The following is a 57671-nucleotide window of genomic DNA, read 5'->3' on the forward strand; positions in this document are numbered from 1 at the left end:
CTGCATTAAAAGAAGCGGTACTTGCCGATAAAGTGAATTTACGCTACATTGACCGTATTTTGATCGAGTGGAAGAAGCGCAACATAAAAACACTCGCACAAATTGAAAAACATAGTGAGCAATACCGGAAAAATACGATTGCCGCAGCACCGATTCAACCGGTACATCAGCAAGAAACAGTTCAGAAAACAGAAAAAGTTTCTTTCTATAATTGGTTAGAGGAGCGAGAATAGGAGGACACCAAAACTTTTATGTTAACAAAAGCAAAATGGAATCACTTTTTAGATGAGATGGATCGCATGTATCCGGATGCACATTGTGAATTAGTACATGACAATCCGTTTGAGTTGACGATTGCGACATTATTATCTGCGCAATGTACGGATGTCCTCGTCAATAAAGTGACGAAACAATTATTTCAAAAATATAAAACACCACAGGATTATTTAAATGTTTCGCTTGAGGAACTGCAAAATGATATTCGTTCAATCGGACTTTACCGAAACAAAGCGAAAAATATTCAATTATTATGTGCACGTCTGTTAAATGAATATGGTGGTGAAGTTCCGGCATCTCGTGAAGAGCTAGTCACATTGCCAGGTGTCGGCCGTAAAACAGCAAATGTCGTTTTATCAGTTGCATTTGATATTCCTGCGATGGCTGTCGATACGCATGTAGAGCGTGTCTCGAAGCGACTAGGACTTTGCCGGTGGAAAGACAGTGTGTTGGAAGTAGAAGAAACAATCATGAAAAAAACGCCGATTGAACGATGGAGCCGTGCACACCATCAAATTATATTCTTTGGTCGTTATCATTGTAAATCTCAAAATCCTGGCTGCGGGTCATGTCCGTTATTGGATGACTGTCGGGAAGGGCAGAAACGTTTGAAAAAAGGTTTGGTAAAAATATGATGATTTCAGTTCAACAAGAGACAATTTCAAAAGAAGTGGTGGACGCTTGGTACGGTGAATGGGAGACAATGCGTGAAACGATTCATGCAGCCCATGAAAGACGGGACGGATCAGCACAGCAATTCATGGTAGAAGGAATCGAACATTTTGAACAGTTTATTGTCAGCGGTTCTATTACAGATACACCGTTTTCAGTGCAAAGTGAGTATGAGCTAATGCCAATCAACGGGATGGAACGTTTGAAGTTCATAAAAGCACGTCCAGGGCAATATGCAGGCTATCGTCAATTGGACGAGCTTTATAAGGAAACGAAAAAGCGCTGTGCAAGACTGAGAATGAAAAAATAAAATAGCCAAACAATCACCGCTTATCAAATTGAATAGAAAAGAAAAAACATCAATTTTTCCCTTAGTGAGAAAAATTGATGTTTTTTAGTTTAATCTTCTTCTGAGTCTTCAGGCCTTGTTTCGCCGCCCGAAGTCGGTGGGGTTGGCTGGTTCGGTGCTGATGGATCAGGGTCGGACTCATCCGGCTCTACAGTATTGCCGTTACCATTTCCATTCCCGTTATTTCCATTACCATTGCCGTTTCCATTGTTTCCATTCCCGTTCCCGTTGTTGCCATTGCCATTTCCGTTATTCCCATTGTTGTTCCCGTTACCAGGCTGTTCCGGTTGTTCTGCTTCGTTTGGATCTTCAATGGAGTCATTCGGATCTTCAGGCTCTGTTATCGCATCTCCTTCGACGAATAATGCAACGCTTGCAGGATCACTTCGTAAATCACCCGAAATAGCTGTAACTGTAAATGTATATTCTTTACCTCGTTCGATGTTAGGTACTTGAATTGCGGTTGCACTTGTCGTAGAAATGACCGTTGCCGGACCGCCATCAACTTTCATCGAGACTTCGAATGTAACAGGATCTGTATCTTCACCGGAACCGTCAAGTGAAGAGTGTGACCATGAAACATCTGCCAGTTGTGCTGCTTCATTGTATGACGCTTGCAAACTAGTAGGTGAATCTAGATTTTGAGGAACAAATTCCTCAGTATACTCAGTTGGCTCCGTTCCTTTAACAAATAGCTCTGTTGCTTTTTGTGTAGCTGGTGTATATTCATTCGCCAGTTTTAATGGATTCGATCCGACTACGATCGAAGCCGATACGACACTGCTTGGCTGTTTAAATGATGACGACGGGTTATGCTGATTTAAATCCGTCATGATCGATTTGAACAATGTTTGAGGCATCCAGCGCTCTTCCCATGTTGTAATGGCATCTTTACGCTGTGAATAACCGCCCCAAATAGCAATCGAGTAGTTTGTTGTATAGCCGGTAAACCATGAATCCGGTACTGAGCCACTCTTTAAATTGAACTTTTCAAATTCATCTGATCCATAGTTAGTTGTACCGGTTTTACCTGCGATATCAACGCCTGCTACAGCTGCCCGTGGCGCAGAGGCATTGCGTTTGTTACTAACTACATCACGTAAAATATCCGTTACCATATAAGCAGTATAATCACTCATCGCTTTTTTAGATTCCGGTTTAAACGATTTCGAAGTTTTACCGTCACGGAAAACAATTTTAGTAATGGCATGCGGACTATTATAAGTACCGTTGTTGCCGAATGCTGCATATGAAGCAGCCATTTGGACAGGAGAAATATTGACGCGTCCTCCACCAAGTGCTTCAGATTCTGTTAATCCGCTTGATTCAATACCTAAGTTTCCTAAAAACTCTTTAGCGCGGTCCGGACCAACTTCACGGAAAGTTTTCACAGCCGGAATATTCCGTGATGTATAAAGCGCTTCACGCACTGTCATCGTACCTAAATAGCGGCCGTCCCAGTTTCCGATAACTTGATCTGAACCAGAATACGTAATTTTTTCATCGACCGTAGTTTGACCAGTCGACCATTTTAAATATTCAATGGCAGGACCATAATCAATTAAAGGTTTTAAAGTCGAACCAGGCTGGCGTGTTGTCATATCGTAGGCGAAGTTATAGTTAAATTCACCTGTATAGTTTCGTCCGCCGCCAATCGCACGAATTTCACCTGTTGGTGTATCGATAACCGCAACACCGGCCTGAATTTCTTCAGTAGGGAAGTTGCTGTCATTGTTCATTAAATCTTCTACAATAGTCTGTGCTTTCGGATCTAGCGTTGTATAAACTTTGATCCCTTCGGAAGTCAGTTCGCTATCACCATTCTTTTCGAGTTCAGCTAAAACGACATCCAAAAAGGCAGGATATTTCGTTGTACTGTTTGCTACACGCTCTTCTTCAGGAATTAGTCCGCCTGTAATAGGTTCCTTTTTCGCTTTTTCCGCTTCAGCTTCGGTAATTTTCCCGTGCTGAACCATTAAGCCTAAAACGATATTACGACGTTTTTTTGCACGGTCCGGCTTTTTGTATGGATTATAATTGTTCGGACTTTGCGGCATTCCTGCTAATTGAGCATATTCAGCCAATGATAATTCACTTAATTCTTTTCCGTAAAATTCTTTTGCTGCTGTACCAAAGCCATGGATTCTACCTGACATAAGGATTTTATTAAAGTACATTTCGAAAATTTCTTCTTTACTATATTGACGTTCCAGCTTAATTGCTAGCCAAGCTTCCTGCGCTTTACGCTCCAGCTTTTTCTCATTAGTAAAGAATGAGTTTTTTACAACTTGCTGTGTAATTGTACTCGCACCTTGTGCACCAAATCCATCACGGAAGTTGGCAAGTACGGCACCGCCAAGACGCCACAGGTCAACACCGAAGTGATCAAAGAATCGAGCATCTTCTGTTGCGATAATTGCGTCAATCATTTGCTGTGGTATATCTTCATATTTTACGTAATTTCGTTTTTCTGCACCGATTGTTGCAAAAAGTTCTCCATTTATATCATAAAACTCCGATGAGATCGGATCCTTTAATGCATCCTCATCCAGTTCAGGTGCTTTGCTTACATAGTAGCCAAATAATGCAGCACCACTTAAGAAACCAATTACCCCAATTAAAACGATTGCTAAAACAATGCGCTTAATCCATTTCCCTGCAGAAGTTTTCGGCTTTCTGGATTTTTTGTTTTTTTGTTGACGTTCGCGCTTAATTTGTTCGCGTGTTTTTCTATTTTCCGTCACGATGTTTCTCCTCACTTTCACAAACATTATTGTTTGCGATTAACTTTTTTACCGCCTGCAAATAGTCGAGCCTTGGCAAATAGCCTTCGGAAATTTCGATGGCATCCTGCTCAAAAACAGCGATTGGTATAGATTTTCTTCCCCCTTCATCCCTTGCTGAAAACCATTTTGCCACAACATGATACGAAATGACAAAATTACGGTTTAACGTGCTGAATCGTACAATGAAAAACGCAACTCCTCGTTGTTTTGTCACGGAATGCATATGATCCATTTGGTGTGGGTGGATGTTTTTTAATGGGAAGGATGTTTTACTATCCGTTTCTTTCGCTTCAAAGTCAATGTAATATCCATTCCATACGCCATTATAATCCGTCGTTGAAGGTGTGCGGAAATAAGCCTCTTTAATAACAGCAGCACTTCTAGCCGGATAATCTACTTTGACGATTTGTATAGGAACAGGTTTCTTGTGTATATTTGCCATATTCCTTTGCAAATAAAACATATTTGTTTCATTTAGGTCATCTTCTAAGCTTTTTCCACGGTTACTGTAATTGACGGCTCGTTTATTTTTTGCTTTAGCAACCGATTGAGATTTAGCGGATTCCTTTTTTTTCTCAATCTTTGGCGCACTTTCATAGAGTTTACCGTTTGGATAACGAATCACCATGGAATCACCTTCTTTCCTGGAACAAATAATACTTTAATAGTGTATCACAAACAATGTACCCGTTAATAACTTTGTAAAAGCTATGCAAAATATAACTTCTTTTAGCGAATGGACACTATTTTTGCCACATGACAAGGATTCCGTGGAAAAAGAAAGAATCATTGTGAAAAGGGGGCATTATATGTCGAAATTATCACGCTTAATCGAACAAGTTGAAATGGCACAAACATTATTATCATTGCAAATGGAACGCGAGCAATTAAGGATGAAAGTGGAGCATTTAACCAATCTACTTACTGTTTATCAAAAAGTTAGCTTAGCAGAAACAAAGAGTCAAGTAAAGAATGCCTGTTCGCATATGAGTAGTACAAACGAAGAGAATTTGATACACTTAAGAACAAATATACTTTAGCCTGAATGGGCAAAGATTAATAAAAAAGTAGCTGTTGTAGCGAACTAAGATAATTTACCCTACAACGTTAATACAGATGAAATTACTCGAGGTGCTCTTTATGCAATTAATAGATGAAACATACCAATTAATAAAAGAATGTGATGCGTGTTTACACCGTTTTCAGGAAATGCGACGTTTAGACAAGGAGCCAGATTTCTTTAATGAGGTCAAGCCACATGTCGATGAAGTCCATACACGTATTCACGAATGGCAGCAGCATGCGACAAGTTGGATAAAAAGCCAGCACCCAAAAAATTTATACGTACAACAAATTGACCACGCAGCCGATGCGATGGAGCAATTTGTTGTACAGTCTTTCTTTAAAGGAACGAGCAAAAAACGGTTTATTCAATCGATCCAATCTGCCCAATACACATTGAAGCTACTCGCAGCAAAGATTGAGGAAGGTGAAGACGATGCTTAGCAAGAAAAGAACCATTTCGCAGCTTGTCGACGAGTGGCAATATGATGAGGAAATGAAGCAAAATATTGTCGCCATGCATACGATTGATGAAAAGCAGGCTCAGTACGCAGATTTTCCGTCTAATTTACACCCATCGATCATGAAAGCATTGCATGGACGCGGTATTGAGCAGCTTTATATCCATCAGCGCCAAGCATTCGACTATGCACAACAGAAAAAGCATTTTACTGCGATTACACCGACTGCTTCGGGAAAATCGTATTGCTACCATCTGCCGGTTTTACAGCAAATTTTAGAAGATCGCTCAAGTCGCGCTATTTATTTGTTTCCTACTAAGGCGCTTGCACAGGACCAGAAATCAGATCTTAATGAATTGATTGAAATGATGGATGAAGATATTTTGAGTTACACATATGATGGAGATACTGCACCAGGCATTCGCCAAAAAATCCGGAAAGCCGGGCATATCGTCATGACAAATCCCGATATGCTGCATTCAGGCATTTTGCCGCACCATACGAAATGGGTATCCCTTTTTGAAAACTTGAAGTATATCGTCATTGATGAGTTACATACGTATAAAGGCGTGTTCGGTTCACATGTCGCGCATGTTATAAGAAGACTTCAGCGTATTTGCGAATTTTATGGAAGCAATCCGATTTTTATTTGTACGAGTGCCACAATCAAAAACCCTAAAGAACTAGCAGAAAGCCTGACAAATAGTAAGCATGAGCTGATCGAGCAATCAGGTGCGCCTGTTGGGAAGAAGACATTTATTTTTTACAACCCGCCGATCGTCCACCCGACATTTGGTGTAAGACGGAGCGCCGTGCTCGAAGTACGGGATATTTCGAAGCGCTTGTTTGAAGCGGGCATTCAAACGATTATTTTTGCGAAATCAAGAGTACGTGTTGAGATGCTCGTGACGTATTTAAAGTCATTAACAGCGAAAAAAATTATGGACGAATCGATTCAAGGCTATCGTGGCGGTTATTTGCCGAGTGAACGGCGAGAAATCGAAAAAGGCTTACGAACAGGATCGATACAGATGGTCGTCAGTACGAATGCACTTGAATTGGGTGTTGATATCGGCCAACTACAGGCATGTATTATGACCGGCTACCCAGGGAATATCGCGAGTGCGTGGCAGCAAGCAGGCAGGGCAGGAAGACGTCAGGATGAGGCACTCATTGTGTATGTTGCACAATCGACGGCATTGGATCAGTATGTTGTCCAAAATCCTAGTTATCTATTAGGAAGTTCACCAGAAGAAGCGCGTATTAATCCGGAAAACCTGTTAATTTTAATGGAACATTTAAAATGCGCAGCGTTTGAACTGCCATTTTCGATGGAAGATACGTATGGGGAATATGAAGTTCAGGAACTATTAGCCTATTTAGAAGAAGAGGGTGTGCTTGTCCGAACAAGCACGAAATGGCATTGGATGAGCGACAGATTCCCGGCGCATGAAATTTCATTGCGCTCAGCTGCACAGGAAAATGTTGTCATTATTGATATTTCAACACCTGCCAATACGAAAGTAATCGGTGAAATGGATACTTACAGTGCGATGACTCTTTTACATGAAGAAGCCATCTATTTGCATCAAGGTATTCAGTTCCAGGTCGAAAAGCTCGATTGGGAAGAGAAAAAAGCATTCGTTCGGGAAGTGGATGTCGACTACTTTACAGATGCGAATTTGGCTGTCGAGCTGAAAGTGTTAAGTGAAGATAAATCGGCACCATTTAAAAACTCGACAGTTAGTTACGGAGATGTAAGTATTTTAGCTATTCCGACAATCTTTAAGAAAATCCGCTTTAATACACATGATAATATTGGATCTGGTCCGATTTCTATTCCTCCAATGGAAATGCATACAAATGCGACATGGATGAGCTTTGAGTTGCCGAATAACTGGACAGAAGAACAACTGACCGATGCGCTGACAGGGGCTGCCTATGCAATGGGAAGCTTTATCCCGTTATTCATCCACTGTGACCGGTCGGATGTGTCGGTTGTCCCCCAAGTAAAAGCGGTTCATAATGAAAAACCGACATTGTTTATTTATGACAGTTATCCGGGTGGTATCGGTTTGAGTGAACGTGTGTACGATGTATTACTGTCGCTGCTTGAAAGAACAGCACAGCATGTAGAGAACTGTCCATGTCAGCAAGGATGCCCTTCATGTATTGGTGCGCAGGATAGTTTAGGTGAAAACAAAAAACAAGTTATGAAAGTGTTAAATATTTTAATTAACGAAATGATGTGAGAACATGTCGTACGAAAATAAGCTATTGCAAATGAAAAAATTGCTAGGCAAAAAAACGGAGCAAAAAAAAGAAAAACCAAAATTCATTAAACCTGAACCGCCTTTATATAGCGAACAATGGCAACAGGCAGGGCTTGAACTGGTAGAAAATGAATTCGGCATACTTTTTAAACGGGAAGTGCATTATCCATTTGATTATCAGCACGGCGACTACAAACTTGGGGTATTGATTCCTTCCTTAAAGCGCTGGAAGTCCCAAGCCGAAGATCATCCGTTTGCCATTAGCGGTGATGAAACGATCGTGTTTTTTGATACAGAAACAACCGGTTTAAAAGGCGCGGGTACCCATATTTTTTTACTCGGTTTTTTGGAAGCGGATGCTGAAGGTTTTACGCTTACACAGTACGTATTGGCGGACCCTTCGAATGAAGCGGCCCTTCTTTTTGAATCAAAGCTATGGCAGCGAAATGTAACGATTGTTTCCTATAACGGAAAAAGTTTCGACTGGCCGCAGCTTCAAGTGCGCTGGACATTGAACCAGCAATTTTTGCCGCCGCTGAAATCACAGCGGCAAATTGATTTGCTGCATAGTACGAAACGACTTTGGAAAGATGATTTATCACGCATGAAGCTTACCCAAGTAGAACAGGATAAGCTTGGCTTTTCCCGAATCGGGGATATACCAGGTCATTTAGCACCGATTATATATTTTGATGCGGTTAAGAGCGGAAATGCGGAAACGCTGATGAAAGTACTGTTGCATAATGAATGGGATTTACTGTCGCTGATCACATTGTATATTCATTCAACGAATTTATTGTTCGATGATATATCAACGGAATCCGCGACAACATATACGAATATCGGAAAATGGTTTGGCGATTTGAAAAAGCGGCAAACAAGTACGGAAATACTGCAGGCAGTGACGGCACATTTCGAAACAAAAGATACTGGTTATGCACATTTTTATTTAGGTTATGAATTAAAGCGAATGGGAGAAACGGATTTAGCAATCCAATCATTCCAAACAGCGCTACCGGCTATTCCTGTCAGAAAACAGCTGCAGGCATACGAACAATTGGCCATGCTATATGAACATAAAGTAAAGGACTTCGAGCAGGCATACATTTATACGGAAATAGGAAATAATTTACTTCCTGAAATACCGTTTCAAAAAGAAACACAGCTTCAAAATCAGCAAAAAAATTGGCAGAAAAGACTTAGTCGTTTAGATAATAGAAGAAATAAAAATTTTTTCGACAAATAATCAAAAATTTTTCGACATCTAGAAGATATGTAGTCGTCCCATTTGTCTGACCTATGCTATAATAAATCAAAGAAGTAGCGTGATGGAAGGACGAGGAATGATGGATATTAAATTAACAGCTGATCATATATTGGAAAAAGAATTTAAAAAGAGCATGAAAGGTTATAACATTGACGAAGTGGATCAATTTTTGGATCTGATTCGTGAAGATTATGACACATTTACTGCAAAGATTGCTTCCTTGGAAGAGGAGAACGAGCGCTTAAAGCAAGAGCTGGCAAACTCAAGCCGCAAATCGGCGGTTGCTCCTGCTCCAACAGCAAATAGTACAAACTTCGATATTTTAAAGCGACTTTCAAACTTGGAGAAGCATGTTTTCGGGAGTAAGCTTTACGAATAGTTAGACTATTCATGGGAATATTGTTTTTTTTCTATTATTGCAGTATACTTTATTCATACATCAATATTCGAGTAATCGCTGCGACTTTAAGGTCGTAGAGGAAAGTCCATGCTCACACGGTGCTGCGATGCCCGTAGTGTTCGTGCTTACTGAAAAAATAAGGTAAGGCAAGAGAATTTCTCTTGACGGCGGAAGGAACTCCTAAGTCTTTTAGATATGGACGAAACTTCCTGAAAGTGCCACAGTGACGGAGCTTATAGTGAAAACTATGAGGTGGAACGAGGTAAACCCCATGAGTGAGAAACCCAAATTATGGTAGGGGCACTCTCCTGAAGGAATTGAACGGATGGAGGGACGGTCAGTTTGGCCGTAGATAGATGATTACTACCTAGTCGTACGAGGCGCAAGCTGCTTGAGTACTTAGGAACAAAACATGGCTTATTGATTATTGATGCTTTTTTGAACATATAAAAGGGCTCTCCATTCTTTTGTGGAGAGCCTTTCTTAGTAGAAAAAATTATTTTAAATATAAAAATAAAGGTTCATGACGGGGAATTAGGGAATTAAATCAATAAAACAACACCTGCTTCTGTCGGAGTGAATATATAAAAACTGTTCTTTATATAAGGGTGATATGTCTTGAGCGAATTGAAGTCTAATAAATCCATCATGCAAGAACTGGCATTATCCCAGTTTCCAAAAGAATTAATCGAAAGAGTTTTTGAGAATATTGCGGAAGGTATTATGATTACCGATCGATATAGAAGAATTTTATCGATTAATGTTGCTTTTGAGTTTGTAACAGGCTTTAAATTAGAAGAGGTACAAGGGAATAAACCGTCTATTTTGCAGTCTGGCGTGCATGACAGAGCTTTTTATATTGATATGTGGAAAAAAATTGGCAAGGCAGGCATGTGGCAAGGTGAAATTTGGAATAGACGCAAGACGGGTGAATTATACCCCGAATGGCTGACAATACTAGCAATTAAAGATGAAGCAGGTAAAATTACAAATTACTGCGGCATTTTTACAGATTTGTCTGAACGTAAAATCGTGGAAGACGAACTTGAAAAAAGGGCTCTTCATGATTCATTAACAGAAGTGTGCAATCGTTTTGCCTATATTGAACGTATGAATGCACTTCTGGAAGTGACAGAGAACAAGGTAATGCCGATACAGCATGCCGTTCTTTTTATGGATTTAGACCGTTTTAAGCAAGTGAATGATCTGCTCGGACATGCCATTGGTGATCAGTTATTGGTTGAAGTATCAAAACGTGTAAAAACTTTAGTGAGAAACAAGGATATTATAGCGCGCTTTGGTGGGGATGAATTTGTGATTACATTAGCAAATATCCAACATCCAAGAGAAGCTGCAAAATTTGCTGAGCAGGTGCTCCAGGTTTTTGAAGTGCCGATTAAAGTTTATGATCAGGATGTCTATATATCAGCAAGTATGGGAATCAGTATTTACCCGGCGGACGGAATGACAACAGAACAACTATTGAATCGTGCCGATCGTGCCATGTCATTTTCGAAAGATAATGGGCGTAATTGCTACTCGTTCTACTTTGACGAGTTGGAAACTGACTCGAATCGAGTGCTGACACTTGATAGTGAGCTCCGTAAAGCGATTGAAAACATGGAATTTACGCTTGCATACCAGCCTAAAATTAGTACCGAAAATAACGAAATTGTCGGAATCGAAGCATTAGTACGTTGGAACAGTGAGAAACTTGGCTTTGTATCACCTGCTGAATTTGTCGAACATGCCGAAGAATCAGGTTTAATTATCCCACTGAGCGAGATGATTTTCGACCTTGCATGTGAAGGCTATCATCAGCTTGTTTCTGCAGGGTATACGAATGTACCGATCGCAGTAAATGTTTCGAGCATTCACTTCCAGCAGCAAAGCTTCCTAGATTCGGTTCAAAAAATTTTAGAGCGGAATAATGCTTCTGCACAAAGTTTTGAAATTGAATTGACAGAGCGGACAGTAATGAACAGTGCGCAGGAAACAGTGAGTAAACTAGTAAAACTGAGGCAATTAGGTTTTAAGCTTTCGATCGACGACTTCGGGACAGGGTATTCTTCATTAAGTTACTTAGTGCGATTCCCGCTCGATGTGCTCAAAATTGACCGCAGCTTCATTCAGCATATTTGCTCGCTTGATGATAAGCAGGCAATTGTCGATGCGATTATTCAAATGGCGCATCGCCTGCAAATGAAAGTAGTAGCTGAAGGTGTGGAAACAAGCCAGCAAGTCGATTTGCTTAAATCGATGGGCTGTGATTATATTCAAGGGTATTACTACAGTAAACCTTTGCCTATGGAAGAATTAATCGACTTCATCCAATTTTGGGAAGTCGAGCATCAAGGAAGGATTTAAACGCATGACAAAATTTAATTTAGTAGCAACAGCTGCGATGGGCCTAGAGGCAATTGTAGCAGAAGAAGTACGTGATCTAGGATACGAAACACGTGTCGATAACGGCAAAGTATATTTTGAAGGCGATGAGATGGCGATTGCCCGTACGAATCTATGGTTGCGTGTTGCGGACCGTGTGAAAATCGTCGTTGCACAATTCCCGGCTAAAACATTTGACCAGCTATTTGAAGGCGTAAAAGCAATTCAATGGGAAAAATACTTACCGGTGGATGCAAATTTCCCTGTATCAGGTAAATCGGTCAAATCGACATTATTCAGTGTACCGGATTGTCAGGCAATCACGAAAAAAGCAATTGTTGAACGAATGAAACTTGCATACAAACGTTTAGGATTTTTAGATGAGTCCGGCGCAATATTTAAAATCGAAATTTCGATTTTAAAAGATATGGCAACATTAACGATCGATACATCGGGTGTAGGCTTGCATAAACGCGGATACCGCACGACACAAGGTGAAGCACCATTAAAAGAAACACTTGCAGCTGCATTAGTGAAAATTTCAAAATGGTCACCAAGCCGCCCGTTCATAGATCCTTTCTGTGGTTCTGGAACGATTGCATTAGAAGCGGCAATGATTGGCCAAAATATCGCACCGGGCTATAACCGTGAATTTATTTCGGAATCATGGCCATGGATGAAGCAGGATATTTGGGATAAAGCGCGTGACGAAGCAGATTCTTTAGCAAATTATGATCAGGAATTAACAATCATCGGTACGGATATCGACCACAAAATGGTTGCTATCGCGCAAGAAAATGCACTTGAAGCAGGCTTTGGCGATCTATTGACATTCAAGCAAATGCAGGCGACGGACTTCACAACGAAGCTGACAGACGGGGTTATTGTTACAAACCCGCCATATGGTGAACGCATTGGTGAAGTAGAAGAAATCGAGAAAATGCTTCGCCAGTTTGGACAAGTAATGCAAAACTACCCGACATGGTCAGTGTACATGCTATCATCAATGGAAGACTTAGAAGTATATTACGGAAAAAAAGCGACGAAAAAGCGTAAATTATTCAACGGATTCATTCGCACAGACTTTTACCAGTATTGGGGTCAAAAATCTAAGCGCGAAAATTAATAATGAAGAGCGTGTCCGAGAAGACAGTCCGGAGAACGCTCTTTTTGTTGCATATTATTAGTCTTTTTTGTGTAAAACATTGTATAATGAAAAGTACGGAATTTTTTATAATAAATTGTAAATTGTTAGTATTTGCGGAAGGAATTGTATATATTCCTTCCGCCTCATATTGAGGGGGAACATCCATTTGAGAAAATCTTTACCTTTTGAACTTTCAAGAGAAAAAACTTTCTTTGATTCGTTAGGTGATTGGCTCGGTGACGTATTATATGATGAGCTACCAGAACGAGGATTTGAATGCCGTGACGAACAAATTTTCATGGCTTACCAAATAGAGCAAGCTTTAAAAGAAAAGAACGTGTTATTTGCGGAAGCTGGTGTAGGAACAGGAAAAACGATCGCCTACTTATTACCGGCTGTATCCTATGCACGTTATACAGGAAAACCGGCACTTATTGCCTGTGCAGATGAAACTTTAATCGACCAGCTCGTAAAAGAGGGCGGCGATATTCATAAACTTCGTGATGTATTAGGTCTGGATATTGATGTCCGCCTTGCAAAATCACGTGACCAATATTTATGTTTAAAACGTTTTGAAGAAGCGGAAAAAACGGAAACAGAAGAGTGGATTGATGATATTGCATTTTCAATTCCGGATGGGGTATATGCACAGGGCAGTATGATTGCCGTGCAGCCTTATGGGGAGCGCTCTGATTATCCGTTAGTGACGGATGAAGACTGGGAGAAAGTAAACTACAATTCAATCATGCAATGTGCGGTTTGTGATTTACGTAATCGTTGCGGCCAAACATTACACCGTGCACATTACCGTAAATCGACGGACCTTATCATTTGTTCGCAAGACTTTTTAATGGAGCATTTGGCGACAAAAGAATCACGTGAACGTGAAGGGCAATTACCGCTATTACCGGAAGTTTCAATGATGGTTCTTGATGAAGGACATTTACTTGAATATGCAGCCCAAAAAGCATTAACATACAAAGTTCAGGCTTATACAATTGTAGAGTTATTGGAACGATTAATGGTAGACGGTGTCCGTGAACGTACATTATACGCAATGGAACATTTACAAGATCACCATGAACTGTTTTTTGACCAGTTGCGTGAAGATGTAATTCAATCAGAAGAAGACCGTAAACGTATTGTAAAATCAGAGCGACTGATTCAATTAGGCGAGCGCGTCATTGCATATGTCGACCAGCTGCTGGAAGAATTCGTTTTCGAATCGGAACTCTACATGATACCTGAATATGAGCTGAATATGGCGGAAGAGTTTTTAGAGCATTATGTTGCGGCAATTCGTATTTTTGTTGCACAAGGCGATGCTGTTGATTGGCTGGAGGATACAGATGGAGAAGAGACGCTCGTAATTATGCCACGCCTGATTACAGATGTTCTTTCCGAAACATTATTCTCGAAAAAAATGCCAATCGTGTTCTCATCGGCTACACTTTCGGTGAATAAGGATTTCAGCTATATCGCATCAAGCTTAGGCATTGAACAATACCAAAGCTTTAGTGTACCATCACCGTTTGATTACGAAGAAGTGATGAAAATTTATTTACATGAACTTTCGCAATCCGAAAAAACTGCAAAAGTAGAGCAGCTTTTGAAAGATGGTAAACAAACGTTAATTTTATTTAAATCAAAACAGGCAATGAATCTCTTTAAATCAAATGTAGGTTTAATGGAACGCTTGAATATCGCATTTGAAGGCGACCGTGAGCTTTCGGCGATTGTCCGTGAGTTCCAAAATGGTGAAGTGAAGACATTATGTTCGTATCACTTATGGGAAGGCTTGGATTTACCGGAAGAAGCGTTAACGCGCGTCATTATTTTCGACTTGCCATTCCCGCCGCATGACCCATTGTTTGATGCAAAACGTTCATTTGCGCAAAATCCGTTCGAAGAAGTTGAGTTACCATTCATGCAGCTTCGTCTTCAACAAGGAATGGGCCGTTTAATTCGTACATCGAACGATCATGGTGACATTCATATTTTATTAAATAATGAAGAAGCAAGCGTGAAATCACACTTCACAGATATTTTAGCAGTAGATCCTCAATAATGTTCAACCTCAACCCCGTTCGCATGTTTCGAGCGGGGTTTTTGTTTTGGATTTGCTTGGGTGGGGGCCGGATTTTCTAATAAGGAGTAGTGATGTTCTAAAATAATGAAAAATTGTGTAATAAAATCCTGATGCTCTAATAAGTGATTCATTTCTTCTAAAATGGAGTTGAGAATATCCGTAAATTTCTTCAAATAAAAAAAACCTTTCATTGAAATGATCAATAAAAGGCAATAATAATTTACTCGTCTTCTTCATTATCAATTGTATATAAAATAATTAAATCCCCGATACCTTCTAATGTAGCTGGTATTTTGAAAGCTTGCTTAAAGCCGTATAGCTTCGTTTGTCCAACCATCACGGTAGGTGGCGTAATATCAAGCTCCAAATCATGTTGGACCACGTATGTACATAAATTACCGGCAATCATATTCCCGAGTTCGCCTGTAAATGACTCAAGCATAGCACCTTCTAAAGGCATTCCGAACATTGCAGAGCCGATTGCACTAAAACTTTCCGGTGTGCCATCGATGATAATGCGTCCTTTAATATCACCAACTAATCCTATAAGCACACCCATCTCACGTTGTTCATACGGTTCATTTATGATGGAAGGAGATTTTACATCTATGATCATAGGTAGTATAGTTTTTAGTGAATGGATTGTCCCGTTTAAAATAGTTTGAATATGCGTCGAATTACTCAATAATAATTTCTCCTTCCTAGACTTTTAATTCATATTAACATGTTACTTCGGTATATGTATAGAAGAAAATTAAAAGAGATTATATTGACAGAAAATTTAGGAGCATATATAATGAAAATGATAATTATTATCAGTAAATAGGGCGGTGTTTAAAATGTTGTATGCTTTTATTGGGGCAACAGTGATCGTTTATGTGGCACTTGGAAACCATGTGTTAAAAAATGTAGCGAATTAGGATTTATAATATTGAAAATTATTCATCGCATTGTCACATTGACAATGCGATTTTTATGTAATAGAGTAGAAATTTCATGAAATATGTTCCAAAATAGGAAGTATAAATATTTGATAAGTGAGGTCATCGCATTGGTCAACGTTGTAAAGAAAAATAATATTTCGATCAAGGGTAAGGGAGAGCAAGTTTTATTATTTGCGCATGGGTTTGGCTGTGATCAAACTTTATGGCAAAGTTTAATTTCTTATTTTGAGGAATCGTACAAAATTATTCTTTTTGATTATGTAGGTGCTGGTAACTCCGATATAACGGCATATGATAGTGTGAAATATAATAGCTTAGATGGTTATGTACAGGACGTCATCGACATTATTGAGGCAAACAATCTTAAAAATATTATTTTTATTGGTCACTCTGTAAGTTCGATGATCGGTATGCTCGCTGCTATAAAAATGCCGCAATACTTTTCAAAGCTTATTATGATAGGCCCTTCCCCTTATTATTTGAATGATGGAGATTATAAAGGGGGATTTGATCGAAGTGAAATTGATGAACTGCTTGTAACAATGGAAATGAATTTTGAAGGTTGGGCAAGCTATATGGCCCCAATTGCAATGGATCAATCAAGTGATTCACCATTAACAAAGAGACTTGAAGAATCCTTTGTATCAACGAATTCAAGTATTGCGAGACAGTTTGCAGAAGTCACTTTCTTTAGTGATTCACGATATCGATTAGGGGAGACGCAAATTCCTACATTAATCCTGCAATGCGCGAATGATAGTATTGTACCGATTGAAGTAGGCTATTACTTAAGCGCTCATATTCCGAACAATGAATTGGTAATATTAGATACTAGGGGTCATTATCCACATTTAAGCGACCCGAAATTAACAGCAGAAATTATATTAAACTACTTAAAATAAGAAGAGGGGCGTATGCATCGATGGATAGACGTCTAGCTCAATTGCCTTGTGGATATATTATTACAAACGAGCAATATACGATTATTGATGTAAATGAAACATTTTTGCAATGGACAAATTACAGGCTTGATGAGTTATATGGACAACATCTTGAAAAGTTGTTTTCATCCAGTAGTAAATTAATTTTCTATTCGTATTTTTATCCCAATATGGCAATGTATCAATTTGTAGATGAACTTTTTATTAACATACAGAATGCTGCTGGACAAACGATGCCATGTTTAGTCAATGCAAAACAAGTAAATAAGGAAGGTGAGAATTTTGTTGATATTGTCATGATGCCAATGAACAAGCGAATTGAATATGAGCGTGAAGTTCGACAAGCGAAACTATTATTGGAAGAAGCATATAACGAAAAAACAATCGCCCATGAGCATTTGCAGCGTATTAATAAAAAAATTGAAGAGAAACAGCAGCAATTAATTCAGATGAACGAAGAACTACAGTATATTTCCATAACAGACAACTTAACCGGAATTGGCAATCGCCGTTTTTTCCAGCAAAAGCTTCTAATCCATATCGAGCAGTTTGATAAACATGGAATTCCATTTTCTTTGCTCGTAATGGATATTGACCATTTCAAACAGGTGAATGATCAATATGGTCATGCAATAGGAGATTTGGTTTTAGCACAATTAGGAGTTTTATTGAAAACAGCTGCTCGTGACCAGGACATTCCCGCACGATGTGGGGGAGAAGAATTTATTTTACTGTTAGGCCAAACAGATGAAGAGAAAGCGTTTGAAATTGCCCAACAGTTGATTAAACAGTTTGAGAAAACAATATGGCCATCAGTTGGCCGGTTAACGGTAAGTATCGGCTGTACAACATTTAAAAAGGGTGATACTGAGAGCTCTGTTTTTGAACATGCAGATGATGCACTCTATGAATCAAAGCGAAATGGACGAAACCAGGCAACACAGTATGAAGCAATGAAAAGGATGTAGCTTTCTTTTTTGAGTGTTAGAATAACAAATACATATAATAAAAGGCTAATTAATTACTTCATTAGCCTTTTAAATGTCGATGAAGTTTTCGTACAATTACATTTTCTTAATAGCTAAAGCCAATGTTCAATACAAGTAATCGTTTGGTTGATCGTGTCCAGACGGATTTTTTTGCCGATCGCCATAGGGAACATCGGGTGAGTATGGGCACAGTCGACATCGGCAAGAATAGGAATGTTTTTTCCATCCAGCTGTTCCAATAACAGATCAAGCGGCTGCTTGCCTGTCCCTTCATCATCAAAGAGCTCATGTTTTCCTAGGATAATACCGCCAACTTTGTCGAAAATCCCATGCAGTTTCAACATCGCAAAATTCTTTTCCGCAGTTGCCGCACCCTTTAATGAATCCTCAATCAGTAAAATATCATACGTATTAATAACAGGAAAATATGGTGTTCCTATGAAGCCATACATTGTATTATTATTGCCGCCAATTAAACGCCCCTCAACTACACCTTCATGAATACCGATCCATTTATTTGAATAGAGTGTTTTTGGCTTTTCATAATTTAGCCAGTTAATCATTTCATCTGACCAAACATGTGGCATTGGAATCGAGTACGGAACGCTTGGTTGACAAAAATAGCGGTCAAAATAATTGTATGTTTCATGTACAAGCGGCTCAAATTCTCCGAACGAAGGGATGAGTGCCGGCCCGTAAAATGTAGGAATATTCGTTTTGGCAAAAAGAGCCAATAAAATTGCAGTAGTATCAGAGTAGCCAATCACAATTTTCGGATCATTTTTAAACGCATCGTAATCTATATAGGGGAGCAAGCTATTAGAATTCGTACCTCCGATTGAGGACATGATCATTTTAATTGATGGATCTCTCAGTAGCTGATTAAATTCTTCAGCACGTTCCTTTGGCGTCCCTGACCGATAGCCATCTTGTTTACCTGTAAGAGTTCCCTCGATAATGTGAAACCCTTTTTTCTCCAAAAATTCTTTACCGCGAATGTACCGCAATTTTGCGGTAGCAGTTGCCGGTACAGAAGGTGAGAAAATGCCGATCTTATCTCCTCGTTGCAATGGATGAAACATATAATCACCTATCTTTGCTAATTTATAGTTTTGGATATATGTTAAAATTATACAATATATTCGAGCAGAAAAAAGGAAATAATAAATGTAGAGTATATGATAGAAAATGAGGAGGTGAGCAGCTAGTTAAGTCAACTAGTGTCCAATGAACAAATTACAAAAAATTTATGAACAGGCAAAGCAAATGACACCAAGTGGTCAGGTCGCCTCGTATATACCAGCGCTTGCTGCCGCAAATAGTGATTTGTTTGCGGTAAGTTTACTAAGCGCAGAACAGGAAATCGAATTAGGTGATTGTACAGAAACTTTTACGCTTCAAAGTGTCGTGAAAGTAATCAGTTTTATAGTTGCTGCAAATCATCACGGTATTGAGGAGATTATGCATTATGTTGATATGGAGCCGACAGGAGACTCATTTAACTCTATTGTTCGATTGGAAAGCCATAATAATAAGCCATTTAATCCGATGATCAATGCGGGAGCGATAACGATTGCTTCGTTACTTCCGGGTGAGACAATGTTCGAAAAAGTAAAATCTGTAACGACTTATTTAGAACAGATGATTGGAAAGAAAGTGCATATTAATAATGAAATCTATTTTTCGGAATACCAGTCAGCTGATTATAACCGGGCAATCGCCTATATATTACAGGCGAATGGTTTCCTGAAATCCGATGTTGAGGAAGCTCTTCAAGTCTATTTACAGCTCTGCTCGATTTCAGTAGATGTGTCGGATTTAGCGAAAATGGCATTTTATTTTGCGACTAATGGAAAAGAAAGTGAAGCTTGCTGCAATAAAGAGGTAATTAATATTGCAAAAGCTTTAATGCTCACATGCGGAATGTACAATGCATCCGGAAAATTTGCAGCGTTTGTAGGGTTGCCGGCAAAGAGCGGTGTATCCGGTGCTATCATTGCCGTTGTACGTAATGGTGAAATAGAACAACTGCAAGGTCCGATTGGAATCGGTATTTATGGACCAGCAATTGATCAAGTCGGCAATAGTGTAGCGGGTATCGATTTTTTGATGCACCTGTCAAAGGAATATGATTTGTTTTGTTTATAATAGGAAAAGGATCATTCCCTCAAAAAAATGAAGGAATGATCCTTTTTTAGTTTAACGATAAGGGAGAAGCTCAATAACTTTCGTTGCCGTGTTTTTTACGAATGTAGCGTCATGCTCTACAAATAACAAAGTCGGTTTAAATTGAGTGATCATTTTTTCAATCTGTTGTTGGTTAAAAACATCCAAATAATTCAGCGGTTCATCCCAAATATAAAATTCTGCTTCGAGCCCGAGCGACTTTGAAAATTCGACTTTCTTTTGCTGACCCATGCTCATCTTTTCGATTGGTACCTGAAAAACATCACGGTTAAATCCGAAAATACGTAAATTGTTCAAAAATAATGTGTAGTCGATTTGCTGCTCAAAGGCAAAGTCTTTTACCATCCCCCGATTTTCCTCATAATTTTGGCGGATAACACTTGTACTCAACCCTTGTGGCATAATCATTTCACCGTCTACAGAACCAGGAAATGTACCTTGTAAATATTGAACAAGGGATGTTTTACCACTGCCGTTCGGTCCGACAATGGCAACTTGCTCTCCTTGGAAAATTTCAAATGAAATGGGTTGGAACAGAGGTTGATCACTGTAGCTCAATGTAAGGTTTTTCACCCGAAGCACAGGATTCCGATGCTTAAATTGACAGTTAATCTTCAAATCGCTTATTGTTTCAATATTTTTCAGCAGCTTCGTTTTATCCTCGATTTTTTCCTGTGTGCGTTTTTCAATTGCTTTTGCTCGTTTATTCATACGCTTAGCAATGGCATTCCCGAACGGATCATTACCTGAAGGCTTTTCACGTTGAGCAGCCCAGTCAGACTTTTCACGAGTCGTTTTTTGCAGGCGGTTGATTTCAGCGTTTAATGAGCGATTTTGCTCGAGTTCAAACTCGTCTTGTAGCTTCTTCTGCTGTTCATAGATTGAAAAGTTCCCTTTGTATAGGCTAAGCTGGCTTTTTTCAATCGCCAATATATGCGTAACCACTTCATCGATAAATTGTCGGTCATGACTGACGACGATAAAGCCTTTTTTCTTTTTCAAATAGTTTGCAACAATGGACCGGCCATTCATATCGAGATGATTCGTCGGTTCGTCGAGCAGCAGAAAACGGTTTTCCTCACAGAAGACGGCAGCAAGCATGACTTTTGTTTGTTCGCCGCCTGACAATTGTTCAAAGGGCATCCATAGCAACGATTGATCAAGCGACAAAAGCTGGCATTCCCGTTCGAGCTTCCATAACTCAACTGGCATTACTTCATCAATCGCATAATACGTACTAACTTTTGAATCGCGAATAGCAAGGGGGAAATAATGGAATTCTTCATCACTTGTTACTGTTCCGCTGTATGGTAATTTGTTTTGTAGTAAATGAAGCAAAGTTGTTTTTCCACGACCATTACGACCTATCAGACCAAGCTTCCAAGTATTATCGATCGTTATATTAATGTTTTTAAATAATGGTTCTTCGAGTAAATCATAGCTAAATGATACGTTTTTCATTTCTATTGGCATATATGCATACCTCCAAATTTTGATTTGAAAGTATACGCATTCACAAAGAATATTTATATATAAAAAATCCTTCTGAAAAAGTCAGAAGGATTAGTAATCATACGTAAATAAGCCTTTAAGTTTTCGCTAAAGGAGTATAAATGGGCAGACTAATCCTATTTTATGTGAAAATGCGTATACATTTTTACGTGTAAAATAGAATTATTTATCCATCAGCCATTCATCTTCCTTTCCAGTAAATTACTAGTAGTATGCCATAGATCGTTTGGGAATTCAACCCTCTTATTCATGGGGCAATCAAATCCAAAAGAGAATCCATTTTTACTTTGCAGAAAATTATAAAGTGGGAATAACTCGTATTAGTAAACGAAAAATAAAAAAGTTTACAAATATGATAACGTATATTATAAATGTTATAGAGGTGATATTTTTGGAAATTCAAAATATTTCAACGGAAGCACTTATAAAAGGTTTTGAAATGAAACAGGAATGTTATCAATGTTTGTTTTGTAAACAGTCCTATCATTTAGATGAAGTCTTTCCGTATGACAATCGTTTTCTGACAGCGGAAGGCATGATTAAAAAACATATTGAGCTGGCACATACTTCACCATTTCACGCATTGCTTGCTTTAGATAAAAAAGTGAGCGGGTTGTCAGATGTTCAAATTGAAATGATGCAGCATTTTTTCGAAGGCAAAACCGACCAGGAAATTGTAAGTGATAGCAATGTTTCGAGTGTATCAACAGTTCGTCAGCATCGCTTTAAACTTCGTGAAAAGGAAAAACAGGCGAAAATTTTTGTTGCCCTCATGCAGCTAATGAAAAACCCTGAACATTATCAAATCCATAAAGGGGCGAGACAAGTGGACGAACGTTATAGTATCGAACAGAACGAACGGGAAAAAGTACTGACTACCTATTTTAAAAACGGGTTGGACGCGGGGATCGAAACCATTCCAAGTAAGGAAAAGAAAAAACTCATTATCCTTCAGCATATTTTAAAGCGTTTTGAAGAAGGTAAGCACTACCATGAAAAAGATGTAAATGAAATTTTAAAGAATGTTCATGATGATTTTGTATCACTGCGCCGTCATCTGATTGAGTATGGCTTTATGGAGCGGAGTGACGATGGTTCGGAGTACTGGGTGAAAAAATAGGGGGGCTTTCTATGAAGGTAGAGCTGACACGATATCGTGTAAAAGCGGGGAAAACTTCTGTAGTAAAAGAATGGATGGATTTTTTAAATAATCATATGGAAGATGTACTCGTAACACTTGAGGGAGAAAAAATGTATGTGGAAACGATTTTTCACGAACATTTCAATGGTGAAGAATATTTATACTGGTATTCGGTGCAAGGAGATGGTGGGGTGGATGTAGATGATTCCACCCATTGGATTGATAAAAAGCATCTGGAATACTGGGATGAATGCATCGATGAAAGTTTTGATTCTATTGATTTGAAAACAGAAGTCGTAATGATTCCTGAAAAAGTTCGAGCTAGTATGAATTGCTATTGAAGCGATGTTCCGTAATATCAGGAAAATGAATTTTCTTAAAATGGAATTTTATTTTATGGATTTTTAATAAAATGCATTCATTTTCGTCCTTTAAACGAGAAAACCAACAAAAATTTTACGATTATCTTAATTTCAATCAAAATACTTGTATTATAGTAGTATTATATTATATTATATCCCTATTGATAAACTTGGTTTTAATAATAGGAGGAATTATTTTGTTGCAAATGGCAATTACGGGTATCCTTTGTGGTGCTCTTTTAGGTTTTGTGATGCAACGCGGACGTTTCTGTTTAACAGGAGGTTTCCGAGATATGTACATCGCAAAAGATAATCGTATGTTTTATGCTTTACTAGTAGCCATTGCAGTTCAAGCGGTAGGTGTATTCCTACTAATTGAGGCAGGGGCGTTTGAATATACAGCAGGTCAGTTCCCATTATGGGCAACGATTGCAGGCGCATTTATTTTTGGTATTGGGATTATTTTTGCAGGTGGCTGTGCTACAGGTACTTGGTATCGTGCGGGTGAAGGCTTAATCGGAAGCTGGATCGCATTGGCATTTTACATGTTAATGGCAGCTGTTATGAAATCAGGTCCATTAGCACAATTTACAGTTGATGCACGTACACCAGTAGTAGGTACGGATTCAATTGCCGATACATTTGGCATTAATGTCTGGTTTTTAGTCATTCCGTTTGTCGCATTGGTGGCGTTCATTGTTTACCGTGAATTACGCAAACCACGTGTGAAAATTCCAGGCTTGAAACCTAAGAAAACAGGCTTGGCACATATTTTATTCGAAAAACGCTGGAATCCATATGTGACAGCAATTTTAATTGGTTTGATTGCAACATTGGCTTGGCCGTTAAGTGCTGCATCAGGACGTATTTTCGGTTTAGGGATTACAACACCTTCAGCAAACATTCTGCAGTTTTTAGTAACTGGGGACTTAGACATCATTAACTGGGGTGTATTCCTTGTAATGGGTATTTTATTCGGTTCTTACTTCGCTGCTAAAATGAGCGGTGAATTCCGATTACGTACACCAGATACAAAAACAGTTGTACGAAGCTCTGCCGGCGGTGTTTTAATGGGGTTCGGCGCAAGTCTTGCAGGCGGCTGTTCAATCGGGAACGGTCTTGTAATGACATCAATGATGACTTGGTCAGGCTGGGTTGCTTTACTATTCATGATTTTGGGTACTTGGACAGCATCGTACTTCGTATTTGTGCGTCCATCAAAAAAACGTGCAGCAGCGCGTGCTTAAGGAGAGAATTTACATGAAAAAAACATTGGAAGTATTAGGTATGGTTTGTCCGTTTCCGTTAATCGAAGCAAAAGAAGCAATTAAAGAGTTAAACACAGGCGATGAGCTGGAAGTACAATTCGATTGTACTCAAGGTACAGAATCAATTCCACGCTGGGCAGCAGAAGATGGCCATGAAGTAACGAACTACGAGCAATTAGGCGAAGCTTCTTGGACAATTACAATCAAGAAAAAATAATTTCTGAGTTACAGGCAGCATCTCGATTTATGAGGTGCTGTTTTTTATTTGGGTGATAGGCTAAGTAAGGTGTGCATATTACCCGACACTGTATATTGTGAAACTCCATTTATTATGAAGCAATTAAGGCAAATTAAGATTCAAAGCAAATTTAAGCTATGACAGGGCTTTTTTAGAAGAACAGGAAAAAATTTATTAGAAAATTGGCTTTTTAGAACAATTAAAATTATAATAGAAGATTTCCGATTATATTAGAAAATTTCCCAACGACACAGCCCTTCATCTCTTAATAAAAGACAGAAGGGACTAATGTATAGCCCCTTACAATGAATTAGCAGACAATGACAACTGATAATTTGTCAGCGCTGGTTTCAATAAATCAAGAAACGCTTTAAAAGCAGGTGATTGCTGACGTTCCTTCTGATAGATCAGCAACGTTTCTCTTTCCAGAATAGGGTGCTGAATTATATGAGCCTGCAATTTGTCGGACGCATGTAAGTCAAACAATGTTTTTGCTACTATCGTTCCGCCAAGACCTTGCTCTACAAACTGAAAAATAGCGGGAATGCTTGAAGTCTCAAACTTCGGCTCAACCGTTATCTTGTCCGATTTTGCTGCTGCATTTAATATCCGCCGGCAAAGATGCGCATTTGGAAACAAAACTAGTGGTTCATTTAAAATATGGCGCAATTTCACGGGCTCCTCAAGATGAGTAGCAGTGTCTTTGCTTTCTACATAACAGAACTTTTCAGTATATAAAGGAATCTCAACAAACTGTTCATCGTAGTTTTCGATCAGTGGTGAAAACGAAAAACCGAAATCGATAGTATTATTCTTTAATAACGAATGAATATCTTCACCGGAAGTAACCGTTACTTGTATATGAGGATATTTGTGCATGAACTTTAATACTAAATCTGACACAATATTAGTCAGTTCTCCAGGCAACGCACCTACACGAAGAACCCCTTTTTCAAGTGAAGCCAATTGTTGCATTTGCATTTTAGTAGTATGCAATGTTTGAAATATCGTTTGTGCTTGGCGATAAAGGATCTGACCAGCTTCTGTAAGGGTGATTTTCTTGCCGATCCGGTTAAACAAAGGGGTATTCACTTCATTTTCGAGCACTTTTATTTGCTGGCTTAAAGTTGGCTGTGCAATATTAAGCCGTTCCGCCGCTCGAGTAAATTGCATCTCCTCACATAACATTAAAAAGTATTCTAACTGTCGTAATTCCATAGAAAACGCCTCACTTTTATAGTTATAAACTATTATATGTACTGTTTATATAATTAATATCTATTGTAAGGTAGAACCATATAAATAGAAAGGGGGGTTAATTTCCCTTTTCGACTTGCAGCTGCTTGAATAGAAATTCCCTTTTATTCATAACGTGAATATGGAGGTGAATTTTTTGAAGTGGATTTCAACTATTTCCAAAAAAAGATTAAGGTTAATTTTTTCTGCCTTTATTCTTTTCGGAGTTATTGTCTTTATAAGGCTGTTTTATGTGCAAATTATTCAGCATGATAAACTAACGGAACTTGCAAAAACGAATTGGGATCGGGAAATTCCGTTTACTTCAGAGCGCGGAGAAATATCGGATCGAAACGGTAAACTTATTGTTACGAATGAATTAGCGCCAACGCTTTATTTCATGCCTACACAGAATGATAATATTGAAGAAGCTGCAAACCAGATTGCGGAGGTGCTTAATTTGGATGCAAATAAGTTATACGAAAAAATGAATTCAAAAAGTTATCTAGTCAAACTTGCACCGGAAGCGAAAAATATTTCATACGAACAAGCCGTTAAAATTCAAGAATTGAAAATTGACGGACTGTATAGTGGTGTAGACTATGACAGGAGTTATCCGTACGGGAATTTGTTATCACGACTAATCGGATTTACGGGATATGATTCGCAGGGTCTTGCAGGAATTGAATATCAATATGATAAACTTTTGACTTCAAAAGATGCAGCAATCAAGTTGTTTACTGATGCAAAAGGGAAGGCATTACCTCATGTGAATGATGAATGGCGGGAAGGGAAGCAAGGAGCAACGGTAGGCTTAACGATTGATGTGGAAGTTCAAAAAGTTATTGAACGAGAACTGTCTCAAGCTATGACAAAATATAATGCTGAACAAGCATTGGCCATTGCGATGAATCCTAAAACAGGCGAGATTTTAGCTCTTTCTTCATATCCTACATATGATCCTTCAAAGTTTGAAGAAGTAGAATCATCTATTTATAACCGGAACTTGCCTGTATGGATGACATATGAGCCGGGATCAACCTTTAAGATTATTACACTGAGTGCTGCCGTTGAAGAAAATGTAGTGGATTTAGAAAAAGATACTTTTTTTGATAAAGGTTATACAATGGTGGAAGGTGTAAGACTTCGTTGTTGGAAACGTGATGGTCATGGAGAGGAAACGTTTTTACAAGTAGTGGAAAATTCCTGTAACCCAGGGTTTATCGAATTAGGGCAGCGAGTAGGTGCTGACAAATTAATGAAGTACATTAAAAACTTTGGGTTCGGTCAAACAACTGGTTCTAATATTGCCGGAGAAGCGTCAGGTATTTTATTTTCCGAAGAGGCATTTGGACCGGTCGAACATGCCACCACTTCTTTTGGGCAAGGTATATCTGTGACGCCTATTCAACAAGTTCAAGCAGTTTCTGCAGCTGTAAATGGTGGTAAACTCTTTACGCCCTATGTTGTTTCAAAAGTATACAACCCGGAAAGTGGAGAAGTGGTTATAGAAAATAAGCCGATCTTAAAACGCAATGTGGTTAGTGAGGAAACTTCTAAGATAGTAAGAGACGCGCTGGAATCTGTTGTAGCAAATGGGTCAGGGCGGGCTGCTTATCGGGATGGACTTCGCATTGGTGGGAAAACGGGTACTGCTCAAAAAGTAGAAAACGGACGCTATAAAGATGGGGACTATATTGTATCATTTATAGGTTTTGCACCGGCAAATGATCCTGAAGTTGTCGTATATGTAGCTGTTGACAGTCCAAAAGGGGAATTGGTATTCGGCAGTACAATCGTAGCACCGATTGTTGGACAGATTATTGAAGATATTGCACCTATTTTGGGGATAGAAAAAGATCGTGAAGGCCAATTAGAAAAGCAATATCGATGGGGTGACAAAATAACGGAGCGCGTACCTGATTTAGTAGGTGTATCTGTTAATGAAATTATGGAGTTAGAATATCCTTATCAAATTAAAGTACACGGGGAAGGTGAGACAGTAAAAGCGCAGTTACCGGAGCCGGAAAGTGTATTAGAGCTAGATGGCACTATTCATCTTTATTTAGAAAAATAAATTGAAGTTTTGAAGAACAACCATTTCCTCAATGAGCAAATGGTTGTTTTTGTGAAACTTTTTAATGTGCTATCATCTCATGTGCAATCTCATGGCCATCCATATGTGATGGGTAGTAGGTTGGCCAATTCGTTATTTCTTTTAATAAAGCTTCACGATCATCCCCCCAATAGATGTGGTAATGCCCTGATTTTTGAGGTGCAATAATATGGTCGCTAAACTGAACATAAGCCGGGACGCCTGTTTCTTCGCCAACATGTTTGAAAATAAACCGGACCCCACGATTTCCTTTTTCATAAGTTAAGATTTCATAGCCATCATATGCGTATTCTCCTTTATGGGCGTGACCATGATCATAAAATGTAATAAAACGATCTTCAATGACAATACGGTCCGTAGTTGTCTTATAGCCAGTTTCATAATAAGTTTTAAAGTCCTCAAATGTTTGGCTGTCATCATGGGAAGCCTTATGTTCAAATACTTCATCCAATGTGCCATCTTGCAAATGAGGGTAGACCGATTGCCAGTCGCCGCTCCAATCGCTTAATGGTCGATCCTGTATTTCTTCGTCTTCAAAATAACCGTTATAAACTTTTTCCTGTTCCTCATTAAGTTCATGTTGATGATCATGCTCATGAGCCTTTTCTTCTGTCACATCATCCGCAGTTGCATGGACCTCTTCTTTAGCATTTTCAGTACAACCAACGAGAATAAAGCTAAATGCTAACATACTTAACCAATTTAATTTCCTTTTCATATCTTACCTCCTAAATAGTAACTGTTACGATTTATAATATTATATAGTTGAGCCTTGCTTGTCAACATAAATCGTAATTATTACTATTTGAGAAGTTAGTTCCATCTAAAAAACTTCCCATGTCCATCAATATTTTCTAGTATTTTGACATTTTTAGTTATACCAGCATTAATGAAATCCACATGTAAATCCTTATCCTCCATATTGTTGTAGACATGATAAATGCTTTGAATATGGCTTAGTTGCTGGAGCAGTGACAATAATTCTGATTTTAATGTAACGGAAAACTGATTTGCGACATGTGTGTGGAAAATAATAATCTGACTACAATTAAGTTCATGAGTATCAAATAGAGGAGGAAGAAGTTTTCTGAAATCTCCTGTCAGTAAAAACTTTGAATATTGCGGGTGAATCGCCCTTGCTTTCTCTAAATTTTCTTTCCGAATAATTTGTTCAGGCCAAATTAGACTTTTCAGCCACAAAAATTCATCCGAATCCTGTAAATCGATAATATTTAAATCAATTCCAATGCGGTGTAAAATGTTCAAGCTTTTCACAGAAGTTATGGGAGTGCCGTAGTTTTTTGCAATAAGAGTTAGAGGGCTATTTTCATTGCCAAATGAAATCGGCGGTTCTTGTTCGATTTCATATCGATACCCATCTAAATTAAGTAAAAGTCCTGCACTTGTTCCGATTTCCAATAATGATAATGGTAGTTTCGCTTCTTCGGCAATTTCCGAGAAAATCGGGTAAAGATAGCTGGCACGTTGGACTTCATTTGTTTGAACAGATTTTGTCTGAAACAACTGCAACAGTTCATCCGAATGTTGTGTACAGAAACCGATAAGTAATTGAAAGCTTTCTTCCAGATTTACTTCATTAGGATTTTCAAATATTCGTTTTAATTGGTTTTCCTTTTGGGCCGATAAATACTGCACAGACCCAAAAAATAAATTAGGCTTTGGCTGTGTCTCTGGAATATGCATAATGAGATTTAAGAGTTGCTCATTTGTCATGATCCTTTCACACCAATATTCATAAAGCGGGCTATTGTTTTTTGCTTCATCGCTGGCGAAACGTCTGAAAGCGGTGACTAGTTTTTCCATTTAAAACACCTCATTTCGTATCGTGCTTACAGTGTATAATAGACTTATAATTAACTGAATTAATAAATTTTAATGTGTTTGATTAATAATACTAATAAGAGGATGGTCACTATGGATATAAAATGGCTGAAATCATTTATTGCGGTTGTTGAAGAAGGGAGCTTTCGAGCAGCTGCAGAAAAACTGTATATTTCCCAGCCCAGTATCACTGTACATATGAAGCTATTGGAGGAACATTTATTGGTTCAATTGTTTCACCGTGAGCATACAAAGGTTATGGTATCTGCAATTGGCGAAAAATACTATCCAATGGCCAAAAAACTTGTGGCTCAAATAGAAGCGAGTACAAAAGAAATTCACCTGGAATCACTACATCCGGCTGTTCCATTAATAATTTCAGTTTCACCTGCTTTGCTTTATACCAATCTATTAGAGCGAATACATGATTTTATTGAAATACATCAACACTACAATTTAGAAATTGTACTGGAAGATCAGATGCAGTTGGAGAGCGCAATAAAAGAGCAGCGAATAGATGTAGCATTAGGTTTACACAAATTCATTTCTAAAGAATTTCATTCGGAGCGTATTGACCGTTCTCCGTTAAAACTGGTGTATTCTTCTAAATTACAGCTTGTGGAAAAGCAGTTGGATTTACAGCTTAAAGCGCTTTTTAATGAGCATCCGTTTTATATAGGTTATTTAAATGAACATACCCCGGTAATTGAATGGTTAAATAATGAGTACGATATTAAGAAATTCAACAAAATAAAGGATGTTATTTTTGCTATAAAATTGATTAAGGAAGGTTTAGGTATTGGGCTATTGCCTGAAATTTTGATTGCAGAGGAAGTTGAAGCGGATTTATTAAGGGTTGTGGATATAGGTCCGATCGGGACTATTTATCCAGTTGATATTTATATGAGCCACTTAAGAAATTCTACTAAAATTATTCCTTTGACGAGTTTTATTCGAGAAAGTTTGATAGATAATTGAGAAAAGGGGAGCATAGTTTTCTTTTTTATGAATTTATATTTATAGGTGAAGCAAAAAAAATATTGCTTCACTTATTTATTCAAATAAAGACAATGTTGTACGAAGGTCATTTTCATAATATACCCCAATGTAGATCTCTGTATATTTCATGTTTTTTCTATTCAATCTATTAAATAAAACGTCCATTTGCTGCTCCAATCTTTTTATTTTCTCATTATACTGATATTATGTTGAATAACGATCAAATTTTATAAATCTTTATACTACAATCATGAAAATGCTATTAAATGCGCATAATAACCTGGTTATTCCGAAATAGCAATTTCATAAGATAAAAGTGAATCTTTTATGGGAAAATGCGGAAAACAATAATTTTAATAAAATACTAGCCGATTTTCTTGACTGGTCATGGTACTATAGAAATATGGCGAATTTAAGGCGAAAAGATATAAATTGATATAAAGGGGTAGTAATATGAAGATGTTTGACGAGAAAATTCAGGGATTGTTACAGCAATCGGCATTACAATACATAATTTATAAAGAAAATGAAGATACAGAGCGAATTGAAAAGCTTCATTTATTTGCACGCAAGCTTATACAAAAGGAATTTGTTATCGGTTTTGCCGGTCACTTTTCTGCAGGTAAATCAAGTATGATCAATGCACTGTCGGGGGAAAACATTTTAGCGACAAGCCCAATCCCGACAAGTGCGAACATTGTTAAGGTGCATAAATCGGATGAAGATTTTGCAATTCTATATTTGAACAACGAAAAGCCGGTAAAATTTGAAGCTGGCTATGATATTAAACAAGTAAAAGAATTGAGCAAAAACGGTGAATTGGTATCACAAATTGAAATCGGACATAGTACATCAAGCTTACCTGAAGGGGTAACGGTGATGGATACACCGGGTGTTGACTCAACGGACGATGCGCATGCGATGAGTACCGAATCTGCGTTGCATATTGCCGATATGGTGTTTTACACAATGGACTACAACCATGTTCAGTCAGAGTTGAACTTCCAATTTACAAAGCAATTAATGAAATACAATCCGAATGTGTATTTGATCGTCAATCAAATTGACAAGCACCGTGAAGCAGAACTGTCATTTGAAGAGTTTAAGCAATCAGTTCATAACTCATTTGCGGCATGGGGTGTTTATCCAAAAAATATTTTCTTCACATCATTGCGTGAAAAAGAGCTTCCGGACAACGATTTTGAACAAGTGAAAAAAATCGTTATGGATTCGATGAACGACTGGCAAGAACAATTGATTTCAACTGCAGAAAATACATTGACGAAGCTTCAGCATGAGCATGAAGCATATTTAGAAGAAGAGAAGCAAGATCGCTTCAATACGTACGCTGAACTCGTTTCTGAAGATGACTGGCAGCACCGTGATGATATATTAGAGCAATATGAAAAACTGACGCGTCAAACAGAACTATTCTCGTTTGATGTGTTTGATAAGCAGTTCGATGAAAAACGTAAAGACTTGCTTGCAAATGCTGCGATTATGCCGGCGGATGTTCGTGATAAACTACGTGCCTATTTAGAAAGTCAGCAAGAGGACTTTAAAGTTGGCGGACTGTTTACTGCGAAAAAGAAAACAGCAGAAGAGAAAACGCGACGTCAGGAAGAAGCATATGCAAGCTTTAACCATGTTGTCCAATCGCAAATTACCGGTCATATAAAAGCATTGATGAAGCAAGCGTTAAAAGATGTCGGTGCATTGAATGATGAACGTGCCGCAACCATTGACAAGAAGGAATTTAATTTCCCGTTCTCGATTATTGAAGATCAAGTGCAAAAAAGCGCGGTAATAACGGGAGATGCGGTATTAAACTTTGCGAATCGTGTTTCAGATGCGACAAAACGTTACTTTATACAAACAACGGATGCATGGAAGCTAGAGCAAAAAGATACATTGGAACAGGTTGCGCGTGAAGCGGCAGCACCTGTTAAGCTTAAAATTAATGCAATGTCCGAAAAAGTGCATGCGCTTCAGCATTTACTGCAAATCGAGAAATTCCAAGCTTTCAGCAACACATTAATGAAACAAGTTTCCAATGAAATTCGCGCGGAATCCAAAATTTATTTGGAAAACTGGAAGCGTGAACATGAGCAGGCATTGAAAGATATTCGTCCATTTGATGAATCGATGCTGCAGTTAAAGGATCAAGAAACAGAAATTGCTGCTGAACAAACGCAGGAAAAAGTGAGTTCAGGTTTGAATGTTGATAAAGTAACTGAAAAAGCATTGAAGACGGCGCATATTATTAAAGATGTTCAAGGCTTCAAAGAAGTGTCCAGCTTCTTGACGAAAAAAGTGGAACGTCTGCAAAAACGCGACTTTACGATTGCCTTATTCGGTGCATTCAGTGCGGGTAAATCAAGTTTTTCAAATGCATTGATGGGTGAGCGCGTATTACCGGTATCACCAAACCCTACGACAGCAGCGATCAATAAAATCCGTCCTGTCTCACCGGAACATCCGCATGAAACAGCCGATGTTCACCTGAAAAATGAAGCGCAGCTACTTGAAGATATTCAAGGTTCGTATGCAGCGATTGGCCTTCAAGTATCATCACTAAAAGAAGCGTATGATCGTGCTGAGGAAGGGCTGGCTGTTCCATTAACAGATGAGCGCCTCAATGTTCATAAATCATTTATCCGTGCGTATTCGGAAGGTTATGAAACATTCATCACAAAATTGGGAACGACATTACGTGTTAACCGCCATGATTTTGAAAAATACGTAGCACAGGAAAACCGTTCTTGTTTCGTGGACAATATCGATTTCTATTTTGATTCACCACTAACGCGTATGGGTGTAACATTAGTAGATACTCCGGGTGCCGATTCGATCAACGCACGTCATACGGGTGTAGCGTTCGATTATATTCGAAATGCCGATGCCATTCTTTTCATTACGTACTTCAACCATGCATTTGCAAAAGCGGACCGTGAGTTCTTAATCCAGCTAGGACGTGTAAAAGATGCGTTTGAACTGGATAAAATGTTCTTTATCGTAAATGCGATTGACTTGGCTTCTACAATGGAAGAAGAGGAAGAAGTAAAAGGCTATGTTCGTTCAGAGCTACAACGCTTCGGTATCCGTTTCCCAAGACTGTACGGAGTATCGAGTTTACTGGCCTTAAAAGAAAAGCAGGATCAGCTTGAACATCAGTCAGGTATGGCACCATTTGAAGATGCGTTCCATCACTTCCTGAATGATGAACTGATGGGAATTGCGGTACAGGCACTGCAAGAAGAAGTGGATAAAACAGAAGCACGTCTGAATGATTTAATTACACAAACTGAAGAAAACCTGAAACGTAAAGATGAGCGTCTTGAAGAATTGGCTCATTTGGAAAAGCTAGTGCGCTCCAAGTTCCAGTCAACTCAGACAGCCATGCTTGAAAGTGAAACAAAGCAAGAACTGGATGAACTGTTATACTATGTACTGCAACGTGTGTATTACCGCTATCCGGACTTCTACCGTGAAAGCTATAATCCGTCCACATTCGCGCAAATGCCTGCACAGCAAGCATTGCAAACAGCATTAAAAGAAGTATTGCAGGCGTTAAGCTTTGACTTCGCTCAGGAATTGCGTGTAACGAATTTCCGTTTAGCACAATTTGTAGAGAAGAAAATGAAGGAACTGTTTAAAGATGAGTCACGTGAATTAAAAGAACTGAACCCAAGCTTTGCATTTTTAAGCTATGAATCAAAAGAGCCGGAGATTTTAGATTTTACAGGTCCATTTACAGATTCGGCACCGTATGAAGGGGTAAAATCCCACTTTAAAAATGTGAAGGCATTCTTTGAAAAGAATGAAAAAGAGCAATTGCGTGATGCATTGGAGCAATTAACAAAACCAAATGCACAAAACTATCTGGATGCGGAAAAAGCCAAAATTATGGAGTGGGCGGGTAGCTATATCGCCATTGAAGCAGAAGGATTGCGCCAGTATATGCTTGAACAGGCAGTCGAGCAGATTGAAACAGAACGTTTATTACTTCAAGAAGAAAGTCGCTTAGCTGTTTGGAAAGATATTTACGCGCAACTACAAGCGTAAGGAGGATCTTTTTAATGACGAATATTTTTGTGACCGCAAATCGAATGGAAAGAACTGGTCGTTTGATCGATACAAGATTTGATATGAACAATTTAGAGTCAGGCAGAAAGATGTATGAAGAGGGCCACATTGAAGGGGCGGTATACTGGGATTTAAATACCGATCTGTCGGATTTAACAAAAGAAGAGGGCAGACATCCGCTTCCGGAAAAGAAGCAGCTTCAGGCTTTGTTTGAAAAGCATGGTTTAAATTACAATGATGCCATCTATATTTATGATCAAGGTGCTGCTGCTTTCGCAACTCGTGCATGGTGGATTTTGCATTATGCAGGCTTCAAGCATGCCTATGTTGTAAATGGCGGTTTTGAGGCACTTAAGGAAGCTGGTTTCCCTATAACGACAGAAGTACCTGTATTTAAGGAAAGCAAGCTTGATTTACAGTGGAATGATGATATTTTAATAAAACGTCAGGATATTATGCATATTATTGAAGGTAAGCGAAAAGCGACAATAATTGATGCCCGCGCACCGGAACGTTACCGTGGTGAAACAGAGCCGTTTGATAAAGTGGCAGGACATATACCGACAGCTAAAAACTATGATTGGGAAAAGTTGCGTAATGGCTCAGAACTGGTTATTACGTCTTCTCTTCTCGAGCAAGTTCCAAAAGATGAGGAAGTAGTTGTCTATTGCGGATCAGGAGTAACTGCTACACCGGTATATACAGTATTAAAGGAAGCAGGCTATCAAAATATAAAAATCTATATGGCCGGCTACAGTGATTGGGTAAATCATCACTCTGTCGAAAAATAGATTGGAACTGCTGAATAGGCCGTTATGTAAATTAATTTTACATAGCGGCTTTTTGTTGTACGAAAGAATGGGTCCAATTTCCAATATTTATGATAAAGTGGTATTGTAGAAAAATAACGGTCAAAGGAGTGAGAAATATGTTATTTAAGAAAAAAACTGAGCTGAGTGAAAAGAACGGAGTAAAAATGATTAATGGGTCTGTTCAATTTCAAGCCGTTTATTTAAATGTTCATTGCTTTGAAGTGGACGGTATACTAATTGATACAGGTTCTGCCTCACTTCTTAAGCAGTTTATGCCTTTTTTTGAACAGATGGACGTTGATCAGATTATGTTGACCCATTATCATGAAGATCACTCAGGAGGCGCGCATTTTTTGCAGAAAACATATAACTTGCCGATATTTATGCACCCGCTCAACATTGAAGAATGTGCTAAAAAGGCAAGCTATCCTTTATATCGCAAACTGTTCTGGGGGGCAAGGCTGCCGTTTCTTGCAAAGCCTGTCGGAGATGCTTTTTCATCAAGAACAGCTGATTGGAAAGTGATTGAAACTCCAGGACATACAGAAGACCATGTAGCCTATTTAAATGAATCGACAGGTCAACTTTTTACAGGTGATCTGTATGTGACACCGAAAACAAAAGTCGTCTTGCGTGAAGAAAGTATTCCTCAAATTATTCGATCGCTGGAGAGAGTATTAACGTATGATTTTCTTGAAATATATTGTAATCATGCGGGATATATAGAAAACGGTAGAGATGCTTTAATGCGAAAACTTAATTATTTAAAAGAGCTAAGTTATAAAATAGAAATGATGAACGAAGAGGGTTTGACAACTGATGAGATTACAGCGCAGCTTTTCAGTAAAAAGTATCCGATTACAAAACTGTCTTTAGGTGAATGGGATGCGGCACATATCGTATCTTCTGTCCTAAACAAGTAAATAATATATTTCCGTCTAGTAAGTAGGAACTTACTAGATTTTTTTTATTTAACATTGAAGCAGAAAAAATAACTATTACGAAACTTAAAATTTACATTAGCTTTACAATTAACATTACTTAATAATGGGTATGGAAGAAGAAAAGTTAATTTTTGTAGGAAATGCTGACAAAAAGGTTAATTAAAAGCATGAAATCAACAAATATCTGTTAATTTCAGAATATTTCATCAAAAAACGGCTAAAATTAACAGGATATGTTCATAAAGCTATGTTTCACAATTGTAAAGCTTTTGTAAATAACATAAATTAATGTTGAAGATATTGAAAAATCGGTGTTATGATAACCTAGGTTTTAATTTACAAACTTCATTTTAGGAGGATTTTATTCGATGTTTAACTCTAAAAAGCCAGATCCATTTTTTGAAGGATTATTAAATATTGCAAAAAATGTACAACAAGGTGCCAACTATGCAAAAGAATCGACAATTACTACAGTATCAGAACTAAAACAAATTCAAATTAAAATGAAGTCCTTTGAAACAGCGGGAGACAAGCTGATCCATGAATTAATCGTGAAATTAAACGATTCGTTTATGACACCAATTGAACGTGAAGATATCTTATCATTAGCCATTAAACTGGACGATATTCTGGATGGCATTGAAAATACAATTGCCCACTTCGAAATGTACTCTTTCACAGAAGTAAATCAGTACATGCGTGACTTTGTAGATTATATTGCTAAATCATCTGATGAAGCAGTAAAAGCAATGGAGTTATTGAATAAAAAAGATTTAATCGGAATGCGTCAACATGCTATTCTGATCAAAGATTATGAGCGCGAGTGTGATGAAATTTTCCGTAAATCCATTACTGAACTATTCCAGACTGAGAAAGATCCAATTCGCTTAATCATCTTTAAAGATTTATATGAGCAGTTAGAAGAAATTGCGGACTACTGCCAAAATGTAGCGAATACAATTGAATCAATTATTATGCGAAATGCATAATGAAAAAGGAGTAAATTATGGATACGTTATTAATCATTACCGTACTCGTTGTCATCTTTGCGCTGGCATTCGACTTTATTAACGGTTTCCATGATACAGCGAATGCGATCGCCACATCTGTATCGACGCGTGCATTAAAACCTCGAGTAGCTGTTCTGTTAGCGGCAGTGATGAACTTCGTAGGTGCGATGACGTTTGTAGGCGTAGCAAAAGCTGTAGCATCTGGAATTGTAGATCCGTTCTCTTTAAACGCATTTGAAGGGGATACAACAGGATCTGTAGTAATTTTAGCGGCATTATGTTCTGCCATCACATGGAACTTATTAACTTGGTATTTCGGTATTCCATCAAGTTCTTCACATACATTAATCGGATCAATTGCTGGTGCAGCAGTTGCATCAGCAGGTATGAATATTTTAAACTATGAAGGTTTCTTTAAAATTTTACAGGCGTTAATTATTTCGCCGATTTTAGCTTTAACTCTAGGTTTTATCGTAATGAAATTATTCAAGTTTATTTTCCACCGCTCACCATTGTATGGAACAACGAAAGCGTTCCGTTTGACGCAAATCGGTACAGCGGCATTACAATCGTTTACACATGGTACGAACGATGCCCAAAAAGCGATGGGTATTATTACAATGGCTTTAATCGCAGCAAACTGGCAATCAACTGATGAAGTACAGGATTGGGTACGTTTTGCCTGTGCGTTGGCGATGGGTCTTGGGACATCAGTCGGCGGATATAAAATCATTAAAACAGTCGGCGGTAAAATTATGAAAATCCGTCCGGTCAACGGGGTAGCGGCTGACTTAACTTCAGCTTCAATCATTTTTGGGGCAACAGTCATCGCATTACCGGTTTCGACAACACATGTAATTTCTTCTGCAATTATGGGTGTTGGTGCAGCACAACGTGTGAAAGGTGTTAAATGGGGAATGGCTCGTAAAATTGTAATTACGTGGTTTATCACATTGCCAATTTCCGCATTAATGGCCGGATTATTCTACTTCTTAATTAGCCTTATTTTCTAATTTTAAAACGGCGCTCAATAATTAATATTGAGCAGCCGTTTTTTGTTGTTGAAGTTGGGGGCAGGGGATTTTCTAATAAAGTTACGGGTTGTTCTAATAAAACTTGAGAAGTTCTAATATATCGCGGGTTTTCTAATAAAGTGTATGTTTGTTCTAATATGAGCGCTCGATCTTCAAATAAACTATATGAAAGTTCTAAAATAGCATGCAACTCTTCTAATATCAGTCATAATATACACTGCGCCGCACTCACCACATAAAACGTAACACGAGTTCTACACTCCCCCAGATCAATTCAAATAAGTCTGGAACAGCTCATGCACATTTTCTACCGGAATAAATAATCCAACTTTCCCATGCCCTTCACGAGTTCCTGTTGCAAACACAACACCGATTACGTGTCCGTTTTCATTAATGACCGGGCTACCGCTATTTCCGCGATAAACAGGTGCATCCATCATAATGATATCCGGCTGAATGTCAGCGGCAGTAGTATAGCCGATAATCGTTCCTTTGTTGGCAATACCGCTAAATGCAAGGGGATTTCCGATTAAATAGACGGGTTCATTTTTACGGAATTCGCTCGCCCGGGCAAGTGGCAGGAACGGCAAGTTTTCCGCATCCACTTTTAACAGTGCCAAATCATAATCTTCATATGATTCCACAACCTCAGCTTTATAAAGCGTATCATCCGGAAAAACAACAGTAATCGTCAACGCATCCTCAATTACATGATCATTTGTTATTATGTAGCCATTTTCTGATACTGCAAATCCTGTCCCTTTTCCTGAGTCGGTATTAATTGTGACAACAGATTGTTTATATGTTTGAATATTTTCCTGATTGGATAGTTGTGTCGATACTTTTAAAAATTCGATGGCAGGAATGGAATACACATTGAAAATTACGGCAAACGTGCTAAAAGCTAATGTTAATGCCATTAGCCACACTACTATTCGAACAAATGGTTTTTGCTTTTTCATTTTTTTCGGCTGTGGGTTTGAACGTTCTTCATGCTCTTTTGCAAGCGCCTTTTCCTGTTCTTCCAAAACAAGTTCCAAAAATTCTTCTTCTGTCAGTTCCTCAGTATTCGTTTTGTCTGTCATTGTGTTCCCTCCGATAAGTATAAGTGTAACAAAAGTACACGAAATTTGAGACAAAAAGTGCCAGTTTAAAAAATTTTTTTAGAAGTTTGTGAATTGTTTCATATTACTAAATTGAAAATACTTCGTGCAATTCATCACATACTTCAGCTTGATAAAGCGGGGTTTTAAAAATGACAGCCCTTACATTTATTATCTAAAAATAATAGATTGTGTTTAAAATCACAAAAGGTGCAAGCGGTAGATAAATGCTATAAACATTGTTGTATCAATGTTTAAAGCTTATTTTAAGTGATTGAAATGTTTTTTTAAAGCTATCGTTGACAAAGTAAAAGTTAACGGTTAACATTCGTAATTACAAAGGAATTGAAAAATTAGAAGGGGATGGTAATTATGGATTTAATGAAAAAGTCGCTTGAAATGCACGAACACTTTGGCGGGAAAATGGAAATTCGTGCAAAGGTTCCGGTACAGGATAAATATGATTTAAGTTTAGCTTACTCTCCGGGTGTTGCTGCCCCTTGTCTTGCAATTGAACAGAATCCTTCAACAGTTTATGACTATACGATGAAAGGGAATTTAGTAGCGGTTATTACAGACGGCACCGCGGTTTTAGGGTTGGGGGATATCGGTCCTGAAGCTGCCTTACCGGTAATGGAAGGGAAAGCACTATTATTAAAGCGCTTTGCCAATGTCGATGCAGTGCCGGTATGCTTAAACACTAAAGACGTAGATGAAATTGTCAACATCGTAAAAGCAATTTCACCGACCTATGGGGCAATCAATTTGGAAGATATTTCAGCACCGCGCTGTTTTGAAATTGAAGACCGACTGCGTGCTGAATGTTCAATCCCGGTATTTCATGATGACCAACATGGAACGGCAATAGTCGTTGGGGCAGGTTTAATCAATGCAGTGAAACTGGTGAAAAAAGATGTCACGAAAATGAAGGTTGTCATTAACGGAGCTGGGGCAGCAGGTATTGCAATTCTCCGTATTTTAATTCAAATGGGTTACACAAATGTCGTAATGTGTGACACGAAAGGCATTATTTATGAAGGACGTCCTGAAGGGATGAACCCGGTTAAAGAACAGGTTGCTCATTTATCGAATCCGGAGCAATTACGCGGTACTTTAGATGATGCATTAGTAGGGGCAGATGTGTTTATCGGGGTGTCAGCAGCAAATATTTTAACGGAAAAGCATATTAAATCGATGGCTATAGATCCGATTGTCTTTGCTTTGGCAAATCCGGATCCTGAAATAACGCCGGAAAACGCAAAGAAGTGGGGCGTAAAAATTATCGGTACCGGCCGTTCTGACAATAAGAACCAAGTGAATAATATGCTTGCCTTCCCGGGGATTTTCCGTGGTGCACTTGATGTAAGAGCGACAGATATCAACGAATCGATGAAGCTGGCGGCGGTTGAAGCTATTGCATCGCTTGTAACAGAAGAAGAGCTTAATGAAGACTTTATTATTCCAAGCTCGATGGATGAACGTGTTGCAGGTGTAGTTGCGAAAGCGGTTGGATCCGCTGCCATCGAATCAGGGGTATCTGAGTTGTTCCAGCAAGTAGATCTAATTAACACTTCGGTAGCCATTTAAAAAGGATGTGACTGAAAGTAAATTCAGCACATCCTCTAAAATAGTGAAGACGACCAATCAGTGGGAATCAAAAACCTCCACTGATTGCAGTGTCACTTAAACCGTTTGAAGCTCTGCAGTAAGTTGCTCCAATTGTGTAATTAAATCACCGATAAATGCGATTGTGTCACGTAATGGCTGTTCAGTCGTAATGTCGACACCTGCCATTTGTGCAAGTTCAACAGGTGATTTCGTGCCACCTGCTTTTAATACATCGATCCATTGTTCAACTGCTGCTTCGTCACCGTTTAAAATACGTTGTGAAACTTGTGTTGAAATAGTTAAACCTGCAGAGTACGTATATGGATATAGGCCCATATAGTAATGTGGTTGACGCATCCAAGTTAATTCTGCACCTTCAGTTACTTCAACTGCATCTCCCCAGAATTGCTCAAGCACTTCACGTTTTAATTCATTCAGTTTCGGTGCGTTGACGCTTCCGCCTGCATCGATAATTTCATATACTTTGCGCTGGTAAGCTGCCTCAAGTAAATGTGTTACGAAATTATGGTAGTAAGTACGGCTAATGATAGTTGAGATGACCCAACGTTTAAAGCGCGCATCCGTAGAATTTTTTAATAAATGGTTTGCCATAAGCATTTCATTCATTGTTGATGGTGCTTCAATGAAGTAAAGTGATGGTCTTGCATTGAAAATGTTTTGTGCATCATTTGCCAAATAGAAATGACCTGCATGACCGAGTTCATGAGCTAAAACGAATACTTCATTCATGCGGCTCGTCCAGGAAATTAATACATATGGGTGTACACCATATGGGCTTGAACAGAATGCGCCAGTTGATTTTCCGGCATTTTGTGCAAAATCAATCCATCGCTCATCAAAAGAACGATCAATCATATTCGTATAATGCTCGCCCATAATTGATAAACCGTCTTTCATATATTGACGAGATTCTTCCACCGTGATAGTTGGTTCATATGATGGATCTAACGAAATTTTAAGGTCCGCAAACGTCATTTTGTCCAACTGATGTGTTTTTTGCAACAGTTTTGCATAGCGACGCATATGTGGTGCAAGTTCATTCATAATTAAATCAATTTGGCGGTTATACATTGAGCGGTCCACTTGCTGTGATTCTAATAATGAATCAAAGATATTGTCGTAGCCGCGAAGGTCTGCATCAGTTTTTTCAATCGCCAAGTGTGAATTATATGTTTTGGCAGTCGTATGCTGATAATCACGTAGCTTTTTTGAAAAGGCTGCAAATGCAGTACGACGTTTATTCGTGTCCGTTTCAAGCTCCCAATCGCCTTCAAACAGATTGTAGCTAAGCGGGAATGATTCACCATCTACTTCAAAGTTAGGGAACTGCATATCTACCAATTTTGTAGTATTGTACAGTTCATATGGCGCGTTAAATGTTGCACCGAATGCTGCTAGAGCTTTTTCCGCCTCAGGATGTAATTGATGCGGTTTTTGTACAAGCAGTTTATCAATAAAATTAGCGTATTCCGGTTTAGCATTTTGTGCTTCTTTTAAAACAGCTTCGTCCAATGCAAGTAAATCACTTTTTACAAAGGATAGCTTTGTTGCGAGTTTTGCAGCAAATGAACCAAAGCTTGCGGCACGCATCTGATTTTCAGTGCTCGTTTGGTCAACGCTATGTGAAAGGCTCGCATATGTGCCGATTACAACCATTTTCTCCTGAATCTTTTCAGTTGCTTCAATTGCATTGATCGCGCCTTGTACATCAGTAATTGTCCCCGCAAGCCCCTCTGCAGTTTCCTCTACAAGTTGACTTAATCCTTCTATTGCCGCTGTGTAGGCTTGTTCTGTAGCAAATAAATCTTCCAAATTCCAAGTTTCTTCAACCGGTACATCACTACGATTCAACATTGACATAAGTAGCCTCCTAATATTACGATATTCGAAATAAATAATACCATATTTCTGAAAATTTAGGAAGTAGTGAAAATTTGGTTGATAAATATTTTTAATATTATTTAGAAGACATATAGTAAAATAGAGAAACGATGGAAATAGGGAAAGAGTGTGATGATATGCAAGAAGTGAAGGATTGTAGTCTAATACTTGAAGGCGGGACATTTCGAACAGTTTTTACAGCTGGAGTTTTGGATGCTTTAATGGAAGAACAAATAAAGATGCCGTATATCGCGGCGATTTCAGCAGGTGCCATCAACGCGGTATCCTATATGTCAAATCAGCCTGAACGAACGATGCGTGTTTTAACGACATACCGAAATGATCCGCGCTATATGGGAATGCGGAATTTTTTTAAGGAAAAAAGCCTGTTCGGACTGGATTTTGCCTATAATATTGTACCAAATCAGCTGGATTTATTTGATTGGGATGCGTATTACAACTACCCGGGTGAAGTGGAGTTCGGGTTAACGAATGCATATACCGGAAAAGTGGAGTATAAAAGTGCGCATACTATGACAAAAACATGTGATATTTTGCAGGCAACATGTGCAATTCCTATACTGTTCCCTGAGATTAAAATTGACAATGTTCCATATTATGACGGGGGACTATCCGATTCGATCCCAATAAAACGTGCGATTGAAAAAGGATATAATAAGCATTTACTGATTTTAACGAGGGAACCGGGCTATATAAAAAGTGCTTCAAAAACGAATCAGTGGGCAACGAAGCTTTTTCAAAAACGCTATCCAAGACTCGCGGCTGCGATGAGACATCGTGCGGATATGTATAATGAAACAATACAATATATTGCTCAAAAAGAGATAGATCAGGAAGCGTTTATTTTTAAACCGGACAGCAAGATAAAAAGCTTTGAAAGCAAAGTCGATCAAATGAAAGCCAATTATGAGGTCGGCTATGAACAGGCACAAAAGCAAATGGCTGAGTTGAAGGCGTTTTTGGGGATTATTTAAAGGTAAAGCATAATACTGCGATAGTTTTATATAGAATATACTTGCAAAAACGAGTGGAAATATATTAAAATAAAGCTAAGAACATTAAATTAAATAAAAAGTGCAAGACAAGGTGGAGCCATAGTCAACTATGGCACCGCCTTGTCTTTTTTGCATTGAAAGGGGAAATTTATGTTTATTTTACAAATTGTGATAGTTTTATTTGCTACAAAACTCGCCGGACATCTTGCTGCGAGAATTGGGCAACCATCTGTACTTGGAAAAATAATCGTAGGTATTATTCTAGGTCCTGCGCTTCTTGGTTGGGTTCACGATACTGAACTTTTAACCGTATTCAGTCAAATAGGTGTTTTACTGTTAATGTTTTTAGCGGGTCTTGAAACCGACCTACAGGAAATGAATAGAAACAAAAAAGCGGCAATCTATGTTGCTTTAGGTGGTATTCTCCTGCCCATCATTTTAGGTTATGCCGGGTCGCAATATTACGGGTTATCTGTAGGAGAATCCATTTTTATTGGATTATTACTTTCTGCTACATCTGTCAGTATTTCGGTACAGGCATTAAGGGAGCTTGGTTGGCTAAATAGTAAAGAAGGGTCAACATTACTTGGAGCTGCGGTATTGGATGATATTGTAGTAGTTATTTTAATCGCGATTGCGATGAGCTTCTTTGCAGGTTCAGATACGAATATCGGAGTATTAATCGGTAAGAAAGTGTTATTCTTCGCTATACTGATTGTGCTTGCTAAATGGTTTATCCCACACTTCATAAGAATATTTAAGAAATTAAGAGTTACTGAATCAATATTGAGTGCTGGCTTGATTATTTGTTTTGGCTTATCATATTTTGCGGAATTCCTAGGTATCGCAGGTATTATCGGTGCTTTCTTTGCGGGGATTGCGATTGCACAAACAGAATATAAAGACGAAATTGAACATAAGGTTGAGCCAATTGCATACGGGATTTTTGTTCCATTCTTCTTTGTCAGTATCGGATTAGCCGTTTCATTCGATGGAATTGGTGATCAAATCGGGTTTATTATCGTGTTTTCAATAATTGCGGTTGTATCCAAATTCATTGGTTCAGGGTTAGGTGCGAAATTAGCTGGTTTCAATACGAAATCATCGATGGGCGTCGGTGCTGGAATGGTTTCCCGAGGCGAGGTTGCACTAATATTAGCAGCAATGGGACTTGAAGGAGGACTTCTCCCGGGTAATTATTATACGTCGATCATTATCGTAATTATCGTAACAACAATCGTGACACCACCTCTGTTAAAAGCAATTTTCGGGAAGAGAATAGTCGTTTAAATTTATGAATTAGATTAGAAAAGATAGGCGCATGCATTTTCATGAGCCTATCTTTTATTACGCTTTTTTTACTTTAATCCGATGGTAAAGAGACATTAAGAATTTAGTTAACGTTACAAAGACGGTCGCGCCAATCACAGCAGCGGCTACAATTTGAAGTGCTTTTAAATCAGAATCCATTATTGCATAAAACGCGGCAACAACTGCAGCAGCGGGCAGCAGCTTTGTAAGTAGAACAAGCCCCTTTTTATTTTCGGCCTTCCATTGGTTTCCGTATGAAGTCAGTGCAGTCCACAGTAACGGAATTGTAAGTACTGTCAGTAAAAGCGATAAACTAAAGAAGGGCGTGTGTATACTGCCAGTTGATTTTAGTGAAATCATCCAAGAAATAGTTGTACCAGGAACAAGTGCCATCATCGCAAGTTTTAGTGGTTTTGTTTGGTTTTTATACTTTTCAATTGTTGTATTGCGGTCCGCGTATATGGGCTTCGTATTGGGTGCGGCTCGAAAAAGATGAATATCACCTGAGGAATGCACAAGTGGCCAGCCTGTTTCCTTAAAAAGTTCAAAGTATTCTTCTGCATCATTATCCAGTGTACGATAATCGATACTGTAAATATAATCGGTACCTTCATCTTGCTCGAGCGTATAGCCTAAAAATGAAAATTTACGGACATGCCAACCTTCAGAAGAAAGTTTACTCAGTTTCTCCATATCTTTTTGTTCTGAAAAGGCTAATCCGCCAGACATCATATACTTCGTTCTACTCATGTTTCTTCCTCCAATCCTCTTTCAGCTAACTGAATCATCAGCTTTCGAATTTTTAGATCTTCTGCTAAAACATTTCTGCCTTTTTGCGTCAGTAAGTACACTTTGCGCCTTGAATCGGAATCGTCGTATAAATAAATCCATTCGTTTTGTAAAAGTTTTTTTATAATCGTATACATGGAAGCTGGGCCGATTGAAATAATACCGTTTGATGTTTTTTCAATTAAGTTCATAATAGCGTATCCGTGTTGAGGTGTTGTTAATGCTGCCATAATATGAAACATGGAATCGGTCAATTGATCATTATTTTTCACTATGTCACCTCCTGATGTATCAATAAGTGATATATATAAACAATATATCACTTTATGATGTAAGTGTAAAAAGAATTATCAATCAATTCAACAAGGAATATAAGACGTGGAAAAATAAAAACCTGCTCGTTTTAAAAACCGAGCAGGCGGACATTTTTAATTATTGCTTATCTTCGTAATCGTAATATTCAACCAGCCAAATAAAATCGTAATGACCGGACTTAACAGACAAAAGAAAGCGAATGGTAAATAATCAGTGACAGAAACATTCAAAGTCGAGGCAATGAACAGACCACACACACTCCATGGAACAAGCGGGTTAATAACAGTACCAGCATCCTCAATCGTTCGGGCCAAATTTTTCGGATGTAGCTGCAGTGCTTTGAATTTTTCTTTAAACGCTTCACCTGTTAATAACAGCGATAAATACTGTTCACCGATTGTTACGTTAATACCGATTGCGGTGAACGCAGTTCCTGTAATAACCGAACCGACCGATTTCAACTGGTTTTGAAGTGCCTGTAATAATGTTTGGATAATGCCGAGTGTAAAGAGCAATCCGCCCATAGACAGGGACAGTACAATCAAAATAATCGTAAACAGCATACTGTTCATTCCGCCTCGTGACAGTAATGAATCGATTGCTTCGACTCCGGTCTCCATTGAATAGCCGTTATACAAAATTCCAAACAGTTCGTTCAATGGAATCGTGCTGTGGAAATACGATAGCACGATGCCTGAAATAGCACTAATTGCCAGTGTAGCAAGGCTCGGCAATTTAAAAATCGTGCAGACAATCAGGACGATGAGTGGAATAACCGCATACCAATGAATTAAATTTGTTGCAAGCAGTGTTTCTTTAAAGCTTGTAATAAGCTCCGTGTCCATATTCTTACTGCTTGGAGAAATCCACGCATAGACAATCAGTGAAATGATAAATGCGGGTATTGTAGTGTACATCATATTTCTAATATGTGTAAATAATTCGATACCGGCAACGGTCGCAGCCAAGTTTGTCGTATCGGACAACGGGGACATTTTATCCCCAAAAAAGGCTCCAGAAACAATTGCACCTGCTGTAATTGCAAGTGAAGCATCTATAGAACTTGCAACCCCTAGCATCGCAACACCAACTGTTGCAACGGTAGTAAGCGAACTGCCGATTGCTGTGCCGATAATGCTTGTAATAATGAAGACAACAGCATAAAAAAAGCTTGCAGAAATAATGGATAGGCCTATATACAGTAATGTAGGGATTGTACCGTTGATTAACCAGCTACTAATTAATACACCGATTAACAGGAAAATGTAAACTGCGCCGATACTTGTTGAAACAGAAGCAATCATACTTTGTTCCATGATGCGGTAGGGTACTTTCCGCAGTACACCATACATGATCAGGACAATAATAGCTATGAAAATCGGAATATGTGGCACACTGCCGAGTTTCATAATGCTATAGGAGATGAGTGCGATAATAAATAAAATTAAAATAAGAGCTTCAAAAAAATGTGGTTTTACATGTTGTTTTGCATTCATGATGACTAGACCTCGCTATATAGTTTCGCGCTTCAACGCGTTGAAGTACAAAAGTAAGTGTAGCATTTTATTTAGAAAAAGGGAAGGGGGTAAAAATAAAAGGAACATACCGATAGTCCGGAATGTCCCTTTAGTGCCTGATGAAAGGCATTAAAATAATTGAAATTATTCAGCAAGCATAATCTTCTCTAATTGTAATGGTTCAATATATGTATCGCCTTTATATGCACGCATATTACCGCCGGAAATTTCATCAATGAGTATAATTTCACCTGTTTTTGCATCGCGGCCAAATTCCAATTTAATATCATAAAGCGTTAATCCTTTTTTCTCTAATTCTGCTGCAACAAACTTGGAAATTTCGATTGTGCGCTGTTTCAAAATGGCATATTCATCATGAGTTAAAATACCAAGCATCGAAAGTGCATCTTCTGAAATAGGAGGATCCAGGCGTTCATCGTCCTTAATAGTTACTTCTACAAATGAATCCAAATCCTGACCTTCTGTTGCATAAGCACCATAGCGGCGTAAAAAAGAACCGACTGCTTTAAATCGGCAAACAACTTCCAAACCTTTCCCGAAAACAGTTGCTGGTTTAACCGTCATTGTCGCTTCTTCAAAATTGGCCTCAACATAATGTGTCGGTACATTTAATTCGTTTAATTTAGAATAAAAGAAAGAAGTTAGTTTCAACCCGGCAAGGCCTGCACCATCAATTGTTAAACCAACTGTGTTTGCGCCTGGATCAAAAACCCCGTTTTCTCCAGTTACGTCATCTTTAAATTTCAGTAAATATAGTTCGTTTTCAAGTATAAATACATCTTTTGTTTTACCTGTATACATTAATTCCATATGAGATACCTCCAAAAGTAATTTCAAATTTATTATAACACGAATGATTTTATAGGAATAACATAAAAACGTTCGTATTTTGAAGAAAGACGTCTAACCTTTAACGTAGTATGCCCTTTACTACCATTACAATGGAAACATTTGTTATACTAATATTAGACAAGGAGTGATTTAGATGCTAAAAACGTATAAAAATATTGTTGTGGCAATAGACTTTTCGGAAAAAGCAAAAGTTGCTTTTGAACGCGGTATGAACGTTGCTCGATTGACGGATGCGACATTGAATTTAGTGAGTGTTATTGATACACATTCATTCGGATCAGTGGAAGCATATGATTTAAAGTATGCAAAAGCTCTAAAGGAAAAAACTCTCGATCAGTTAAGGGAATACAAGGTTATAGCAGAACAGGCCGGCGTTAAAAATGTAGAAGTATCCGTTGAAGAAGGGTCGCCGAAAGCGGTATTGACGAATTTGACAGAAGTTGATTTAATCATTATCGGAGCAACTGGTTTAAACCGTGCGGAACGCTTCTTACTCGGCTCTGTATCGGAGAATGTAGTTCGCAGCGCCAATTGTGATGTTCTCGTAGTACGTTAAAAAATAAACCCGCAATGCTCCTTTTTCAAAGGAAATTGCGGGTTTTGTTAATTAATATACGCCTTCTACAAGCATACCGTTCGCTACTTTAATGAAGCCAGCAATGTTTGAGCCGACAACTAAATTGCCTTCATAGCCATATTTTTTCGCTGCATCCGAACTTTCTTTGAAAATTGATTTCATAATACCGTGAAGTTTTTCATCAACTTCTTGGAAAGACCAGTAGTTACGGCTGGAATTTTGAGCCATTTCAAGTGCAGATACGGCAACACCGCCTGCATTTGCTGCTTTACCAGGACCAAATAATACATCGCTTGCTAAAAACTCATTGATAGCATCTAAATTCGATGGCATATTTGCCCCTTCTGCAACAACTTTTACGCCATTAGCAATTAAAGTACGGGCCTGTTCACCATTAATTTCATTTTGAGTTGCACATGGAAGAGCGATATCACATGGAATTGTCCAGATACCGTCACAGCCTTCTGTATAAAGAGCATTTGGACGATAATTTACATATTCTTTAATACGCTTCCCTTCAACTTCTTTTAACTGTTTAACAATTTTTAAATCAATGCCTTCCGGATCGTAAATGTAACCTGCAGAATCGGAGCAGGCAACTACTTTTGCTCCAAAATGCTGAGCTTTTTCAATTGCATAAATTGCTACATTACCAGATCCTGAAACGACAACCGTTTTTTCGTTAATTGAAAGTTTTGCGTCACGCAACATTTCTTCAACAAAGTATACTAAACCGTATCCTGTTGCTTCTGTACGCGCTAATGAACCGCCGTAGCCAGGTTTTTTACCTGTTAATACACCTGCTTCATATGCACCGCGGATTCGCTTATATTGACCCCATAAAAAGCCGACTTCACGCGAACCTACACCAATATCTCCGGCCGGAACATCGACATCCGGACCGACATAACGGTATAATTCTGTCATGAATGCTTGGCAGAAGCGCATAATTTCTGCATTTGATTTACCTTTTGGATTAAAGTCGGAACCGCCTTTACCGCCGCCGATCGGTTGACCAGTTAAAGCGTTTTTGAAAATTTGTTCAAAGGCTAAAAATTTCATAATTGATTCGTTTACAGTAGGATGGAAACGTAAACCACCTTTATATGGCCCGATAACGTTATTATATTGAACACGGTACCCACGGTTTACTTGTACTTGGTTTTGATCATCTTGCCAAGCTACACGGAAAGAGATGATTCTATCCGGCTCAACGATACGTTCTAAAATATTATGTTGAATGTATTCAGGATGTTGTTCGAATACAGGCACTAAAGAAAGGAAAATTTCTTCCGCTGCTTGTAAGAATTCTAACTGATGTGCGTTCTTAGTTTTTAATTTTTCAAACACTCCATCAACATATTGCTGTGCGTTGCTCGTTGTTGTCATTGTCATGTTAATACCCCCAAATGGATTAATACGTATACATTAGTATGAATTATCTAACAATTCAATTATATTTTATGTAACATCACTGTGTGAAATCGATGTTAAAAAAGGGAAAACGTTTTCAAGTATTATATCAATATAATAATTCGGAGTTGCTTTTGGAAAGGATGATGAACTATTTTACAACTATTAATTGATGCAGATGCATGCCCGGTTGTTGATTTAGCGCTGTTTATTTCATCTCGTTATGAGATAAGACCAATCTTGTTCTGCGATACATCACATCGAATCGAACGAGATGGTGCAAAAACAATTATTGTCGACAAGGGACCAGATTCAGTTGATTTTAAGCTTCTAAGTGTCTTAAAGCGAGGAGATATTGTCATAACAGGTGATTATGGCCTTGCCGCAATGTGTATAGCAAAAGGTGGAATAGTGGTTAATCATAACGGAAAAGAACTGACGTCTGACAATATAGATCAACTGTTGGCTTTTCGATTTGAAAGTGCGAAAATAAGACGTGCAGGGGGGCGTACGAAAGGTCCCAAAAAGCGTACGGAAGAAAATAATTTGGCTTTTGAAACGAAATTTCGACAAATTTGTGAACGTGCGATTTATGAGGAGGAGGAATCATAAATGAATCAGCAAATCTTAAATTTAGACGAATTAAAAGAGCGCTTTCCGTTAATTGAAAAGCTGCAATCCGAACAATATGTATATTGGGAAAATGAAAATGTAGCTAAAGAAAGGCAAGTATCTGACCAAGTGACACCTGATATGATTCAAGACGCAGAAAATAGATTGAAGCGTTTTTCTTCTTATATAAAGGTCGCATTTCCAATCACGAAATTTTCGGACGGCATTATTGAATCGGAATTAAGAGAAATTGCTGCGATGAAAAAACTCATAGAAGGACGTCGCGGTTTTAATATTCCCGGCAAATTAATGCTTAAATGTGATCATGCATTACCGATCGCCGGTTCGATTAAAGCACGTGGCGGTATATACGAAGTGTTAAGCCATGCGGAAAAGCTGGCAATTGATGCAGGTTTGATAACAGAACAAGAGGATTACGCAAAATTCCATAGTGAAGAATTCCGGAAGTTTTTTAGCAAGTATAAAATAGCTGTCGGGTCAACGGGGAATTTGGGCCTGAGTATCGGTATCATTAGCGCACAGCTCGGTTTCCAGGTGACTGTGCATATGTCGATTGAGGCAAAAGCGTGGAAAAAAGAACTGCTGCGTGAAAAAGGGGTGGAAGTAATCGAATATGAATCCGATTATACTTCTGCCGTGGAAAACGGCCGCCAAGTAGCAGAACAAGATCCTGCTTGCCATTTCGTTGATGATGAAAATTCAATCGATCTGTTTTTAGGGTACTCGGTAGCGGGATTTCGCCTGAAAGACCAGCTTCAGCAAATGAAAATTAAAGTCGATTCGAATCATCCGTTATTTGTTTATCTGCCTTGCGGGGTTGGAGGAGCGCCCGGAGGAATCGCCTACTCTTTAAAACAAATTTACGACGAACATATTCATATTTTCTTTGCGGAACCATTTGCATCACCATGTATGCTTCTAGGTTTGATGACAGGTATGCATGACAAAATCAGTGTGAATGATATTGGTTTATCCAACAAGACAGAGGCTGACGGATTGGCGGTAGGGCGTCCCTCACGATTTGTCGGAACATTGATGGAATCCGTAATAAGCGGATGTTATACTGTGGATGACAGCTTTTTATTTAGAAGTTTAAAAGGTATGTTTGAGACGGAAAACATTTTTATGGAACCTTCAGCACATGCTGGTGTGTATGGTCCGATTGAATTAATGATGCAGGGGACTTCGTACATTGAAAAACATGGGCTTACAGATAAAATGGAAAACGCCACACATATTATTTGGTCAACAGGCGGCGATTTAGTGCCTGAAGAATTACGACAGCAGTATTTACAATCAGAGATATAGAAGGGAAGTCGCTTGTGTTAATTGTAGTAGTCATCATCGCATTTTTTGGAGCAGGTTTACTCGATTTAAACTTACGCAAAAAATATAACATCCCAAAAAACGAGAAATTTATGGATCAGTATGTGGGGATTTGGCATTTCGTCTTGGAAGTCATCCTTTGTTTCATGTTTTTATCGTATGTAACTATTAATCTATTTGACCAAAAAACATTATATTCTGTATTGTTTGCGTTCATTATGATCCTATTTATAATCCGTGGACTATTGGAGTTTTGGTTTAGAAGAGAAAAGCGTCGTCATATAATTTCATTTACTTATGTAGTGCTTTGTGCAATTTGCAGTATCGCAATTGCCATTATTATGTAAGAAGGAAGTGTGTTGGGGGGTATCCCTCAACACACTTCTTTTTAGTCTACTTGGATTTCTTCTACAGTTGCTTCAACTTCTGAGCGGGACATTTTTTCTCGTCCTTCTCTCATCGCCTGTAATGTTTTATGTGCCAATGCTAAAGGCAATCTGCAGAACAGTTTGATCGAACGCTTATCTAAATCCTTCATGTATAGGTCGGCCTTAGCCAAGTTTTCCTCTGCATAAGCAAAAAGTTCTGCCCGCGTCCAGCCATCCGGTACGAAGCTAACACCGCGCTCATCCAAATCTTCCTGCTCATTCCGTAAAATGTTTACTGCCTGTAAGCCGCGACCATAGCCAATTGCCAGCTCACGGTCTGTTTTCGTACCGGCGCTCCATTCCCAAAGCTCCGAAAGCATGACACCGACCAAACCAGCCACATAGTATGTATAGTCGTCCAAGTCTTCTTTCGTATGCACCTGCCAGTTTTCGAGTGCCCATTTTGCCATCCCTTCTGCCATTTCGCTCGTTGCAGATGTGACAATCGGGAATGCTCCTTGAGGACAAACTTCCAGCCAATCAGCAAGGCGCAGTGTCACTTCAGGCATTTTATCCTTTACAGGAGCCAGTGCATCAAGGTAAGCCTCACTATCAAAGGCAGGAGCTTTCAATAATTCCGCCACTTTTAATAATGTCGCATTTTTCATTTCATTGGAAACATCTTCATGATCTTCAATTTCATCAATTGCCCGCATTGCTAAATATGCAGCAGCAACCGTTAATTTTAATTCTTTATCTAAAAAAGTAATGGGGATATAAAATGTACGGCTCGTCTCTTTTAAAACGCGCATCGCATCTTTTTGTAAAGCTTTATTTGACATAAGGAAAACTTCCTCCATTCTAAATTGCATCCATCTCTTATCGTAACGCAAATTTGTTAAAAGGGAAAATAAAAGTTCCGGCTTTTGTGGATGAGGCAAGGATGAAAATTAGATAGCGAGCGGAGAAATAGAGCAACGGGTATCAGAAGTAGAACAATTAGCGAAAAGTAGAAAGTTTAAATGCCATAGTAGAAACACCTTTCCCAAAGGAAAACACCACTAAAAAACACACGCATTTTCAGTATGTACATATTAATTGAAATATGGTAATATTAGAACAATTCAAATGGACGGAGGTGAACAGAATGAAGAAGTTAGCGATCGAGACAGGTGTAAAAGTGGATACAGCTATGTATTTTGCACGTGTCATTACTTTTAAATTTGGGTCTAACGGGATAGGTGTGTCCTTTTTTAGACAATTTAAAAATAATGCGTAGCTAATTAACTTCATTCTTTTCACCAATACTGAAAAGGCTGCTCTTGTTAATGAGCAGTCTTTTTGTTTTTTTAGCTGCGCCAGTGGAGGCGTAGAAATATGCAGTTGAAAGCAGAAAACATAACGAAAATTATCGGTGGCAACACTATTTTTAAGGAACTTTCCTTTGAGGTGAATGCCGGGGAACGTATCGCAATTGTCGGTCGAAACGGCAGCGGGAAAACGACATTATTTAAAGTGCTGGCAAGTATTGAACAGCCGGATGAAGGGCGGATCATAAAATCGAAAGGTCAAACAATCGGTTACTTGCATCAAATTCCTCAATACACGGATATATCAGTTTTTGATGTATTATCAAAAGCATTTGCTGAATTACATGATATTAAAGATCGTCTGTCTCAGTTGGAATTGAGTATGGCAACTGATTTATCCGAGAAGATTCTCAATCAATATGGAGAGCTGCAGGAGCACTATTTAGCAAAGGGTGGCTACGAAATTGAAGCGAAAATTGCATCGATGGCCAATGGACTTGCGATTACAAAACTATTGGAACAACCTTTTCATGCGCTCAGCGGCGGGGAAAAAACAAAGGTAATGCTTGCTCAAATATTACTGCAGCAGCCGGATATTTTGCTGTTGGATGAACCGACAAATCACTTGGATCTTGCTGCAACACAATGGCTTGAAGACTATTTGCAATACTTTAAAGGTACCGTTGTTGTAATTTCGCATGACCGGATGTTTTTAAATAAAATTGTTCAGTATGTGGCAGAAATTGAAGACGGGCAACTATGGATGAGTAAGGGTAACTATGATCAGTACATTAAAAATAAAGAAGCAAAAATAGCGCAGCAGTTTGCGGCATATGAAGAACAGCAAAAAAAGATTCAGAAGATGAAAGAGGCAATTCGCCGATTACGACAATGGGCGAATGAGGCATCTCCTCCGAATCCCGATCTATACCGCAAAGCGAAAGTAATGGAGAAGATGCTGGCTCGAATGGAAGTTGTCAAAAAGCCAAAAACCGAGCGTCAAATAAGTTTACAGCTTAATGCTGAAGACCGGACAGGAAAAGAAGTATTTATGCTGAAAAACATTTCCCACGGTTTTGAACAGGACTTTTTATTTATGGATGTTCAGTTAACTGTACATTTTCAAGATCGGATAGCGATAGTTGGGAATAACGGAACGGGAAAATCCACGTTATTAAAAATTCTACTAGGGGAAATGACGCCGGTTGATGGGGACGCAAAACAGGGCAGCAATTTAAAGATTGGTTACCTTGCACAACAGTTTGATCAATTTAACGGCAAGCAGCGTCTTATTGATGCATTCCGGGAGCACGTATCATTGACGGAATACGATGCGCGGCATATGCTCGCCAAATTTTTATTTTACGGTCATGATGTATTTAAAAAAGTGGATCAACTAAGCGGCGGGGAAAAAATGAGGCTTCGACTAGCTCAATTAATGGTTCAAAAATGCAATGTTCTCGTGTTGGATGAACCGACGAACCATCTTGATATTGAGTCGAGAGAAGCGCTTGAAGAAGCATTGGAGAACTTTGAAGGAACTATTCTCGCGATTAGCCATGACCGCTATTTTCTGCAAAAACTATTTAAGAGAACGGCATGGCTTGAAAATCAGCAGCTTATCATACATGAAGGTCCATTTGGATGGGCACAGTCGAAACAAAAGGAGTTAGGCAAATGAATCAAATCGAAGCATATTGGAAGCATTTTTGCGATTCGGAAGGTAAACAAAATATTTATTATAAAGAAGCATTTCAATTTGGTGAAAAAGCAGATTGGCTTGCGGGACTTGTAGTGGATGGCGTTAAAGAAGCAACTTGTTCAAGCTTTCCGTTGTATGAACTTGAAGGAGAAAGTTTGCCGGAAGTGGGGGATTACCAGATTGTTTTAAACAGTCTTGATGAACCCGTTGCGATTATCCAATCCTATTCTATTGAAATTTACCCATTCAATAAAGTACCGGTTGATTTTGCGTTGGCAGAAGGAGAAGGTACTTATGAGGAATGGAAGGAAGCGCATGTCGCGTTTTTTAGCAGAGAACTTTCCAAAAATGGTCTGGAATTTACCGAAGAAATGCAGACAGTTTGTGACCGCTTTAAAAAAGTTTTTCCTAAATAAAGATTAGAAAGCTGCAATATAATAGCTAGACTTATACAAAATGGAGGAATTTGCTTACGCAATCCTCCATTTTTTCACTGTTTTCGTTCAATATCAAGACATCTTGGCAACAATTGCTATCGAAAATCGTTACATAATAGTTGCATAGGTTAATGTTTTTTTGATATATTGATTCTTGTTTTTCTAAATAAAAAAGGAAAACGTCTTGAATAGAAAGAGTGATTACAAGGTGAAAAACTTAGTAAAAAATAAAAGCTTATTAAACAATTTTCCAGGGATTTTCGTTCTTGCTGTTTTAATGCTATGGGCGAAAACGTATATTACACAAGTGACGCAATTCAAGTTGGGTGTGGAGGGACCACTTCAACAGTTTCTTTTATTAATTAATCCATTAGGTTCTGCGGTACTATTTTTATCAGTTGCTTTTCTGTTTAAAGGAAAAAGAAGACTGACTGCATTGATCATCATCTATACATTGATGACATTTCTTTTATTTGCAAATGCTGTATATTATCGTTTCTTCAGCGATTTTATTACGCTTCCAACGATTTCCCAAACACAAAACTTTGGGGATTTAGGCGGCAGTGTTTTAACATTATTAAAACCTACTGATTTATTATTTTTTGTGGATATTTTCGTATTGATATATATTCGTTTTTCAAAG

The 57671-nt window shown here is 38.5% G+C and carries 52 protein-coding genes and 1 other RNA gene (2 of these 53 running past the window's edge); 37 read left to right on the top strand and 16 right to left on the bottom strand.

Annotation, left to right across the window (positions count from 1 at the left end; translation table 11 throughout):
- The 3 genes in view from AC0VXV_RS06980 to AC0VXV_RS06990 are tightly spaced (at most 18 nt apart) and all read left to right on the top strand, a layout consistent with a single transcriptional unit that may run on beyond the window.
- Positions 1-233: the end of a DnaD domain protein gene (locus tag AC0VXV_RS06980; protein WP_475530894.1), read on the top strand. Its footprint begins 499 nt before the window's first position; 233 of the gene's 732 nt are visible here — the last part of the coding sequence; its start codon lies beyond the left edge, outside the window; the stop codon is at positions 231-233.
- An 18-nt stretch (positions 234-251) separates the two neighbouring features.
- Complete coding sequence (nth, locus tag AC0VXV_RS06985; RefSeq protein WP_475530895.1) at positions 252-911, top strand: endonuclease III; 660 nt, start codon at positions 252-254, stop codon at positions 909-911.
- Positions 908-1258 carry a YpoC family protein gene (locus tag AC0VXV_RS06990; RefSeq protein WP_475530896.1) on the top strand — a complete coding sequence of 117 codons (351 nt, stop codon included), beginning with the start codon at positions 908-910 and terminating at the stop codon, positions 1256-1258. Before nth ends, AC0VXV_RS06990 begins: the two co-directional genes overlap by 4 nt.
- 89 nt (positions 1259-1347) lie before the next feature.
- Here the strand turns inward: AC0VXV_RS06990 and AC0VXV_RS06995 are convergent, their stop codons facing one another.
- A complete protein-coding gene (locus tag AC0VXV_RS06995; protein ID WP_475530897.1) occupies positions 1348-4041 on the bottom strand; it encodes a PBP1A family penicillin-binding protein in 2694 nt (897 codons plus the stop codon).
- On the bottom strand, positions 4028-4711 hold the full coding sequence (gene recU / locus AC0VXV_RS07000) for a Holliday junction resolvase RecU (RefSeq protein ID WP_475530898.1): 684 nt from the start codon (positions 4709-4711) through the stop codon (positions 4028-4030). The genes AC0VXV_RS06995 and recU overlap by 14 nt, the downstream gene beginning before the upstream one ends.
- A gap of 181 nt (positions 4712-4892) precedes the next feature.
- Here recU and AC0VXV_RS07005 point away from each other — a divergent pair, with 181 nt between their 5' ends.
- The 9 genes from AC0VXV_RS07005 to AC0VXV_RS07045 all read left to right on the top strand — a co-directional run bounded on the left by AC0VXV_RS07005 (position 4893) and on the right by AC0VXV_RS07045 (position 15146).
- Positions 4893-5123 carry a molecular chaperone gene (locus AC0VXV_RS07005; RefSeq protein WP_079525926.1) on the top strand — a complete coding sequence of 77 codons (231 nt, stop codon included), beginning with the start codon at positions 4893-4895 and terminating at the stop codon, positions 5121-5123.
- A 100-nt stretch (positions 5124-5223) separates the two neighbouring features.
- Positions 5224-5589, top strand: coding sequence for a YppE family protein (locus AC0VXV_RS07010; RefSeq protein ID WP_475530899.1), 366 nt, complete (start codon positions 5224-5226; stop codon positions 5587-5589).
- The gene (locus AC0VXV_RS07015; protein ID WP_475530900.1) at positions 5582-7858 is read left to right on the top strand and encodes a DEAD/DEAH box helicase; all 2277 of its coding nucleotides are present in this window, start codon (positions 5582-5584) and stop codon (positions 7856-7858) included. The genes AC0VXV_RS07010 and AC0VXV_RS07015 overlap by 8 nt, the downstream gene beginning before the upstream one ends.
- 4 nt (positions 7859-7862) lie before the next feature.
- The gene (locus AC0VXV_RS07020; protein ID WP_475530901.1) at positions 7863-9125 is read left to right on the top strand and encodes a ribonuclease H-like domain-containing protein; all 1263 of its coding nucleotides are present in this window, start codon (positions 7863-7865) and stop codon (positions 9123-9125) included.
- Between the two features lie 100 nt (positions 9126-9225).
- On the top strand, positions 9226-9525 hold the full coding sequence (gpsB, locus tag AC0VXV_RS07025; RefSeq protein WP_079528712.1) for a cell division regulator GpsB: 300 nt from the start codon (positions 9226-9228) through the stop codon (positions 9523-9525).
- Positions 9526-9588: 63 nt separating this feature from the next.
- An RNA gene (rnpB, locus tag AC0VXV_RS07030) (RNase P RNA component class B) lies at positions 9589-9971 on the top strand.
- A gap of 193 nt (positions 9972-10164) precedes the next feature.
- Complete coding sequence (locus tag AC0VXV_RS07035; protein WP_475530902.1) at positions 10165-11913, top strand: putative bifunctional diguanylate cyclase/phosphodiesterase; 1749 nt, start codon at positions 10165-10167, stop codon at positions 11911-11913.
- Between the two features lie 4 nt (positions 11914-11917).
- Entirely contained in the window at positions 11918-13057 is a 1140-nt protein-coding gene (locus tag AC0VXV_RS07040; RefSeq protein ID WP_475530903.1) for a THUMP domain-containing class I SAM-dependent RNA methyltransferase, read from the top strand.
- 187 nt (positions 13058-13244) lie between these two features.
- Positions 13245-15146 (top strand): ATP-dependent DNA helicase, encoded by a 1902-nt coding sequence (locus AC0VXV_RS07045; protein ID WP_475530904.1) that lies wholly within the window; start codon positions 13245-13247, stop codon positions 15144-15146.
- A gap of 241 nt (positions 15147-15387) precedes the next feature.
- Here AC0VXV_RS07045 and AC0VXV_RS07050 read toward each other — a convergent pair whose 3' ends face one another.
- Complete coding sequence (locus AC0VXV_RS07050) at positions 15388-15852, bottom strand: chemotaxis protein CheX (RefSeq protein ID WP_475530905.1); 465 nt, start codon at positions 15850-15852, stop codon at positions 15388-15390.
- A gap of 318 nt (positions 15853-16170) precedes the next feature.
- Between AC0VXV_RS07050 and AC0VXV_RS07055 the strand changes: the two genes are divergently transcribed.
- Together AC0VXV_RS07055 and AC0VXV_RS07060 are read left to right on the top strand one after the other, a co-directional pair.
- A complete protein-coding gene (locus AC0VXV_RS07055) occupies positions 16171-17013 on the top strand; it encodes an alpha/beta fold hydrolase (RefSeq protein WP_475530906.1) in 843 nt (280 codons plus the stop codon).
- Positions 17014-17033: 20 nt separating this feature from the next.
- Entirely contained in the window at positions 17034-18020 is a 987-nt protein-coding gene (locus tag AC0VXV_RS07060) for a sensor domain-containing diguanylate cyclase (RefSeq protein ID WP_475530907.1), read from the top strand.
- Between the two features lie 113 nt (positions 18021-18133).
- On the opposite strand, the gene AC0VXV_RS07065 is transcribed toward AC0VXV_RS07060, so the two are convergent.
- Entirely contained in the window at positions 18134-19123 is a 990-nt protein-coding gene (locus tag AC0VXV_RS07065) for a S66 family peptidase (protein ID WP_475530908.1), read from the bottom strand.
- Between the two features lie 145 nt (positions 19124-19268).
- Between AC0VXV_RS07065 and glsA the strand changes: the two genes are divergently transcribed.
- The gene (gene glsA, locus AC0VXV_RS07070) at positions 19269-20189 is read left to right on the top strand and encodes a glutaminase A (RefSeq protein ID WP_475530909.1); all 921 of its coding nucleotides are present in this window, start codon (positions 19269-19271) and stop codon (positions 20187-20189) included.
- A gap of 51 nt (positions 20190-20240) precedes the next feature.
- Here the strand turns inward: glsA and abc-f (AC0VXV_RS07075) are convergent, their stop codons facing one another.
- On the bottom strand, positions 20241-21701 hold the full coding sequence (gene abc-f, locus AC0VXV_RS07075; protein ID WP_475530910.1) for a ribosomal protection-like ABC-F family protein: 1461 nt from the start codon (positions 21699-21701) through the stop codon (positions 20241-20243).
- A gap of 421 nt (positions 21702-22122) precedes the next feature.
- Between abc-f (AC0VXV_RS07075) and AC0VXV_RS07080 the strand changes: the two genes are divergently transcribed.
- The 4 genes from AC0VXV_RS07080 to AC0VXV_RS07095 all read left to right on the top strand — a co-directional run bounded on the left by AC0VXV_RS07080 (position 22123) and on the right by AC0VXV_RS07095 (position 24728).
- On the top strand, positions 22123-22860 hold the full coding sequence (locus AC0VXV_RS07080) for a DUF2087 domain-containing protein (protein ID WP_475531412.1): 738 nt from the start codon (positions 22123-22125) through the stop codon (positions 22858-22860).
- A gap of 11 nt (positions 22861-22871) precedes the next feature.
- Complete coding sequence (locus AC0VXV_RS07085) at positions 22872-23222, top strand: DUF6176 family protein (RefSeq protein ID WP_475530911.1); 351 nt, start codon at positions 22872-22874, stop codon at positions 23220-23222.
- A gap of 218 nt (positions 23223-23440) precedes the next feature.
- Positions 23441-24490 carry a YeeE/YedE thiosulfate transporter family protein gene (locus tag AC0VXV_RS07090; protein ID WP_475530912.1) on the top strand — a complete coding sequence of 350 codons (1050 nt, stop codon included), beginning with the start codon at positions 23441-23443 and terminating at the stop codon, positions 24488-24490.
- 13 nt (positions 24491-24503) lie between these two features.
- Entirely contained in the window at positions 24504-24728 is a 225-nt protein-coding gene (locus AC0VXV_RS07095) for a sulfurtransferase TusA family protein (protein WP_008404823.1), read from the top strand.
- A 321-nt stretch (positions 24729-25049) separates the two neighbouring features.
- Here the strand turns inward: AC0VXV_RS07095 and AC0VXV_RS07100 are convergent, their stop codons facing one another.
- Positions 25050-25967: a LysR family transcriptional regulator gene (locus AC0VXV_RS07100; RefSeq protein WP_475530913.1), complete on the bottom strand. Its 918-nt coding sequence runs from the start codon at positions 25965-25967 to the stop codon at positions 25050-25052.
- A gap of 175 nt (positions 25968-26142) precedes the next feature.
- Here AC0VXV_RS07100 and AC0VXV_RS07105 point away from each other — a divergent pair, with 175 nt between their 5' ends.
- Positions 26143-28062 (top strand): penicillin-binding transpeptidase domain-containing protein, encoded by a 1920-nt coding sequence (locus tag AC0VXV_RS07105; protein ID WP_475530914.1) that lies wholly within the window; start codon positions 26143-26145, stop codon positions 28060-28062.
- A gap of 61 nt (positions 28063-28123) precedes the next feature.
- Here AC0VXV_RS07105 and AC0VXV_RS07110 read toward each other — a convergent pair whose 3' ends face one another.
- Positions 28124-28819, bottom strand: coding sequence for a ZinT family metal-binding protein (locus AC0VXV_RS07110; protein ID WP_475530915.1), 696 nt, complete (start codon positions 28817-28819; stop codon positions 28124-28126).
- 95 nt (positions 28820-28914) lie between these two features.
- Positions 28915-29925, bottom strand: a complete 1011-nt coding sequence (locus AC0VXV_RS07115; protein ID WP_475530916.1) for a DUF2332 domain-containing protein — start codon at positions 29923-29925, stop codon at positions 28915-28917.
- Between the two features lie 111 nt (positions 29926-30036).
- On the opposite strand from AC0VXV_RS07115, the gene AC0VXV_RS07120 reads away from it, so the two are divergent.
- The 6 genes from AC0VXV_RS07120 (at position 30037) to AC0VXV_RS07145 (ending at position 38807) form a co-directional block, all read left to right on the top strand.
- A complete protein-coding gene (locus AC0VXV_RS07120; RefSeq protein WP_475530917.1) occupies positions 30037-30921 on the top strand; it encodes a LysR family transcriptional regulator in 885 nt (294 codons plus the stop codon).
- A 474-nt stretch (positions 30922-31395) separates the two neighbouring features.
- Entirely contained in the window at positions 31396-35007 is a 3612-nt protein-coding gene (locus AC0VXV_RS07125) for a dynamin family protein (RefSeq protein ID WP_475530918.1), read from the top strand.
- Between the two features lie 14 nt (positions 35008-35021).
- Positions 35022-35819: a sulfurtransferase gene (locus AC0VXV_RS07130; protein ID WP_475530919.1), complete on the top strand. Its 798-nt coding sequence runs from the start codon at positions 35022-35024 to the stop codon at positions 35817-35819.
- Between the two features lie 137 nt (positions 35820-35956).
- Positions 35957-36763 carry an MBL fold metallo-hydrolase gene (locus tag AC0VXV_RS07135; RefSeq protein WP_475530920.1) on the top strand — a complete coding sequence of 269 codons (807 nt, stop codon included), beginning with the start codon at positions 35957-35959 and terminating at the stop codon, positions 36761-36763.
- Positions 36764-37152: 389 nt separating this feature from the next.
- Complete coding sequence (locus AC0VXV_RS07140) at positions 37153-37773, top strand: DUF47 domain-containing protein (protein ID WP_475530921.1); 621 nt, start codon at positions 37153-37155, stop codon at positions 37771-37773.
- Positions 37774-37790: 17 nt separating this feature from the next.
- Positions 37791-38807, top strand: a complete 1017-nt coding sequence (locus AC0VXV_RS07145; RefSeq protein ID WP_340800812.1) for an inorganic phosphate transporter — start codon at positions 37791-37793, stop codon at positions 38805-38807.
- Between the two features lie 290 nt (positions 38808-39097).
- Here the strand turns inward: AC0VXV_RS07145 and AC0VXV_RS07150 are convergent, their stop codons facing one another.
- Positions 39098-39913, bottom strand: a complete 816-nt coding sequence (locus AC0VXV_RS07150; protein WP_475530922.1) for a S1C family serine protease — start codon at positions 39911-39913, stop codon at positions 39098-39100.
- Between the two features lie 390 nt (positions 39914-40303).
- Here AC0VXV_RS07150 and AC0VXV_RS07155 point away from each other — a divergent pair, with 390 nt between their 5' ends.
- Positions 40304-41518 (top strand): NAD(P)-dependent malic enzyme, encoded by a 1215-nt coding sequence (locus AC0VXV_RS07155; protein ID WP_475530923.1) that lies wholly within the window; start codon positions 40304-40306, stop codon positions 41516-41518.
- Between the two features lie 96 nt (positions 41519-41614).
- On the opposite strand, the gene pepF is transcribed toward AC0VXV_RS07155, so the two are convergent.
- Complete coding sequence (gene pepF, locus AC0VXV_RS07160; RefSeq protein WP_475530924.1) at positions 41615-43420, bottom strand: oligoendopeptidase F; 1806 nt, start codon at positions 43418-43420, stop codon at positions 41615-41617.
- A 158-nt stretch (positions 43421-43578) separates the two neighbouring features.
- Between pepF and AC0VXV_RS07165 the strand changes: the two genes are divergently transcribed.
- The gene (locus AC0VXV_RS07165) at positions 43579-44436 is read left to right on the top strand and encodes a patatin-like phospholipase family protein (RefSeq protein ID WP_475530925.1); all 858 of its coding nucleotides are present in this window, start codon (positions 43579-43581) and stop codon (positions 44434-44436) included.
- Between the two features lie 171 nt (positions 44437-44607).
- The gene (locus AC0VXV_RS07170; RefSeq protein WP_475530926.1) at positions 44608-45747 is read left to right on the top strand and encodes a cation:proton antiporter; all 1140 of its coding nucleotides are present in this window, start codon (positions 44608-44610) and stop codon (positions 45745-45747) included.
- Positions 45748-45804: 57 nt separating this feature from the next.
- Here AC0VXV_RS07170 and AC0VXV_RS07175 read toward each other — a convergent pair whose 3' ends face one another.
- The 4 genes from AC0VXV_RS07175 to AC0VXV_RS07190 all read right to left on the bottom strand — a co-directional run bounded on the left by AC0VXV_RS07175 (position 45805) and on the right by AC0VXV_RS07190 (position 49220).
- The gene (locus AC0VXV_RS07175) at positions 45805-46518 is read right to left on the bottom strand and encodes a DUF2812 domain-containing protein (protein ID WP_475530927.1); all 714 of its coding nucleotides are present in this window, start codon (positions 46516-46518) and stop codon (positions 45805-45807) included.
- On the bottom strand, positions 46515-46829 hold the full coding sequence (locus AC0VXV_RS07180) for a PadR family transcriptional regulator (protein WP_475530928.1): 315 nt from the start codon (positions 46827-46829) through the stop codon (positions 46515-46517). The genes AC0VXV_RS07175 and AC0VXV_RS07180 overlap by 4 nt, the downstream gene beginning before the upstream one ends.
- 156 nt (positions 46830-46985) lie before the next feature.
- Positions 46986-48368, bottom strand: coding sequence for a Na+/H+ antiporter NhaC (nhaC, locus tag AC0VXV_RS07185; RefSeq protein WP_475530929.1), 1383 nt, complete (start codon positions 48366-48368; stop codon positions 46986-46988).
- A gap of 165 nt (positions 48369-48533) precedes the next feature.
- The gene (locus AC0VXV_RS07190; protein ID WP_475530930.1) at positions 48534-49220 is read right to left on the bottom strand and encodes a phosphoribosylaminoimidazolesuccinocarboxamide synthase; all 687 of its coding nucleotides are present in this window, start codon (positions 49218-49220) and stop codon (positions 48534-48536) included.
- Between the two features lie 175 nt (positions 49221-49395).
- Here AC0VXV_RS07190 and AC0VXV_RS07195 point away from each other — a divergent pair, with 175 nt between their 5' ends.
- Entirely contained in the window at positions 49396-49818 is a 423-nt protein-coding gene (locus AC0VXV_RS07195; RefSeq protein WP_475530931.1) for a universal stress protein, read from the top strand.
- 51 nt (positions 49819-49869) lie between these two features.
- Here AC0VXV_RS07195 and gdhA read toward each other — a convergent pair whose 3' ends face one another.
- On the bottom strand, positions 49870-51234 hold the full coding sequence (gdhA, locus tag AC0VXV_RS07200) for an NADP-specific glutamate dehydrogenase (RefSeq protein WP_475530932.1): 1365 nt from the start codon (positions 51232-51234) through the stop codon (positions 49870-49872).
- A gap of 171 nt (positions 51235-51405) precedes the next feature.
- Here gdhA and AC0VXV_RS07205 point away from each other — a divergent pair, with 171 nt between their 5' ends.
- The 3 genes from AC0VXV_RS07205 to AC0VXV_RS07215 are packed head-to-tail and all read left to right on the top strand — an operon-like array spanning position 51406 to position 53558.
- A complete protein-coding gene (locus AC0VXV_RS07205; RefSeq protein WP_475531413.1) occupies positions 51406-51864 on the top strand; it encodes a YaiI/YqxD family protein in 459 nt (152 codons plus the stop codon).
- Entirely contained in the window at positions 51865-53193 is a 1329-nt protein-coding gene (locus tag AC0VXV_RS07210; protein ID WP_475530933.1) for a D-serine ammonia-lyase, read from the top strand.
- A 14-nt stretch (positions 53194-53207) separates the two neighbouring features.
- Entirely contained in the window at positions 53208-53558 is a 351-nt protein-coding gene (locus tag AC0VXV_RS07215; protein ID WP_475530934.1) for a DUF4181 domain-containing protein, read from the top strand.
- 41 nt (positions 53559-53599) lie between these two features.
- Here AC0VXV_RS07215 and AC0VXV_RS07220 read toward each other — a convergent pair whose 3' ends face one another.
- Positions 53600-54421 (bottom strand): squalene/phytoene synthase family protein, encoded by an 822-nt coding sequence (locus AC0VXV_RS07220; protein ID WP_475530935.1) that lies wholly within the window; start codon positions 54419-54421, stop codon positions 53600-53602.
- 305 nt (positions 54422-54726) lie between these two features.
- Between AC0VXV_RS07220 and AC0VXV_RS07225 the strand changes: the two genes are divergently transcribed.
- The 4 genes from AC0VXV_RS07225 to ltaS form a co-directional block, all read left to right on the top strand.
- On the top strand, positions 54727-54858 hold the full coding sequence (locus AC0VXV_RS07225; protein WP_008404783.1) for an RAxF-45 family protein: 132 nt from the start codon (positions 54727-54729) through the stop codon (positions 54856-54858).
- Between the two features lie 98 nt (positions 54859-54956).
- A complete protein-coding gene (gene abc-f / locus AC0VXV_RS07230) occupies positions 54957-56570 on the top strand; it encodes a ribosomal protection-like ABC-F family protein (protein WP_475530936.1) in 1614 nt (537 codons plus the stop codon).
- Positions 56567-57007 (top strand): ASCH domain-containing protein, encoded by a 441-nt coding sequence (locus AC0VXV_RS07235; protein ID WP_475530937.1) that lies wholly within the window; start codon positions 56567-56569, stop codon positions 57005-57007. The genes abc-f (AC0VXV_RS07230) and AC0VXV_RS07235 overlap by 4 nt, the downstream gene beginning before the upstream one ends.
- A 229-nt stretch (positions 57008-57236) precedes the next feature.
- Positions 57237-57671, top strand: partial view of a lipoteichoic acid synthase gene (ltaS, locus tag AC0VXV_RS07240; RefSeq protein ID WP_475530938.1) — the 5' end (the start) only. 1467 nt of this gene lie beyond the right edge of the window; the window shows 435 of its 1902 coding nt (coding positions 1-435); the start codon lies at positions 57237-57239; the stop codon falls past the right edge of the window.

Source organism: Solibacillus sp. iso_87, from assembly GCF_056173085.1.

Excerpts from the sequence above, each read along its gene's own strand:
- nth (WP_475530895.1), top strand. The coding sequence starts at position 252 with ATGTTAACAAAAGCAAAATGGAATCACTTTTTAGATGAGATGGATCGC.
- AC0VXV_RS06990 (WP_475530896.1), top strand. The coding sequence starts at position 908 with ATGATGATTTCAGTTCAACAAGAGACAATTTCAAAAGAAGTGGTGGAC.
- recU (WP_475530898.1), bottom strand. The coding sequence starts at position 4,711 with ATGGTGATTCGTTATCCAAACGGTAAACTCTATGAAAGTGCGCCAAAG.
- AC0VXV_RS07005 (WP_079525926.1), top strand. The coding sequence starts at position 4,893 with ATGTCGAAATTATCACGCTTAATCGAACAAGTTGAAATGGCACAAACA.
- AC0VXV_RS07010 (WP_475530899.1), top strand. The coding sequence starts at position 5,224 with ATGCAATTAATAGATGAAACATACCAATTAATAAAAGAATGTGATGCG.
- AC0VXV_RS07015 (WP_475530900.1), top strand. The coding sequence starts at position 5,582 with ATGCTTAGCAAGAAAAGAACCATTTCGCAGCTTGTCGACGAGTGGCAA.
- AC0VXV_RS07020 (WP_475530901.1), top strand. The coding sequence starts at position 7,863 with ATGTCGTACGAAAATAAGCTATTGCAAATGAAAAAATTGCTAGGCAAA.
- gpsB (WP_079528712.1), top strand. The coding sequence starts at position 9,226 with ATGGATATTAAATTAACAGCTGATCATATATTGGAAAAAGAATTTAAA.
- AC0VXV_RS07040 (WP_475530903.1), top strand. The coding sequence starts at position 11,918 with ATGACAAAATTTAATTTAGTAGCAACAGCTGCGATGGGCCTAGAGGCA.
- AC0VXV_RS07055 (WP_475530906.1), top strand. The coding sequence starts at position 16,171 with ATGTTCCAAAATAGGAAGTATAAATATTTGATAAGTGAGGTCATCGCA.
- AC0VXV_RS07060 (WP_475530907.1), top strand. The coding sequence starts at position 17,034 with ATGGATAGACGTCTAGCTCAATTGCCTTGTGGATATATTATTACAAAC.
- AC0VXV_RS07065 (WP_475530908.1), bottom strand. The coding sequence starts at position 19,123 with ATGTTTCATCCATTGCAACGAGGAGATAAGATCGGCATTTTCTCACCT.
- glsA (WP_475530909.1), top strand. The coding sequence starts at position 19,269 with ATGAACAAATTACAAAAAATTTATGAACAGGCAAAGCAAATGACACCA.
- abc-f (WP_475530910.1), bottom strand. The coding sequence starts at position 21,701 with ATGCCAATAGAAATGAAAAACGTATCATTTAGCTATGATTTACTCGAA.
- AC0VXV_RS07085 (WP_475530911.1), top strand. The coding sequence starts at position 22,872 with ATGAAGGTAGAGCTGACACGATATCGTGTAAAAGCGGGGAAAACTTCT.
- AC0VXV_RS07095 (WP_008404823.1), top strand. The coding sequence starts at position 24,504 with ATGAAAAAAACATTGGAAGTATTAGGTATGGTTTGTCCGTTTCCGTTA.
- AC0VXV_RS07100 (WP_475530913.1), bottom strand. The coding sequence starts at position 25,967 with ATGGAATTACGACAGTTAGAATACTTTTTAATGTTATGTGAGGAGATG.
- AC0VXV_RS07110 (WP_475530915.1), bottom strand. The coding sequence starts at position 28,819 with ATGAAAAGGAAATTAAATTGGTTAAGTATGTTAGCATTTAGCTTTATT.
- AC0VXV_RS07115 (WP_475530916.1), bottom strand. The coding sequence starts at position 29,925 with ATGGAAAAACTAGTCACCGCTTTCAGACGTTTCGCCAGCGATGAAGCA.
- AC0VXV_RS07120 (WP_475530917.1), top strand. The coding sequence starts at position 30,037 with ATGGATATAAAATGGCTGAAATCATTTATTGCGGTTGTTGAAGAAGGG.
- AC0VXV_RS07125 (WP_475530918.1), top strand. The coding sequence starts at position 31,396 with ATGAAGATGTTTGACGAGAAAATTCAGGGATTGTTACAGCAATCGGCA.
- AC0VXV_RS07130 (WP_475530919.1), top strand. The coding sequence starts at position 35,022 with ATGACGAATATTTTTGTGACCGCAAATCGAATGGAAAGAACTGGTCGT.
- AC0VXV_RS07135 (WP_475530920.1), top strand. The coding sequence starts at position 35,957 with ATGTTATTTAAGAAAAAAACTGAGCTGAGTGAAAAGAACGGAGTAAAA.
- AC0VXV_RS07140 (WP_475530921.1), top strand. The coding sequence starts at position 37,153 with ATGTTTAACTCTAAAAAGCCAGATCCATTTTTTGAAGGATTATTAAAT.
- AC0VXV_RS07145 (WP_340800812.1), top strand. The coding sequence starts at position 37,791 with ATGGATACGTTATTAATCATTACCGTACTCGTTGTCATCTTTGCGCTG.
- AC0VXV_RS07150 (WP_475530922.1), bottom strand. The coding sequence starts at position 39,913 with ATGACAGACAAAACGAATACTGAGGAACTGACAGAAGAAGAATTTTTG.
- AC0VXV_RS07155 (WP_475530923.1), top strand. The coding sequence starts at position 40,304 with ATGGATTTAATGAAAAAGTCGCTTGAAATGCACGAACACTTTGGCGGG.
- pepF (WP_475530924.1), bottom strand. The coding sequence starts at position 43,420 with ATGTCAATGTTGAATCGTAGTGATGTACCGGTTGAAGAAACTTGGAAT.
- AC0VXV_RS07165 (WP_475530925.1), top strand. The coding sequence starts at position 43,579 with ATGCAAGAAGTGAAGGATTGTAGTCTAATACTTGAAGGCGGGACATTT.
- AC0VXV_RS07170 (WP_475530926.1), top strand. The coding sequence starts at position 44,608 with ATGTTTATTTTACAAATTGTGATAGTTTTATTTGCTACAAAACTCGCC.
- AC0VXV_RS07175 (WP_475530927.1), bottom strand. The coding sequence starts at position 46,518 with ATGAGTAGAACGAAGTATATGATGTCTGGCGGATTAGCCTTTTCAGAA.
- nhaC (WP_475530929.1), bottom strand. The coding sequence starts at position 48,368 with ATGAATGCAAAACAACATGTAAAACCACATTTTTTTGAAGCTCTTATT.
- AC0VXV_RS07190 (WP_475530930.1), bottom strand. The coding sequence starts at position 49,220 with ATGGAATTAATGTATACAGGTAAAACAAAAGATGTATTTATACTTGAA.
- AC0VXV_RS07195 (WP_475530931.1), top strand. The coding sequence starts at position 49,396 with ATGCTAAAAACGTATAAAAATATTGTTGTGGCAATAGACTTTTCGGAA.
- gdhA (WP_475530932.1), bottom strand. The coding sequence starts at position 51,234 with ATGACAATGACAACAACGAGCAACGCACAGCAATATGTTGATGGAGTG.
- AC0VXV_RS07210 (WP_475530933.1), top strand. The coding sequence starts at position 51,865 with ATGAATCAGCAAATCTTAAATTTAGACGAATTAAAAGAGCGCTTTCCG.
- AC0VXV_RS07220 (WP_475530935.1), bottom strand. The coding sequence starts at position 54,421 with ATGTCAAATAAAGCTTTACAAAAAGATGCGATGCGCGTTTTAAAAGAG.
- AC0VXV_RS07225 (WP_008404783.1), top strand. The coding sequence starts at position 54,727 with ATGAAGAAGTTAGCGATCGAGACAGGTGTAAAAGTGGATACAGCTATG.
- abc-f (WP_475530936.1), top strand. The coding sequence starts at position 54,957 with ATGCAGTTGAAAGCAGAAAACATAACGAAAATTATCGGTGGCAACACT.
- AC0VXV_RS07235 (WP_475530937.1), top strand. The coding sequence starts at position 56,567 with ATGAATCAAATCGAAGCATATTGGAAGCATTTTTGCGATTCGGAAGGT.